General features: G+C 69.5%; 39 protein-coding genes and 6 pseudogenes (2 of these 45 only partly in view). 17 read left to right on the top strand and 28 right to left on the bottom strand.

The features are described from left to right. On the bottom strand, window positions 1-113 hold the beginning of the coding sequence (locus SALPAC6_RS0111050; RefSeq protein ID WP_018253475.1) for a VOC family protein. Its footprint begins 265 nt before the window's first position; only the first 113 of its 378 coding nucleotides appear in the window; it begins with the start codon at window positions 111-113; its stop codon lies off the left edge, out of view. A gap of 322 nt (window positions 114-435) precedes the next feature. Between SALPAC6_RS0111050 and SALPAC6_RS0111055 the strand changes: the two genes are divergently transcribed. The 3 genes from SALPAC6_RS0111055 (at window position 436) to SALPAC6_RS0111065 (ending at window position 3,531) form a co-directional block, all read left to right on the top strand. Continuing rightward, the gene (locus tag SALPAC6_RS0111055; RefSeq protein WP_026189551.1) at window positions 436-900 is read left to right on the top strand and encodes a GbsR/MarR family transcriptional regulator; all 465 of its coding nucleotides are present in this window, start codon (window positions 436-438) and stop codon (window positions 898-900) included. Next, window positions 893-3,001 carry a hypothetical protein gene (locus SALPAC6_RS0111060; RefSeq protein WP_026189552.1) on the top strand — a complete coding sequence of 703 codons (2,109 nt, stop codon included), beginning with the start codon at window positions 893-895 and terminating at the stop codon, window positions 2,999-3,001. The genes SALPAC6_RS0111055 and SALPAC6_RS0111060 overlap by 8 nt, the downstream gene beginning before the upstream one ends. Before the next feature lie 95 nt (window positions 3,002-3,096). Beyond that, a complete protein-coding gene (locus SALPAC6_RS0111065; protein ID WP_018253478.1) occupies window positions 3,097-3,531 on the top strand; it encodes a GNAT family N-acetyltransferase in 435 nt (144 codons plus the stop codon). Window positions 3,532-3,609: 78 nt separating this feature from the next. On the opposite strand, the gene SALPAC6_RS0111070 is transcribed toward SALPAC6_RS0111065, so the two are convergent. The 7 genes and pseudogenes from SALPAC6_RS0111070 to SALPAC6_RS0111100 form a co-directional block, all read right to left on the bottom strand. Next, a complete protein-coding gene (locus tag SALPAC6_RS0111070; RefSeq protein ID WP_018253479.1) occupies window positions 3,610-5,712 on the bottom strand; it encodes a DEAD/DEAH box helicase in 2,103 nt (700 codons plus the stop codon). 1 nt (window position 5,713) lies between these two features. Continuing rightward, window positions 5,714-7,018: a BREX system ATP-binding protein BrxD gene (brxD, locus tag SALPAC6_RS0111075; protein WP_018253480.1), complete on the bottom strand. Its 1,305-nt coding sequence runs from the start codon at window positions 7,016-7,018 to the stop codon at window positions 5,714-5,716. After that, window positions 7,018-9,723, bottom strand: a complete 2,706-nt coding sequence (gene pglZ / locus SALPAC6_RS0111080; protein WP_018253481.1) for a BREX-2 system phosphatase PglZ — start codon at window positions 9,721-9,723, stop codon at window positions 7,018-7,020. Before pglZ ends, brxD begins: the two co-directional genes overlap by 1 nt. 91 nt (window positions 9,724-9,814) lie before the next feature. Continuing rightward, complete coding sequence (locus SALPAC6_RS0111085) at window positions 9,815-13,717, bottom strand: hypothetical protein (protein ID WP_018253482.1); 3,903 nt, start codon at window positions 13,715-13,717, stop codon at window positions 9,815-9,817. A 101-nt stretch (window positions 13,718-13,818) separates the two neighbouring features. Continuing rightward, a pseudogene (locus SALPAC6_RS25755) lies at window positions 13,819-15,162 on the bottom strand (hypothetical protein); the annotation flags it as partial. Window positions 15,163-15,363: 201 nt separating this feature from the next. Next, complete coding sequence (locus tag SALPAC6_RS26900; RefSeq protein WP_026189553.1) at window positions 15,364-15,558, bottom strand: DUF397 domain-containing protein; 195 nt, start codon at window positions 15,556-15,558, stop codon at window positions 15,364-15,366. Further along, on the bottom strand, window positions 15,555-16,394 hold the full coding sequence (locus tag SALPAC6_RS0111100; RefSeq protein WP_018253485.1) for a helix-turn-helix domain-containing protein: 840 nt from the start codon (window positions 16,392-16,394) through the stop codon (window positions 15,555-15,557). Before SALPAC6_RS0111100 ends, SALPAC6_RS26900 begins: the two co-directional genes overlap by 4 nt. 514 nt (window positions 16,395-16,908) lie before the next feature. Between SALPAC6_RS0111100 and SALPAC6_RS25760 the strand changes: the two genes are divergently transcribed. From SALPAC6_RS25760 to SALPAC6_RS0111140, 8 genes and pseudogenes are all read left to right on the top strand, one after another. Next, window positions 16,909-17,211, top strand: a complete 303-nt coding sequence (locus SALPAC6_RS25760; RefSeq protein ID WP_018253486.1) for a hypothetical protein — start codon at window positions 16,909-16,911, stop codon at window positions 17,209-17,211. Between the two features lie 72 nt (window positions 17,212-17,283). Then, complete coding sequence (gene tgmA, locus SALPAC6_RS0111110; RefSeq protein ID WP_018253487.1) at window positions 17,284-17,508, top strand: putative ATP-grasp-modified RiPP; 225 nt, start codon at window positions 17,284-17,286, stop codon at window positions 17,506-17,508. Between the two features lie 8 nt (window positions 17,509-17,516). Further along, window positions 17,517-18,455 (top strand): ATP-grasp ribosomal peptide maturase, encoded by a 939-nt coding sequence (gene tgmB, locus SALPAC6_RS0111115; RefSeq protein WP_018253488.1) that lies wholly within the window; start codon window positions 17,517-17,519, stop codon window positions 18,453-18,455. After that, a complete protein-coding gene (tgmC, locus tag SALPAC6_RS0111120) occupies window positions 18,448-19,593 on the top strand; it encodes an ATP-grasp peptide maturase system methyltransferase (protein WP_050563441.1) in 1,146 nt (381 codons plus the stop codon). Before tgmB ends, tgmC begins: the two co-directional genes overlap by 8 nt. Window positions 19,594-19,842: 249 nt before the next feature. Further along, window positions 19,843-20,250: a hypothetical protein gene (locus SALPAC6_RS0111125; protein ID WP_018253490.1), complete on the top strand. Its 408-nt coding sequence runs from the start codon at window positions 19,843-19,845 to the stop codon at window positions 20,248-20,250. Further along, window positions 20,251-20,632: pseudogene (locus SALPAC6_RS30975) on the top strand (hypothetical protein); the annotation flags it as partial. Then, window positions 20,589-21,011, top strand: a complete 423-nt coding sequence (locus tag SALPAC6_RS0111135; RefSeq protein WP_018253492.1) for a hypothetical protein — start codon at window positions 20,589-20,591, stop codon at window positions 21,009-21,011. The pseudogene SALPAC6_RS30975 and the gene SALPAC6_RS0111135, both read left to right, overlap by 44 nt. Window positions 21,012-21,135: 124 nt before the next feature. After that, complete coding sequence (locus tag SALPAC6_RS0111140) at window positions 21,136-22,014, top strand: hypothetical protein (protein WP_109746654.1); 879 nt, start codon at window positions 21,136-21,138, stop codon at window positions 22,012-22,014. 4 nt (window positions 22,015-22,018) lie between these two features. Here SALPAC6_RS0111140 and pglX read toward each other — a convergent pair whose 3' ends face one another. The 10 genes and pseudogenes from pglX to SALPAC6_RS30980 form a co-directional block, all read right to left on the bottom strand. Further along, window positions 22,019-25,510 (bottom strand): BREX-2 system adenine-specific DNA-methyltransferase PglX, encoded by a 3,492-nt coding sequence (gene pglX / locus SALPAC6_RS0111145; RefSeq protein WP_018253494.1) that lies wholly within the window; start codon window positions 25,508-25,510, stop codon window positions 22,019-22,021. A gap of 33 nt (window positions 25,511-25,543) precedes the next feature. Continuing rightward, window positions 25,544-27,253, bottom strand: coding sequence for a DUF262 domain-containing protein (locus SALPAC6_RS0111150; RefSeq protein ID WP_018253495.1), 1,710 nt, complete (start codon window positions 27,251-27,253; stop codon window positions 25,544-25,546). A gap of 12 nt (window positions 27,254-27,265) precedes the next feature. Continuing rightward, window positions 27,266-28,120: a hypothetical protein gene (locus SALPAC6_RS0111155; RefSeq protein ID WP_018253496.1), complete on the bottom strand. Its 855-nt coding sequence runs from the start codon at window positions 28,118-28,120 to the stop codon at window positions 27,266-27,268. Beyond that, on the bottom strand, window positions 28,110-29,384 hold the full coding sequence (locus SALPAC6_RS0111160) for a DUF3696 domain-containing protein (RefSeq protein ID WP_018253497.1): 1,275 nt from the start codon (window positions 29,382-29,384) through the stop codon (window positions 28,110-28,112). Before SALPAC6_RS0111160 ends, SALPAC6_RS0111155 begins: the two co-directional genes overlap by 11 nt. 114 nt (window positions 29,385-29,498) lie before the next feature. Beyond that, on the bottom strand, window positions 29,499-33,635 hold the full coding sequence (gene pglW, locus SALPAC6_RS0111165) for a BREX system serine/threonine kinase PglW (protein ID WP_018253498.1): 4,137 nt from the start codon (window positions 33,633-33,635) through the stop codon (window positions 29,499-29,501). A 174-nt stretch (window positions 33,636-33,809) separates the two neighbouring features. Next, a pseudogene (locus tag SALPAC6_RS27595) lies at window positions 33,810-33,911 on the bottom strand (alpha/beta hydrolase); the annotation flags it as partial. 19 nt (window positions 33,912-33,930) lie between these two features. After that, window positions 33,931-34,596: a response regulator gene (locus tag SALPAC6_RS0111170; RefSeq protein WP_018253499.1), complete on the bottom strand. Its 666-nt coding sequence runs from the start codon at window positions 34,594-34,596 to the stop codon at window positions 33,931-33,933. Next, a pseudogene (locus SALPAC6_RS25770) lies at window positions 34,593-35,831 on the bottom strand (sensor histidine kinase). The gene SALPAC6_RS0111170 and the pseudogene SALPAC6_RS25770 overlap by 4 nt, the downstream one beginning before the upstream one ends. A 94-nt stretch (window positions 35,832-35,925) precedes the next feature. Next, the gene (locus SALPAC6_RS0111180) at window positions 35,926-37,326 is read right to left on the bottom strand and encodes an MFS transporter (protein ID WP_018253502.1); all 1,401 of its coding nucleotides are present in this window, start codon (window positions 37,324-37,326) and stop codon (window positions 35,926-35,928) included. Window positions 37,327-37,519: 193 nt separating this feature from the next. After that, window positions 37,520-37,654, bottom strand: a pseudogene (locus SALPAC6_RS30980) (acyltransferase family protein); the annotation flags it as partial. A gap of 55 nt (window positions 37,655-37,709) precedes the next feature. On the opposite strand from SALPAC6_RS30980, the gene SALPAC6_RS0111185 reads away from it, so the two are divergent. After that, window positions 37,710-39,026, top strand: coding sequence for a UDP-glucose dehydrogenase family protein (locus SALPAC6_RS0111185; RefSeq protein ID WP_018253503.1), 1,317 nt, complete (start codon window positions 37,710-37,712; stop codon window positions 39,024-39,026). A gap of 29 nt (window positions 39,027-39,055) precedes the next feature. On the opposite strand, the pseudogene SALPAC6_RS25775 reads toward SALPAC6_RS0111185, so the two are convergent. Both SALPAC6_RS25775 and SALPAC6_RS0111195 read right to left on the bottom strand, forming a co-directional pair. Next, window positions 39,056-39,265: pseudogene (locus SALPAC6_RS25775) on the bottom strand (VOC family protein); the annotation flags it as partial. Between the two features lie 168 nt (window positions 39,266-39,433). Next, on the bottom strand, window positions 39,434-40,375 hold the full coding sequence (locus SALPAC6_RS0111195; RefSeq protein WP_018253505.1) for an arginase family protein: 942 nt from the start codon (window positions 40,373-40,375) through the stop codon (window positions 39,434-39,436). 86 nt (window positions 40,376-40,461) lie between these two features. Between SALPAC6_RS0111195 and SALPAC6_RS0111200 the strand changes: the two genes are divergently transcribed. Then, entirely contained in the window at window positions 40,462-41,079 is a 618-nt protein-coding gene (locus tag SALPAC6_RS0111200; protein WP_020493572.1) for a CGNR zinc finger domain-containing protein, read from the top strand. Between the two features lie 247 nt (window positions 41,080-41,326). Here the strand turns inward: SALPAC6_RS0111200 and SALPAC6_RS0111205 are convergent, their stop codons facing one another. The 4 genes from SALPAC6_RS0111205 to SALPAC6_RS0111220 form a co-directional block, all read right to left on the bottom strand. Then, window positions 41,327-41,761: a VOC family protein gene (locus SALPAC6_RS0111205; RefSeq protein ID WP_018253507.1), complete on the bottom strand. Its 435-nt coding sequence runs from the start codon at window positions 41,759-41,761 to the stop codon at window positions 41,327-41,329. Between the two features lie 292 nt (window positions 41,762-42,053). Beyond that, entirely contained in the window at window positions 42,054-43,496 is a 1,443-nt protein-coding gene (gene rox / locus SALPAC6_RS0111210; RefSeq protein ID WP_018253508.1) for a rifampin monooxygenase, read from the bottom strand. A gap of 286 nt (window positions 43,497-43,782) precedes the next feature. Beyond that, window positions 43,783-44,952, bottom strand: coding sequence for a sensor histidine kinase (locus SALPAC6_RS0111215; protein WP_018253509.1), 1,170 nt, complete (start codon window positions 44,950-44,952; stop codon window positions 43,783-43,785). Continuing rightward, complete coding sequence (locus SALPAC6_RS0111220; RefSeq protein WP_018253510.1) at window positions 44,949-45,617, bottom strand: response regulator transcription factor; 669 nt, start codon at window positions 45,615-45,617, stop codon at window positions 44,949-44,951. The genes SALPAC6_RS0111215 and SALPAC6_RS0111220 overlap by 4 nt, the downstream gene beginning before the upstream one ends. Before the next feature lie 226 nt (window positions 45,618-45,843). On the opposite strand from SALPAC6_RS0111220, the gene SALPAC6_RS0111225 reads away from it, so the two are divergent. Then, window positions 45,844-47,679, top strand: coding sequence for a hypothetical protein (locus tag SALPAC6_RS0111225; RefSeq protein WP_018253511.1), 1,836 nt, complete (start codon window positions 45,844-45,846; stop codon window positions 47,677-47,679). On the opposite strand, the gene SALPAC6_RS0111230 is transcribed toward SALPAC6_RS0111225, so the two are convergent. Then, entirely contained in the window at window positions 47,676-49,589 is a 1,914-nt protein-coding gene (locus SALPAC6_RS0111230; RefSeq protein ID WP_026189557.1) for a glycosyltransferase family protein, read from the bottom strand. The two genes, SALPAC6_RS0111225 and SALPAC6_RS0111230, sit on opposite strands and share 4 nt — an antisense overlap. A gap of 124 nt (window positions 49,590-49,713) precedes the next feature. Here SALPAC6_RS0111230 and SALPAC6_RS0111235 point away from each other — a divergent pair, with 124 nt between their 5' ends. Beyond that, complete coding sequence (locus SALPAC6_RS0111235; protein ID WP_026189558.1) at window positions 49,714-50,907, top strand: hypothetical protein; 1,194 nt, start codon at window positions 49,714-49,716, stop codon at window positions 50,905-50,907. 153 nt (window positions 50,908-51,060) lie between these two features. Here SALPAC6_RS0111235 and dxs read toward each other — a convergent pair whose 3' ends face one another. The 3 genes from dxs to SALPAC6_RS0111250 all read right to left on the bottom strand — a co-directional run bounded on the left by dxs (window position 51,061) and on the right by SALPAC6_RS0111250 (window position 56,468). After that, window positions 51,061-53,043: a 1-deoxy-D-xylulose-5-phosphate synthase gene (dxs, locus tag SALPAC6_RS0111240; protein WP_018253514.1), complete on the bottom strand. Its 1,983-nt coding sequence runs from the start codon at window positions 53,041-53,043 to the stop codon at window positions 51,061-51,063. Between the two features lie 93 nt (window positions 53,044-53,136). Then, complete coding sequence (locus SALPAC6_RS0111245; RefSeq protein WP_018253515.1) at window positions 53,137-54,390, bottom strand: class I SAM-dependent RNA methyltransferase; 1,254 nt, start codon at window positions 54,388-54,390, stop codon at window positions 53,137-53,139. Further along, on the bottom strand, window positions 54,387-56,468 hold the full coding sequence (locus tag SALPAC6_RS0111250; protein WP_018253516.1) for an APC family permease: 2,082 nt from the start codon (window positions 56,466-56,468) through the stop codon (window positions 54,387-54,389). The genes SALPAC6_RS0111245 and SALPAC6_RS0111250 overlap by 4 nt, the downstream gene beginning before the upstream one ends. A 162-nt stretch (window positions 56,469-56,630) precedes the next feature. Here SALPAC6_RS0111250 and SALPAC6_RS0111255 point away from each other — a divergent pair, with 162 nt between their 5' ends. Continuing rightward, window positions 56,631-57,296 carry a potassium channel family protein gene (locus tag SALPAC6_RS0111255; RefSeq protein ID WP_026189559.1) on the top strand — a complete coding sequence of 222 codons (666 nt, stop codon included), beginning with the start codon at window positions 56,631-56,633 and terminating at the stop codon, window positions 57,294-57,296. A 2-nt stretch (window positions 57,297-57,298) separates the two neighbouring features. Beyond that, window positions 57,299-57,671: the 5' portion of a potassium channel family protein gene (locus SALPAC6_RS0111260; RefSeq protein WP_018253518.1), read on the top strand. Its footprint extends 317 nt past the window's final position; only the first 373 of its 690 coding nucleotides appear in the window; the start codon lies at window positions 57,299-57,301; its stop codon lies beyond the right edge, outside the window.

The raw sequence follows: 57,671 nt of genomic DNA on the forward strand, positions 1-57,671 counted from the left end.
TCCGAGTCACCGGGGCGGGCCTCCCGAAGGCACCCGAAGACCTGGGCCCAGAAGCCCGCCAGAGCGTACGGGTCGCGGCAGTCGACGCAGATGTTGTTGCAACGTGCGGTCACGATCTCTCCTCAGATCAATGGGAGGCGCCCCGCACTGCAGGTCAGCGATGTGGGCGGCGGGGCGCGGAACAGGTACTGGTGAACATCGACGCACCCCCTTCCGCCCTTGGGCTGACCCCAAGATCCTCACATAGTCATCGGTGGGAAGCAACCCACCCACGGCAGATCGCCATCCCAGTGCCCTCCACTCCCCCACTCCCCATGGCACGGGAAGACCTCAGGTAGGGCCGCCTACTCGGGTCGGGGGGTCCCGTCGTGTGTTGACCCACCGGCTGTCGACACCTATTTTGTTCGTATGGTTCCGAACCAAACAAGCCCGACGGTGAAGCTCGATCCGCCCCAGCAGGAGTGGGTCGAGGCGATCGGGTTGTTCCTCGAACGCTCGGGTTTCCCGCCCAGCTCGGCGCGGATCTACGGGCTGCTGCTGATGTCGGCTGAGCCCGAGCTGTCCTTCGAGGACCTGGTGGCCACGCTTGGCTTCGGTAAGGCCGCCGTCAGCACGGGCCTACGCCGTTTGCAGGAGACGAATCGCATCAGTGAGCGCACCCGGCCGGGTGAACGGCGACGCTACTTCCGGGCACGGCTGGGGCCCGACATCGGCGTCGACCGCTTTCGTGCATTCAACTCTGCGCTGTGTGACCTGCTGGAGAAGGGGATCGCCCTGCGGGGCAGCAGAGCCGATACCGAGATCACCGCCGACCTCGAAGCATCGGTAAGGTTCCTTCGCTTTCTCGACGTGGAGCTGGGCGGGTTGCAGGCACGGTGGGAGGCGAACGGTGATGGCTGACCGGCCAGGAATGCTCGATTCGGTCAGGCTGGCGGCCAGGAACGCGCCGATCTTTCGGCTCTACCGGCGCCGGGACCGCCTCCGTGCGACCCTGTGCAGGGTCAACGTGGCCCTCGGCCAGGCGGATCCGCAAGACCCACTCACCCGTCGCCGTCTTCGCGAGCTCGACACCGCCGCGGTCCTGCTCGGCCAGGCCAGGTGGCACGCCGAACGCGCTCGGGCGACCGGCGACACCGCCGCGCTGAAACGCGCACGGCAGGCGTTCACCGAGGGACAACGCCTCGCGGACCGCATCGAGGCACTGGTCGCCGGTGGCAGCGGTGAGTACGCGACAGACCGCTTCCCCGTCCTGGAGCGGGCGGGCACCGAGATCGATCGCTGCCAGGGGGTTCCCCTGGTTCCCGCCATCACGCCGGTGGTCGTCCTGCGGGGCAGCGACGAGGAGATGGGCGCGCAGTACGCCCGACAGATCGCGGCTATTTTCGGTCGCTGGATTCTCCGGTACGGCGTGCGTCGGCTCACCGCCGACGAGCGTGTTGAGGTCGGCCGGTGGGAGGCCGTCCACGGCGAACACCTGCCCTGGTTGGGCCGATTCGTCGACGGGTGGGTGGCCGGCGCGCGTGAGTCAGGAGTCAGGCTCGACCGAGCATCGATCATGGACTTGTGGGTGGGGCACCGGCCACCGGCCACAAGTTGGCTCGACGCTTCCTCCGGGCTACCCGAACTACCCCCGATCGCCTGCACGTCCCTCGCGGCCTGGGGGGATTCCACGCCGGACGGTGCCTTGGTCGCCGCAGCCACTGGTGATCACGAACTCTCGTACCAGGTAACTGTGGCAGCCTTCCCCGACGACGGCCATCCATTCGTGCACACCATCTTCAGCGCGGCCGGCACACTACCGACCGTCGGTCCCAACTGGTTCTTCGGCCACCCCGGCATGAATCGATCCGGGCTGGCCTACGTCCACCACGGCGGCGGGCCGAAGTTCCTCGAACCGCGAAGCTCCTGGGGATACGGCCTGCGACGCACGCCATCGGTCTGGCACCTCCTCCGCTACGCCACGTCCGCCCACGACGCCCGCGAGATGGAACAGAGTTGGCCGATCGGTGACGTCGGACGTGGTGACCAGGCGACGGTGGGCGGCTTCTACGCCGACGCCGACTACGCGTACATCATCGAAGGGCGAGACGATCCCGCCGCGGTCCGTGAAGCGGGCCTGCTCGGTGAACGCGATTTCCTGTATGCCAACAACAGTGCGATGCACCCCGACGCGGTCCGCAGCGAATGGATGCGGCGGGCCCCCGACGGGAGCTGGCTCTGGGACCGGGAGGGCGGCTACCGGCCAGCCACACCGCGTGGGATGACCAAGTCGCCGACCATGCTGCTCAAATGGCTCAGTGGACGCATGAGCACCGACGAGCTACTCGTCGCCGGCATGCAGTTCGCCTACTGGAACAGCTACCACCGCAACGTGTTCCTCCGCCGCATGGCCGACGCCCACCACGGCCACCTCGACGTTGAGGCCATGCGGGCCATATACCGAACCGTGGGTACCGCGCCCGCCGGATCCTGGGCGGCGGCCGTCCGCCGCTACCGGCGCACCGGCGAGTGGGGTCGCATCTCCGCGGCGCATGCGTCCAACGCGTTTGTCGCCATCATGAAGCCGTCGACCGGGTACTACTCGCTGTGTACCGGACCCGCCCGCAGAGGCGCCGCACCGATGTCACCCGACTCGGCGATGATCGTTCGCGGAGAGACCAACGCCTTCTGGGACCTCGAACTCCCCGACACGCCAACCGCCCTCGTCGAGCGCGCCGAAGCGCTGGCGGACCAGCTACTCGGCCACGCGCGCGACGCCGCGGCGGGAGCCACGCTAGCCGGAGAGACGGCGTCTGACGTTGAGGAATGGCTCGCTGCCGCCCAGACGGACACCTCATCGCCCCGGGACGGCGACGGCATCGAGGCCCTTGGCCGTCGAGTACGCGCGGCGACCAGAGCCCAGGTCCGGGCCCGGCAGATCCTGCAACTGGGTGACCCGCCACCCGAGTTCACCCTTCCCGAGAGGCGGGAGCCACCCCGGCCGTCAGTTGATACTCCATAGCCCTGTGGGGGTGGCGCGGCCGGTGGATCGGACGGACTCCAGGACGAAGGAATTGGCTGCTGGAGCGGCAGAAAGCGGCGACTAGCATCGGGCCGATGATCACCCTGACCCGAGACGATGGCTACCTGCTCAGCACCGCGACCGAGCGGCTCGACCTTGACCTGGTCTACCACTGGCTCTCCACCGACGCGTACTGGGCCCAAGGGCGGGACCGGGCGACCGTGGAGCGCGCCTTCGCGGGCTCGATCGGCTTCGGCGTCTACCGGCCGGAGGACGGGCGCCAGGTAGCCGTGGCCCGGGCGGTGACCGACCGGGCCACCTTCGCCTGGCTCTGCGATGTCTACATCGATCCCGCCGTGCGCGGACGTGGGCTGGCCACCTGGCTCACCGGTGCGGTCCGCGACCATCTCGCGGAGTTCGGCGTACACCGCATCCTGCTGGCCACCAGAGACGCGCACGGCGTGTACGCCAAGCTCGGCTTCGATCCGCTCGCACAGCCGGACCGGTGGATGCAGCTCGACAACCGGTGACCGTGGCTGATGGCCGGTAGCAGCGGGTGCCACGCGCACACCCACTTGCCGGAGTCCTGGGACGGCTGCTGGGCGGGCTCAGGCTAGGAATGTGAAGCGGGTGAATTGGTGCAGGATGGCGGTAGCACCTTCGACATTGGCTGAGCGAGCCGCGAGCGTGGCTTCAGCGAGCCGTTTGGGAAGTGCAGCGGAGAATTTGAGCCCTTCCAGAGCTTTCTCGTCAATCTCCGGGAGGCAGAGTCGCTCACCCGCCGTCACTGCTGCCGCAGCCCACTCCGGTGGCGTCAAATCTTCTCGTAGGCGGATGCTGCGGTCGTCGAACCGTTCGGCTGGATCGACCACTTGGCTGAGCGTCGAAGTCAGGGTTGCGTTGGTACGAAATCCTGCCCACGTCCACCAGCGTAGGTCGCCGCCCTTGTTACGCACGATGACGTTCCCGCCGGGATGCACGAGGTGGAGCTTCTCTTCACGCACCCGGGCAAGCCGGTGCGACGCTCGTTTGGTCAGCTTCACCGGAGGAACTCCACCGAGTAGCACCTCGCGGACGGTACGGGCCAGCATGAAGCTCAAACCGGCCCATCCGGTTCCGAGCCAACGCGCTCGTCCGCCAGCGTCAGCCGGCGCCACAAAGCACCGTCGCCGGCGCCAGTCGATGTAGGTGACACGCCAGCTGCGGCCGCCCAACAGCAGTCGGCGGTCGCCTCGGACCTCCTCGGTGAGCAGGCTCGGATCGATTCGGCCGAGTTCCTCGCGCCCGACCAACACCGTGAACTCCGGAGGCCCGGTGAAGACCGCGGTCAGCTCCATGAAGTGCCGACGACCGAAGCGCTGTTCGGCCATGGGCCCGATGAACAGCATGTTCTCGTCGCAGTCGAGGTAGCCCTGCTCGACCAGGTGGCGGACGATCGGTCGGGCGCTCTCGCCAAACGGGCCGAGTCCGTTCCACGCCTGGGTCCAGAGCTGGTCGCCAACTCGTCGCTCCTGGAGACAGAGAGCAAGGATCTGTTGGGCGACGATGTGCCGCGGTTCGGGTGGCGGGGTCACTGGCTCCACCCAGCCGCGGGACCAGAGCAGCAGCAGCGCCGCCGCCTCGGCCAGCGCTTCCCCGTCGAGGGTCAGGAGGAGGCAGTTGTGGCTGGTTCCGGGGCGACGGCCGGTTCGGCCGAGGCGTTGCAGGAAGGAGGCGACCGAGGCAGGCGCGTCGATCTGAATGACCCGATCCAGGTCGCCGACGTCAATGCCGAGCTCAAGTGTGCTGGTCGAGACGATGACGCAGTCCCGCGCCTCGCTGAACGCCTGCTCGGCGCGGCGACGTTCTTCGGTCGACAGCGACGCGTGGGAGAGGAAGGTGGTGATCCCCTTCTCCCGCAGCAGTTGACCGAGCTCTTCGACAGTCTGCCGAGATTCGCAGAAGACCAGGCGTTTCTCCCCGTGATGCAGCCCTGCGATCACCTGCGCCGCGTTGGATAGGGAACCCACGTAGTCCAGTTCGATGTCACCCGGCGGTGGATGCTCGGCCACCGTCACCGGATCCGGGGCCACCACCTGCGCGGGACGACTGTCTGCCCCGGAGCCTTGGAGCCAGGTCAGGAGCTGAATGGGATTGCCGACGGTAGCGGACAACCCGATCCGCTGCAACGGCCGCTCGGCTATCCGGCTCAGTCGTTCCAACAGGGCCAGCAGATGCCACCCGCGGTCGTCCCCGGCGAAGGCGTGCACCTCATCGATGACGACCGCGCGCAGGCCGGCGAAAAAGAGCCGGTGATCGACCCGGGTGCTGACCAGCATGGACTCCAGCGACTCGGGGGTGGTCAGCAGAATGTCGGGCTGTTCGTAGAGCACGGCACGCCGACGTGCGGCGCTGACGTCGCCGTGCCAGACGGCAGCTCGACGGCCGAGCCAACCGGCGTACTGCTCAATCCGGGGTTGCAGGTTGTTGAGCAACGCCTTCAGCGGGGCGAGATGGAGCACTGACGTACCGGTCCAGCGCTGCTCCGCCATCCGGGTGAGCAGTGGAAACAGCGCTGCCTCGGTCTTGCCGCCGGCGGTCGGAGCGAGGAGCAGGGCATCCGAGCCTCCGCGCACCGGGGGGATGGCTGCGCGCTGCATCGGGCGGAGGTCGCGCCAGCCGAGGGTGTTGACCACATGGTGCAGGACGACCGGGTCGAGGTCCGACAGCATGTCAGATCGGCAGTTCGATGTCGTCCGCCGAGGCGGCGGCATTGCGCTCGACCTCGGTCAGGTCGTCGGCGCGGAGGGTCAGCTCGTAGTGGCGGCGCGGATCCCAGTCCGGGAACTGGTCGACGCGGTCGAACACCTCCGCGACCAGTTTCTTCAGGTAGATGCGGGGGGCTACGCCGACGCGTCCGCCGAGCGCACCGGTGACGGCTCGGGCCAGGATGCCGAGGTAGTCATCGTTGACTCGAGCCTCAACCGCTGGACTGGCGTAGATCGTGCGCACCCGGGTACCGAGCTCGACAAGCGCGTCGGCCGTGAAGCCGGGCAGCCGTAGTTGCGTGGCGCGTGGGTTGTCCCAGCGTTGTTCTGGCCCGAAGTCGGTGGCGAGCCGCTGGGCGAGCGGCGCGAGGCGCTGCACTCCCTGCGGTCCGTCGAAGAAGGCCGGGGTGCCGGTAATGACGACCATCAAACCGGGAAAGCGCTCGGCGTGTATCTCGTCGATTAATTGGCGTAGCGAGTTGAGCGCCTTGTCCCGGGCGTCGGAGCGTACCCGTTGCAGCGTCTCGACTTCGTCGAGCACGAGCAGGAGCCCTTGGTGCCCGCTGTCGCGCAGGACAGTCAGCAGTCCACGCAGGAAGCTCAGCGCCGCGTAGTGGTCAAGGTCGCCCTTCACGCCGGCGGCCCGACGTGCTGCGGCGGCGACATGTGGCTGAGCGCTGAGCCAAGCCACCAGGCCATCAGCGAGGTGGTGGTCGCCGGTGGCGGTGGCAGCACGGTAGCCGCGCAGCGCCGCCGCGAAGCCGGGCGTGCTGCGGGAGATCTCGCCAAGTCGGCGCTCCAGCAGGTCGCCGACCGCGCGGTCGAGCGCCGCTGCGTCATCCTCGGCGATTACCCCGCCGGCGAGGGCGTCCTCCTCCAGCGCGAAGATCCAACCATCGAGTACGGGCCGGAACGCGCTGGGCGAGAACTGTTCGGTGCTGAGGTGCTCGACCAGCCGTCGGTAGACGGTCTCCATCCGGTGCAGCGGCGTTTCCAGCTCGGAGATTTGCACCTCAGCGGCGGCGAAACCGCGGCGCTTGGCCCGCTCGGCCAGCCACCTGGTGAAAAAGGTCTTACCGGAGCCGTACTCGCCACGGACGGCCTTGAACACGCTGCCGCCACCGGCAACCCGGTCGAGGTCGTCGTCGAGGGCGGCGGTGAACCGGTCCAGCCCGACCGCGAGCGCGTCGAGCCCGCTGCTCGGCACGACGCCGCGGCGCAACGCGTCAACGATGTCTCGACGGCGGCGGGCGGAGATCTCGATGGGCATTACGGCTCCAGCTCGAACTGCTCGACCAGCAGCGCCCGGTTGAGGTGAACGGTACGGCCATCGGGGTCGATGGTGATGACGGGGTAGCCCTCGACCTGCAGGAGGCGGCGCAGCGCGGTGATGGTGCCGGTGATCCGGTGCGCCGGTACTCCGGCCCGAGCGGCGAGGGTGTCGAGGGCGGCCCGGTCACCACCGGCGAGCAGGATGCCGAGCAGCGCGGCGACCCGCTCGTCTGCCAGCGGCGTTCGGGGATTGCGCCGCTCGGCGTAGCGGGGGCTGGCGAGCAGCGCCGGCACCAGGTCAGGGAGAGTGGGGTCTGGTGCTGGAGCCGCGGCTGCTGGGGCGGGCGCTGGATCCAGGTCGAACAGGCTCTCGGCCTGTGGTTCGACGGGGCGCCGGTGTCGGTTGCTGGCGGGCGAAGCCGAGTCGGACGGCGCTGCCATCACCTCGGCCAGCGGTTCCCGCCACCAGTCGGGGCTGGCGACCGGGCCACCGGCCCAGCCGGGTACGGCTTGGTCGTCGTTCGTGGTCAGCACAAGCAGCGGAATGACGGCCTCCGCCGGTGCGGCACCGCCGTGGTAGCCCGCTTTGCGCGGTCCGTACCGCGCCTCCTCCCGCCATGGCAGGACCACCGATCCGCCGCCGAGCGCCACCCGGCCGCCGCTCACCGCGACCTCGTCGGCGCCGGCCGGCCCGCTGCCTGTCCGCCACCGGTTCTCGCTGCTGGCGCTGGGCAGCACGACCGATTCGGGCCCTCGGTCAACGACGTGCCCGTGATCGGAGACCAAGACAACCGTTCGGTCGGCAGCCGACGCCAGCAGGTCACCGACGGCGGTGATGGTGTCCTTGCCCCAGACCGTGGTGCCCGGGTCGCTGCGGTCGAGGGCATCGTCGATCGTGTTGATCACGGCGGCGACCACCGGGATCGCCGGATCGCCGAGCGCGGCCAGCACCTCCGGGTCCAGGGCAGCGCCAGCAGCGGCCCGCACCGCTTTCTTGTGCAGCAACCGCCCGGTGGGCCACCGCTTTGCGAACGCCGCCAGCTCCGCCCGCTGACCACCGGTGGTGATTCGCCCGCTGAGCAGACTGCACCGGCTGGCCTCAGTAACCGTGGGCAGCGCAGCCAGCACACCGGTCCGTGGCCCACCTACGGGGGTGAGTTCCACCCAGGCCCCGCTACGGGTGACCGACTCGGCCAGCTCCGTGGCTGCCGCCACACCCATGCCGTCGAGGACGAGCAGCAACACCTGACGACCATGGTCGAGGATCGGCTGGACCACCCGGTCGAGCACGTCTTCGACGAGCAGCAGCGCGCCCGGTTCCGCGTTGGCGGCCGTCTCGCGGGCGAGCAGGGTGGCGAACTGCTGGTCGTGACGGGACCGGCGAGCGTCCACGGCCTCGTGCAACAGCCGGTATGCCTCGGCGACCTGCAGATCGGGGTCACCGGCGAAGACGTCGAGCCGGGCACGGTCGACCCAGCCGTCCTGACGGACCTGCCGATGCACCGCGTCCAGCAGGGTGGCGGGCGCAGGGCCATCCACGGCGTGCAGCCAGCGCAGCAGCCGCACGGCCATGCGCGCGGTCTCCGTCCGCCGGGTGTCGGCAGCACGATGCGCTTCGACTGCGGCGAGCGCCGACTGGGCGCGGGTGACCGCAGCCGGCAACGCCGACCCGCTGGCCGGCACTGCGAGCCGTACGGCATCGGCGAACGCCCGCAGTCGGTACACGAAGCCGGTGGGCAGGACGGTGGACGAGCCCAGCAGATCGGTGGTGCCAATCTCGGCGGCGATAGCCTCGGCCCGCCGCAGCATCCGCATCGCCTCAGCCTGCCCGTGGAGTCCGGAGTCGACGGTTCGATAGATCCACGCCTCGACTGCTTGGTGCAGCGCCTGGGCCTGTGTTGGGGAGAGCCGCAGGCCGCCGAAGCGTGGCTCCAACCGGGTCCGGCCGACGGCAGCGGCCACCTCGACGGCAGTCTCGCTGCCGTTGGCCCACAGCAGCCCGGCGAGCAACCCCAGTGGGATCGCGTCCACCCCGTGCCCGGCCCGGGCGGCTGCCATGATCGGGGTGGCAGCCGGGCCGGCGGTGCTGGTCAGGTAGTCGGTGATCCCCTCGGCGACGGCGTCGGGCGCCGTGGTGAAGCGCAGCTGCCGGTGGGCGTGCGTGCTCCACTGCACGAGGCCGCTGTCATCGAGTTCGGCGGGTGGCAGGTCGAGTAACTCAGCGGCAAGGCTGCGCAGCGCGTGGTCCCGGGTGAGGAGCACCCCGGGTGGAGGTGGCCATCCGGTTGGCGGAGCGAAGTCGGTGAGCGCGTTCGCGACCCAGCGACCGAGCCGAACCAGGGTCGGGTCGAGGGCGCTCACCCCGCCGAACAGTTGCCGGACCAGATCCCACGGGTCGATCTTGCGGACGGTCTGCCGGCTGAGATGGGCGAGCAGACCGTCGCCCAATTCGCTGTCGGTCAGCTCGGTCAGCAGCACCAGTCGCTCGCCGTCAGCCCGGTCGTGCACGGCGGCACGGGCGGCGATCGGGGTGGGGCAGGGCACCACCCGCACCTGGGTTCCGGCGACGGTGAACAGCGGTTCGACGGGCCATTCCGGGCGAGCCGTCAGCGCGATAGCTTCAGCCGGGTCATCCTCGGCGAGCCACGCCTCAACCTTCCGACGAACGGCGTCCGGCTGCGCGGCGCTGACCGGCGCGCTCACGACAGCGACCGATGCTCTGTGGCTGCCCGCGGTCGGTCAGCCGCGCCCCCGGTGTCGCCCCATTCGGCTGCGGTGTGGTGGCCCAGACACATCAGCGGATCTCCCAGGTGACGATGACCCGACGGCCGGCACCGACCTCGCTCGCGATCTCGGCGGCGACCTTGTCCCAGCCGGCCGAGTCGGTCACCTCGCGGGTGTGCTGCGCCACCGCGACAGGGCCATCGGCCGTCCGGTCGATAGCGCCACCGGTCGGCGGCGGGCCGGCGGTCTGGGCAGGCACGCCGCCGGTCGTCGTGCCGTTGGTGACACCGCTGGTCGTTGTGCCGTCGGCGGTGCCGTCGATGGCCCGACCGGTGTGCTTGCCGGCTGGGTTGACGCCTTCGTCGTCCGGCCGCGGTCCGGGCTGTGCCGGCACCGGTCCGGTAGGCCGACCGGCGGGCGTCCCGCCATCAGCCGAACCGCCGTCGGGGCGGGCTGACGGCCCGGCGGCCAACAGTGCGGCGGAGGCGGTGACGGCCGCCCCAAGGGCGTCGACGAGGCCCTGCCCGTGCTGGTCACGCCGGGCGGCATCCTGCAGCTCTTCGATAATCGCTCGGGCCTGCTGGTCGTGGGCGGCCCGGGCCGAGATGGCCTGGAGTACCGGCCACTGGTGCTGCTGGACCAACGCACCGCTGACCTTCTCGGCCTGGCTGAGTACCGCCCCGACTGCCTGGTCATCGATATCGCCCAGGTCGGCCTGGGCCATCGTCTCGACCAGCACCACGTCGTCGCGCTCCCTGGCCAGGTCGGCGACGAGCCGGGCCGCCCGACGTGCGGTCGCCAGGCGGCCGGTTGACGCCGCGACGTCCAGGCCGAGCACGTCGGCGTGCACGGTAAGCGCCTTGACCAACTCCCCCGCCGCCTTCTGCCGGCTCGCCGCGGACGTACGTAGCGTGCCGGCGAGCTCGCCCAAGTTGGCCGGGGTATGCCAGACGGGCAACACGCCACCGAAGATCGCCGAGCCACGGCGGACTGCCTCGGCCCACGCCTGCTCATCGGGCATCGGCGGGTGCCGCAGTTCCAGATCGTCTCGCACCGCGGCGAGGTTGGCCACATCGATCTTGACCTCGTGCTGGTACCAGGCGAGTTGCTGGTCCAGCCCGAACACCATGATGATCAGATTCTGCAGGTCGCGATCGAAGCCAAACGCGGCGGGCTCGTCGATGAGCCGGCGCAACACGCCCACTGGGAAGCGGTCGGTGTAGCCCTCGTTGGCAGCAGCCTGGAGTAGCTGCTGGCTCCACCGGCAGGTGGAGGTGGTGAGCACGTACCGGCCGTCGTGGTACTCGCCAAGGCGCAGGGTGTTGCAGATCCGGCGCAGCGTGCGCTGGTCGGCCGGGTTGGCGACGGTGACGCCGCGGGTGGGGTCGGCGGCGGCCCGCCGGACGTACTCCAGGACCTTGGCCAGCTCGCCGCGGGTGACCGGCTTCTCATCGTCGGGCATCGCCGGTTGGCCCGGATAGGACCAGGCGAGGAGTTCCCCGGTGAGGTTGCGGAAGGCTTCCGCGAGGGTGCCCCCGCGCGGGTCACCGACGTACAGCCCCTCGGTGAGGGTGTGGAACACGCCGACGGCGTCGTCCTGTACGTCCGACCCGTGCGAGGCCACCGACCCGTAGCTTTGCATGAGCGCACTGAGCAGCGTGCCGCGCAGCTGGGTCTGGCGCTGCTGAAGGTAGACCTTGCCCTGCTGCCGGTCGGCGAGGGACCAGTCCGCGGCGAGGGAGTTGAGCCGGTCGCCCGTGCCGGTGCCGAGCAGATAGTTGATTTTGGCCAGCTGACCAACCTTGCCCATCAGCTCGTCGGTCAGGAAGTACGGCAGCCAGAACACCGTGCGGGAGCCGCGTTCCAGGCTCTCGATTCGGGCCCGGTCGGCGCTGCGCTGGTATTCCGGCAGGTCGAACGGGTAGTCGATGACGATCCGCCACGCCTCGCCGGTGCCGATCAGCGCGGCGGCCGGCATGGTGTCGGGGTCGCGGATGTTGCCGAACTTGACCTGGATGGTGTGCGTCCGGCCCCGCCACGGACGCGGGACCAGCAGCTCACCGAGTTGTCCGCCGGCCCCGGTGATACCCATTTCGGCGGTGACCAGGTCACGGATGAGTTGCTGCCGCACCCCGGTGGTGGTGGTCTCCTCCTCGGGCACCAGGTCGAGCAGCTTGTCGTAGTCGACGGTGTGCAGCTTGAGGCTGATCACCGGGTCGGGGGTCTTGGTGAGGTGCAGCTCGCCCGCGCTGTCGGCGACCCGGTTCAGGCGGTTGAGCACGATCTGCCGCTCGTAGCCGGGGATCGGGGAGGCGATCGAACCGAAGTTGAGCGCGTGCAGCTTGGCGGCGGTGAGGTTGTGCAGGGCCGGCACGTCGGGCACCAGCGCGCCGAGCAGCACCGTCTTGATCAGCTTGTCGTCGAGCTGGAACTGCTGGTGCCCGGCGGCCTGTTGCTCGGTGGTGCCGTTGAGGTCGAGCAGGATCGGCCGCAGCTTCTGCCGGTAGAGGGTGCGGGCGGACTGGAAGAGCTGCTTGAGCTTGGGCCGGTCCGGCAGTTCGCCGTGCAGGACGAGCGGGTCGAAGAGCGCGGCGACGCCGATCAGGTCGTTGACCTTGAGGGTGTCGCGGCGCTCCACGAGCAGCTCGGTCATCACCTTCAGCGCGGTGCGTTCCCGCTGCAACGCCTGGGAGAGCGCGACCAGGGTGGCGACCAGGGCGGGCGAGAACGGGTAGAGCTTGCGGAAGGCAGCGGCGTCGGAGCCGATGCCGGCGTCGCCGTACTGGGCACCGAGCAGCAGCGCGTCCCACACCTCCCGGTTTCCCTTCACGGCACCGAACGCCCTGTCGATCACCGCCTGTCCCTCGTCGGTAAGCGGCTTGAGTAGTCGCTTTTCGGTGATCTCCGGCAGGTTGGTGTCGGCGAGGGCGACCTCGCCGAACCGGCCCTGCACGCTGCGCATGACATGCGCGAGCGCCTCCCGCTCGGTGCCGCCGACCTGCGGGCCGAGGAAGTCCTCCAGGTTGCGCTGCCGGGCGACGAACGAGATCAGTGGCAGCGGGCGGGTGGCGTCTGCCGACTCGACCAGCTTGTTGAGCTTGGCACCCTCGGTGTTGACGAAGACGTGGTCGCTGATCTTCGTGGAGAGCCAGAGGATCAACTCGTCGAGAAAGAGCACCAGCGCGTCGTACCCGAGCGACTTGGCGTGCCGGGTGATCACCGCGAGTCCGGTGTCCAGGTCGAGGTATTCCCCGCTGCGGACCGCCCCGGTGTAGAAGGTGCTGGTCAGCGCGCTGACCAGCCGGTCCCGGCCGGAAGTGCCCGGCGGTGCCGCCGCCGCGGCGGCGTAGCTGTCCGGGGTCCAGCCGGCGGCCTGGGTGACCAGCACGGCGAGCCCAGCGCCCTCGGCCGCGGGCGCGCCGCCGTCAGCCGCGGGCGTCCCGCCGCCGTCGCGCAAGGTGGCGAAGAAGGCGTCGTCGCCCAGCTGTTCCCGCAGCCGCGCGGCGTCGTTGAGCAGCGCATCCGACCGGTGCACGGCGGGGACGGGCGCCGCCGGGTGCAGTGCGGTGATCTGGTTGAGGTAGCCCTCCAGGACGGCCTGCTCGACCGAGCGGGCGTCGAGCATGTGAAAGGTGAGCGGGAGCAGCTTTCGGTCGCGCAGCCACGGGTCAGCGGCCAGCACCGGCTCGGCCAGACCGCGCACCTGGCGGGCCTCCGGGTTGTGCTGGAGGATCTCCCGCAGCACCGCCATGAAGTGTGACTTGCCGGAGCCGAACGAGCCGTGCAGGAACACCGCCTGGGAGCGGCCGGTGGTGACGGCGTGGCCGATCCGGCGCAGTGCCTCAACGAAATTCTCCCGCAGCTGGTCGGTCACGACGTACCGGCGCAGGTCGGCACCCTCCGCGGCGCGGACGACGAAGTCACCGTCCCCGACCGAGGTCGGAATATCGATCACGTCCCGTAACAGGGTCATCCTCGCTCCTCGCACCGCCGCCTGACCGTGCCGCCGGCGTCACCGGCGACCCGACGATCCTAAGCCGTCCCGTCACCCTGAGCCGCGATCGACTCCTTCCGCTATTCCCCGTTGGGAAACCGCAGGGCAGAAACCGCCTCGTCAAGGGTGGCGGCTTGGGCGAGCGACCGGACGTGCTCCCCCTCAGCCAGCCAGAGCCGGCAACCCGCCCGGTCGAACGACACCAGCACCGGCTGCCCGGCGTAGTGCCGACCGACCCGCCGCAGCAGCGCGGTCGGGTCCGCCACCGGGGGCGACGGTGCCGCCTGCGGCGCGGGCACCGGCCGCTCCGGCTCCCGGGGAACGGCGGCGAGCAGGTGGCTGTCGAGGTACTCGACGCACCGGGCCACGGCCAGTTCGACGCTGGCGCAGAACGGAGATTCCGCCCCGAGCGGCGCGTCCCGGGCGGCGAGGCGGAGATCCCACCGCTCCCCCTGGACCTTGGTCGGGTCGCCCGAGTCAAGGCGGTGGTCACAGTAGGTCAGCACGGCGGCGAGGTCGAGTGCGTGGGCGAGCCGCAGCAGGTCGGTCAGCGGCGGTGCGTCGGGCGCGGCGGCCAGCACGAACAGCCGGGCTCCGGGCAACCCGGTGCCGACCCGCTCGACGTACTGGCGGGCCGGCTCGACGACGGGGTCGTAGCCCGTCACCGTGCCGTTGAGCAGGTCCTGGCCGACCGGCAGGTCCTCGTCAAGGCGGCTGAGGTCGGCCGGGCGTACCCCGAAGGCGGCGGCGTGGCAGGGCAGCCGCCAGTACGGGCCTAGCTGGTGCACGGGTGTGCCGTTGGGTTGGTAGCCGACCACCGGGGCCGACTCCCCCGGGACGGGACGCCACGCCTCGTGGCGCACCCGGCGCAGGTCGGTCACGGTCACCGTCAGCGCCGCCGGGATCCGACCGCCGTCGCGGCAGGTGAAGCAGGCCAGACCCGACGGGGCGAAGCCGGCCCCGGAGCAGCGCGAGCACTGCGGGTCGGGGCCGGGCGCACCGATTCGGCAGTGGCAACGGCGCAGCCGGGTGCCGGGCCGACAGTCCGGGCAGGGCCGGTGCTCGACCGGCTCGCCCCACCAGGCCGGGTCGGGCGGCTCCACGGCTCTGCGTACCAGCTGCCGCACGTACCGGACGATCTGGCCGGTGTCGCGTTCGTGCAGCTTCTCGACGCTGCCGGCGGGCCGCAACGGGGTGTGCCACCAGCGCCCGTCGCGCCAGACCGCCTGGGCTCCGGGTGCGTTGTCGGCCAGGTCCGCGAGGACGGCCCGGCCGAGCCGGTCAAGGTCCACCCTCGACGGTACGCCGGCAGCTCGCACTGGACGCACGGTGTGGGCGGGCGCCTCGCGCCCCCGCATGTCAAGCCCACGCAGCGCCTCCCGGAACGTCGTCGCGGCGACCGCCAAGGGCAGGTCCCGGGCCCTGCACGGGACGGCATCCCAGACCTTCGTTCAGAGGCGACCGTCCCGTGCAGGGCTTCCGCGTGCCGAGCACTGGGGCGTCCGGGAGCCGCGCTCTGTGGGTTAGGGATTGACCACGGCGGGTGGCGGCCCCCCAAAACGCACGCAGCGACCCCCACATAGCGGGAGTCGCCGTTCGTCCAGAGCTGCTGCTGGCCAGCTATCTCACAGGTTGAACCGTCCTGCCTTCACGGACGACGTGAAGGCAGCAAACGCGTTGTGGTCGAACCCGAGGACCGGCCCGCTCGGGTCCTTGGAGTCACGCATCTCCACCCGGCCGCCTCTGTCTCGAAGTTCGACGCAGTTTCCATTGCTATCCGAGCGGCTGGATTTGCGCCACTCCGGCCCCAACGTAATCATTTGAACTCCCCTGCCGCTTTCCTGATGAGATCGATTGATCGATCCTTGCTGAGCGCATCTTGCTGTATCCGAACGAAGGTGTCTCTGTAGTAGGAGATCTCGCTTTCAGGGTAGATGTTGCCAGCCATGGTTTCGAGGTAGATGACATCGCCCTCCCCCTCGAAGCTCAGGACCACGAACGGGCTGGTTCCAGCGTAGGCACCCTCGGAGAAGGGAACCACCTGGAAATCAACGTTCGGACGACCGGCCACGTCGGCGACATGCAGCAGTTGCTGACGCATGACATCGACGCCTCCCACGTTGCGGCGAATCACCGCCTCATCGATCACGACGGAGATGACCGGCGGGTCATCGCGATCAAGGATGCGCTGACGCTCCGCGCGCACCTGCACACGCGCCTCGATCCGGTCGGCGGTCAGGCGCACCGGACCCGATGCGAGCCTTGCCTGGGCATACGCCGACGTTTGCAGGAGCCCCGGGATAATCATTGGCTCAAACGTGCGGATCTCGGATGCAGTTGCCTCGAACTGGATCAGTGCCGCGTACTCCGGCGGGATGAGGTTGTCCCGACGATACCTATGCCACCAACCGCGCCGACCCGCCTCGCCAGCGATCTCCAGCAGTTCTGCCGAGATCTGCTCGTCAGCGTCGTACGCACCAAGAAGGGCCTTGATCACCTTCACCGTTGCGGCAACTTGCGCACGCTCGATCCGGCTGACGTAGGGAGCAGAGACACCGGCAGCCTCGGACGCCTGTTCCAAGGTCATCTCGGCGCTATCGCGCAGTCTGCGGAGCGCCATGCCAAGCCGGCGCCTGCGCACGGTGGGGACAGCCATAGCGAGCATCCTGCCACCCACGCCCCCGGGGTGGATGGTTGACCCCGCATCATGGACAAATTTCAAGGAAATTTGCCCCGCAACTTGTCAGGCAACTTGCCTGAGTGCAGACTACGGGTGTTGCTGCTGTGACGGGAGCGGAAGTCGAAAGCATGGCCATCGGCCCCAAAACCGTCGGAAGTGCCAGCAATGATCAACAGCGCCCGGAGGGGGTTGGTCAACATGTTTGGTGCAGTGCTTGCCGCGTTGCTGGTCGGATTCCTCGCGGGGCTGTGGTCGCTCAAGGTTAAGAGCCGATGGTGTCCGCGTTGCGGGGCCACGACAGGGGATCTTTCCGGGCCGCGAGCTGGAAACGCCCGATGACGCTCAAGCGAAAGGCTCCCCGCTGCTACGTGACGTCGGGCTCCGTAGCGGCGGGCGATACGGGACGGGCGTGCCAGGCGGCACCGCTCGTGAGGTCCCCACGCGGGACCGTGCGGCACGCCCGTCCCCCATTCGACACAAAGGCGCGACGATGACGACGACCTACCATGGCGGAACGCGGATCGACCAGGCACAGGGGAGCCTGGACCTACACGCAGTGTCCAGCGGCGATGGGCTGTGCATCGAGTGCAAAGTACTCGGCCCGTGCGACGAGTACGAGACGGCGACCACGGTGTTCGCCCTCTCGACGCGGCTGCCGCGTCGGCGGCCGGGGGCGACACGGCCGGAGTTGATGGGCGCGAAGCGAGTCGACTTCAACTGGTTCGGCGCGAGCGGGCCAAGGAAGGCCGACACAATAAGCGTCCACTCTGCGGAACACCAAACAAGGGATTGAATGGGGAGGACCACAACGGCGTGTTTCCGACCCACTTTCCATAGTCTCACTCCTACGAGGAAGGGAAAGGCAATGGCGGTAGCAGCGTTCGGGGCACGGCAGGCGGTTGACGTCGTGCCAGCGCCGGTAGACTTCTCCACCATTTCATTCGATGCGGACCGACAGATCAGCGTGGTCACCGAGGGCGGGGTGAGTGTTCCGGCGCTGAGGCACTCTACCGGCGCCACGTCCACGAACACGGCAAACCGAGACAATGAGGGCGGAGCGGACACCGACTCCGACCGGACCGAGGACTGAGGCAGCCCGTGGGCGGGCAAACGGTCGTGGTGTTCACCGGCCAGTTCGACGTGACGGCTGATGCGGTGATTGTCGAGTTGGAGCGTCGAGGGACTCCGGTGTTCCGGTGTGATCCTGGCGCGTTCCCGTCCACGGTGGCGCTGGGTGCCCAGTTCAGCGGAAGCTGGACTGGGCACCTTCGCACCGGCCGGCGAGCGGTGGACGTAGCCGATGTGGCCTGCGCGTGGTGGCGGCGCCCCACACCCATTGAGGTGCCGGCCGAGGTGCCGCACAGCGGTTGGGTACGCGCGGAGGCAGTGGCCGGATTGCGCGGCATCCTGGCGGTGTTGCCCTGGCTGAACAATCCGGACGACATCCGCGCGGCCGAGCACAAGCCGCTACAGCTGGCGACGGCCGCACAAGTCGGGATGAGAGTCCCGACCACGCTGGTGACCAATGACCCGGGCGAAGCACGGGCGTTCGCAGAGACGCACGGCCCGATCATCTACAAATCGATGACCACCGGCATTCTCGACGGCGACCAGGTGATCTACGCCCGTCCGGTCGACCCGGCGACCCTCGATAGCGGGGTGGCAGTCACGGCCCACATGTTTCAACAAAAGATCACCAAAGCATACGAGTTGCGCGTGTCGGTCGTAGACGGGAATTTTTTCACGGCGCGCATCGATGCACTGACGGATAAGGGTCGTGCCGACTGGCGCGCGGACTACCGCAATCTACGGTACAGCGTCGAAACGCTGCCGGACGACGTAGCGGACAAGGTTCGCCGCTTCCTGAAGCTGCGCCGTCTGCGTTTCGCGGCGCTGGACTTCATCGTAACCCCCGAGGGAGAGCACGTGTTTTTGGAGGCAAACCCGAACGGGCAATGGGCCTGGATAGAAGATCAAACCGGACTGCCGATTGCCGCTGCTATCGCAGATGCGCTGGAAGGCGTCACACATGACTGAAGAACTGTCCGACTACATCGCCCAGTTTCTGGCCGGGTTAGAAGCGGACGGCCACCTATCCGATCCACTATGGAAACAAGCATTTGGCGCGGTGCCGCGTCACGTGTTCCTACCGTCGTTCTTCCTGTCGCTGCCCGACGGGCGTTGGCAGGCGATCGACACGACCCACCCTGCCTATTGGCGCATGGTGTACTCCAACACCACCTTGACCACTCAACTCGACGGGGCGGTCGGCCCGGACCCGGACGATGGCACGCTCTCCGGCACCCCCACGTCCAGTTCAACACAGCCGGGACTCATGGCGTTGATGCTGGACGCGTTGCGCCTATCCGGCGGGGAGCTGGTATTGGAGATCGGCACCGGGACCGGCTACAACGCCGCGTTGCTGGCACACCGTGTCGGGGCACCGAATGTCACCAGCGTCGAAGTGGACCCAGGGGTTGCGAAGCTGGCCCGGCAACGACTCTCATCGCTCGGTGACTGGCCGAGCGTGGTCACGACCGACGGAGGTCGGGGCTGGCGGGACAACGGCCCCTACGATCGGCTCATCGCGACGGTGTCCGTGCCGACGGTGCCACCCGCATGGCTCGAACAAGTCCGCGACGGCGGGGTGATTGTGGCCAGCCTGTGGCGTGACCTGGGCGGCGGTCCGCTGGTGCGGCTGGAGGTCAACGGCGGCAGCGCACAAGGGTTCTTCCTGTCTGAGGCGGGCAGCTTCATGCCGGTCCGTACATGCCTACAGGTGCCGACGCCGCTATCTACCGCGCTCACACAAACCGGGAGCCGCCGGCAAACCCGGCATTCCAGCACCGTGCTCCACCATCCTGACGCGGGGCTGTGGCTGGCGTTGCGGGTCCAAAGTGCGAACTGGCTCGGGTTCACTCCGGATGGCGGCAACGAACAGATGTGGCTATTCGCCCCGGATGGCTCCTGGGCAGTGGTCGACGACACCGCAGGACAGGTGGAGCAGTTCGGACCACGTGAGCTGTGGGACGAAGTCGAGGCTGTGTACGACCGGTGGCGCGAGATGGGCACCCCAACGCGCGACCGCCTCGGGCTGACCGTCACCAACGCCGGGGGTCACCGGATCTGGCTGGACAGTCCGGATGCGGTTGTCTGGAACGAAATCGTCGCGTAGCCCCCGGGTAACATCGACGCACCGTCAGCAAAGGCCCGGCTCGCAGCGAGCCGGGCCTTTTGCTATCAGCTACCGCGGACGCCCTCGCACAAGAGCCCAAAGCCCGCTACACCGGCAGATCGACCACATCTGGAGCACTCAGTCGCCTCGGTAATCATGGCGGCCGGAGCGGTGGCCGTCGGTCTCAAGGGGCTGTGGAAATGACCAAGAAGCATCGGGAGAGGAAGCGTCGTGACGATTAGTCCTGACATGGTCGCCTACATTCGCACGATGGTGAAAGGCGAGCACACCGAGAACGACCGCATCGAAGCCCGCCTCGATGACCAGGGCTGGGAAGGCTTCGGCACGCTACTCGGCGCGGTCTTCTACTTCGCGGTGAACCGTCGCTTCCCGCACGGCGCCAGCCAGGACGAGGTGATCCGGTTCGTCAGCGAGATGCGAAGCACGACGACAGGTGGACCCGAAACCGATGCAGCAAGCGCGGAGAGGTTGATCAACGCCGCCCTCGATCCAGGCATTGACACGGACATCGACCCGAAGGTGGCCGGGCGGGTCCAGGGCCTGACCATCCTGCACACGCTCGGCGCTGGCGCCATTTCGGACGAAAAGTTGGACGACCTTTTGGCGGAGGGATCAGCCCTGGCCAGCCGGGTCTAGCTCGTCACCGACAGTCAGCGACGGGATGTCACTCGCGCGAACGTGGGCGGCTTCCTCAACCGGCAGGTGCGCAAGGCCGACGAGTTGCAGGAGCAGACGACAAACGCGACCCAGGCGGTCCAGCAGTCGATCAAGATTCTCCGGAACCCGAACGGCCCGCGCGGCACCCAGTCCACCAGCACAGGTACCCCGACCGCAGCCACCATCGTCACGGCCGAAGATTGATGCTGCGGAGGCTGCCGGAAACCTGGTCGTGGTCGGGCTGCTGGCCGGCGTTGCAGCACACAGGACCGCAGCGGTGATCCGTAATCGGGTAGCAAGCTTGAGGAGACGACGACGTGACGACACTGGGCGATCTGATCCGGGCACTGGCCGGCGCTGACTGGGACCGCGCCGACACCCTGGTGGAGGAGCTTGACCGGGCCAACTGGGAGGGCGGTCTCCAGGTTGTCGGGGCCGCCTTCGCCGTAGCGGTCAACCACCGCTTCGGTCCCGACACCACGCCAGCCGACGTGGCACGGTACGTCTCGTCTGCACGAGCCAACTACCGCGACGGCGACACCCTGCCCGCGCTGGAGATGGAGGGGCTGATCCGCGCTGCTCTCGGTGAACCCGAGCTGGCCGACCACATCGCCCCAGACGTCGCGCTCGGCGTTGAGGTGTTCATCCTGGGCCAGCTTCTGCAGGAGGCACACCTGACGCCGGAGCAGCTTGACGTGTTCGTCGCCGAGTCCGAACGGACTGCCGCCGAGTACCGGTAGCAGCGCAGACATCAGCCTTAGCCAGCCGGAACGGCCCTTCACTGGTGATGTGCGCAGCACTTATCCGCACGTCACCCGATCGGGTGACACTCGACGGTTGGTATCTGCGTGAACACCGGTATCGATCGATTTCCTGTCCCGGGTACTCCCGGGTGCGCCAGCGGCCTTGCTGGACGTGGGCGGTGCGACCGGGGTATACGCCGGTCCGCTGGCGCAGACCCTTTCGGTCGTGCAGACGCGTGGCGGCCTTGACGTTCGATCTGGGCGACACCACGATGGCGCGGTGGATTCGCACGAGTTGAAGGCGCGGGCGCAGGCTCTCCGTTCCGCCGGCAAGACACCCAAGCAGATCGCCCGGGACCTCGGTGTCACCCGCGCGGTGGCCACCCGGCTGGTCCGCGGCGTCGAGGTCGTTCGGCCGGGACGGGCCCACCCGTCGGAGCTACCGCTGGTCGGGTGTTGGATCAGTCGGCAGTGGAGCAACGGGCTCGGCATCGCCGACCGCCCGGCCGACTGGGTGGACGACGAGGAACTGCCACCGATGGCGATGGGTGCGGGGCTGGTCAGTGTGGCCGTCGCCCGTGTCGACGGCGATACGGTGACCACCTGCGGCTTCCTGGTCGACACCTACTGCCTCGGCGTCAAGAACGCCCTGCCACCGACCACCTCGGGCCCTAACGAGCTGCCGTATTTCGTGGGCGACTTCTTCGCCGCGTACGACCAGGGGCCGGTCGAGGCCCCGATCGACCTGGCCCGGCACCTGGTCTTCGGAGCGGTCGACTACGCTCGCGCGCTCGGCTTCGACCCGCACCGTGACTTCTACAGCGCCGCGCCGCTGCTCGGCACCTGGGAGCCGCCGAGCCAGATCACGTTCGGCCTGAACGGAAAGCCCTACTTCCAGCAGGGGCCGCACGACAAACCCGACCGAATCCTGCGCACCCTCGACCGGTCGGTCGGCCCCGGCAACTACCACGTCACCGTGGTGACGGAGCTGCACGCCTGACAGGTCAGCGCAGCTCCGGCACCCCCCGCAGCAGAGTCAGGGCCGAGCGGTCGGAGCTGAGCTGCGCCAGCTCGGTGTTGATGAAGTCGGTGAAGAACTCGGCCGGCGGCCCGGGGAACGCGGGATGCTCGCCGGAGTGCCACTGGTGCAGCCACGGCTCGATCTCGACCAGCCCGGCGAGCAGCGGCAGCAGCCGGTGCGCCGGCCACGCCTCCTGCGTCTTGCGGTCCAGATAGACGGTGGCGAGCGCCCGCGCCTGCGCCAGGTGGTCCCACCCGGCCCAGCCGAGCAGCTCGCTACCGTCGCTGTCCCGGCCCGCCTGCGGGTACGAGATGAACCGCTCCTTCGGCACGTCGAGCTTGCCGCGCGCCCGCCAGTACGACGGCCGGGTGAAATCCGTCGACGTGTACTTCGGCGGCACGTCGATCTCGACCTGCTCCCCCGCGTCCTCCCGGCGCTGCAACGCCCAGGTCCGCTCCCACTGCGCCCGCTTGCGCAGCCCGGCCGGCTTGTAGCGCTGCGCCGGCAGGTACGGCACATGCTCGTCGGCGACCAACAGGCCGATCGTCTTCGCCAGGTCGAAGTTGTCGTGCCCGACCCACAGCTCCAGCACCGCCCGGAAGTCCCGGTCGCCGCCGACCCGGTCAGCGAGCTGCGCCACCGACAGCGGGGCCGGCTGCCCACCCCACAGCTCGGGCGCCTCCAACCGGTCGAGCAGCCAAGCCCGCAGCGCGGCCGACTGCATCTTCTCCCACCCCTCGGTGGACCACCGCCGCTTACACTCCGGCCGCTCGATCAACCCGATGTGCCGGTTGGACCCGATGACGGCGATCCGCCGCTCCACCAGCGTTCGGTACTCCGCCGGCCAGTGCGGCTGCGGCCGGTCGATCGGCTTCGACCCGTGCCGGTTGAACCACTCGGTCTGCGCCCCACTGGTGTGCAGCACGATCTCGAAGGCCCGCTCCCCCAGCGCGACCTCCGGCGGGTTGGCACAGGTCAGGTCCTCGTCGATCAGCCCGTAGAGCCGGTAGACCTCCCAGTCCAGCTCCTCCTGGAGCGCAATCATCCGCGCCCGCACCGAGCGGTACTCCGCCTCGGCCTCCGCGAGCCGCTGCCGGGTCGGCACCCCCGAGGCGGCGACCGCCGCCGGGGTCAGGCTCGCCAGCCGCTGCGCCAGCCCATCCAACTCCCGCGCCCGCCCCAACGGGTACGCCTCCGGCAGCGGAAACTCCTGCAACTTGGTTCCGGTGAATTCGAAGAAGTTCTCCCAGGCTACAGTCGTCTGCCGAGCACCGCGCTGATCGACAGTGCTGCCCTTGTTATGGCTGACCTGCTTCAGCCAGAAGCAGGCGGTCGAGCTGTTCAGCACCCCGAGCAGCCGCAGGTGATCGTCCTCCGTCGCCCCCTCCGGCAACTTGATCACCGGCGCAGACTGCTTGAATACCTTCCCGCCCCGGTCCAGCACAAAGTGGTTATGCGTCGCCACAAAAGCGAACGCAATCGACAACGGCGTCCGATAAGCGGAAGCCGTGTGTTGGTGGTATTCCCACCACACCAAGCCAGCGTCAGCCATGTTGCCCTGGAACGTGCGACGTTTGGCTAGTAACTCACGCCAGGGCCACAGCTCATCAGCCAGCCCTCGGCTGTCCAGCGAGGAGTCGTAGGGGTACCAAATCGCGTCCTCGGGTGCCGTGGACCAATCCCGCGCGACCTCACCGATGACCAGTGGTCGAAGAGCGCGCTGGTCAGCGAACGACCTGAGCTTGCGGCGCATCGGACGCATGAATGCCTCGTCGGCTCCGGCCCGAATCGCCCGGCCGACTGGTAGGTCGATGACCTGGGCCATCGCGGTTCCGGCAGCTTCGGTCACGCTCACAAGATCACTCGCGCCACCACCGGAAAGACTCCAGGGGTGCATGACGAGTTGTTTTCGGGACAGGTCTACAACACTGACCCAATCCGAGTCGGAGCCTGGCCAGTCGATCTGCCTGGCGATCGCCTGCCAAACCAGGCCGTCGGAGGCGGAATCCGGCGTCGACGGCTCGCCCCGAACGCCGAGTACGGCGCGGATGTTGGCCGGACGGCGGCGCTTGTTGGTGCGGCCGACCAGGATCACCGTCGGGGTGCCGTGGCCTGGGATGTAGGCGCCGGAGGTGTCGATCACCTCGGTGAGTTCGACCTCATGGGCGAAGTAATCCTCGATCAGCTTCTTGCCGAACTCGCGCTTCATGAAGCCATTGCCGGTGATCTGGCCGACGTAGCCCGCGCCCTCGCCGTGTTCGTCCGAGCGTTTGGCCAGGTCGAAGAAGCGCTTGGCGAAGGGCACCGTCAGCGCGTACTGCCGGTGACAGACGGTCGGATAGATGCTGCGGTAGAGCTTGTTGCGGGCGGGGTCAGCGACGGTGATGTAGGGCGGGTTCCCGACCACCACCGTGTACTTGTTCTCGGCCAGGTAGTCCTGGAGCAGGTCGGCGTCCTCGCTCTCGTACGCGAAGACCTCCCTGCCCTCGATGGCGGCGAGCAGGTCCCCCTGCGCCCGGGAACGTTCCGGCTCCCATGGCAGCAGCGAGTCGCCGGTGGCGACCCGGACCGGAAAGGCCGGCGTGCGTTCCAGCCGGTCCAGGTCGCACACCTTCATCGCCGCGATCAGCAGCCGGAAGCGGGCGATCGCCACCGCGAACGGGTTGATGTCGACGCCGGTGACCTGGCCGAGTGCTCGCTCGGCGAGCACCCGGATGTCGGTGGCTGGCTCCCGGTCCTGCCACTTGCGCAGCAGCCGGTGGAACGCGCCGAGCAGGAAGTGGCCGGAGCCGCAGGTCGGGTCGATGACGCTGGTGGCGGGCAGGCCAAACTCCTTGACCGCCGGCTCGAAGGTGCGGTCGAGGATGAACTCCTCCACGAACTCCGGCGTCTGCAGCAGCGCGTACGTCTTCTTCGCGTGCGTCGACAGGTCCTGGTAGAGGTCACCGAGGAAGCGGGTGTCCAGGTCGTCGCGGCGCAGCGACTCCCGGCCGGCACCCCGGCGGAAGAAGTCGCTCAGCTCCTCGGCGGCCGGGCCGGAGATGTCGAACCGCCACACCGGGTTGTGCCGGTCGAAGATCTTGCCGGTGGCGCGCAACTCGGCGAGGTAGGTAAACGCCTCCCGCAGCCAGTGCCGGTCGTTGTGCCGGGGATTGGCGATCAGGTACGCCTGCCGGTGCTGAATTCCCCGGTCGGCTGGGGCAGCGGGGTCGCCGCCGCCGATCCACAACTTGCCGACCAACGTGTTGTCCTCGCAGAACCGGACGAACACACAGCCGAGCACCCAGGCCACCGCGGCCTGGTCGAGCACGTCCTCCAGCCAGGTCTCGAAGCTCGCGCCGACCCGCTCGGCGGCCTTGGCCTGCTCATGCTCCTGACGCAGCTCCGCACGCAGACCCGGCGCCTCCGCGACCTGCCGACGCAGGTCCTCCACCAGGCTCTTGGCCTGCGCTTGCAATGCCTTCAGCTCGACCACCGCTAGATCCTAAGGTCTGCCGCCGCGCTCGCCCTACTCCGAATCGTCGTCGGCCGCGCCGATCGCGGTGCCGCCGACCGGTACGCCCAGGTGCGCGGCGAAGCGGCGCAGCCGCTGTTCCAGCAACTCGGTGCGATCCTCGATGAAGATCTGGCCGCCGTTACCGCCCTCGCAGAGCCGCCGCCACGCCTTGGGCGGGATGCCGTGGCTCTCCAGGATCTGCTCGGTCACCGTCGGGACCACGGGCCGTGCCGGCTCCGGGAAGCCGTCGAACAGGCCCGGCCCGGTCGGCGGGCTGAGCGCCTTCAGTGCCGACAACACGCTCGTGTTCGGGGTGGTGGGAAAGATCAGGCGGTTTGCGGGGCGTTTGTCCCGCGGCACGACGTGCCGGAAGACCTGGTTGTCGGCCGTGGCGAGCACCTTCATCACCTCGAAGGGCTGGCCCAGCATGTCGAACCGACGGGGAAACTCCAACGCCTCCCAGATCACGTACGCCTTCGTCCGGGCACTGTTCAGGTTGAATGTCTCCGGCATCGGGTGCACGTCGTCCACGTCCGGGGCCAAGTGGCCCCTGCCGGCGGCGTAGGACCGCATCTCCTGCAGTGCCCGGCTCAGCACGGTTGAGGTCGCCCCGGCGAACGCGCTTGACCACGAGGTTACCCAGAACCACCGGCGCAGCCCGTCGTACTGCTCGCGGCTCGGCTCGGGGCAGCAGTGGAAGAACGTCGTCAGCAGCACCAGCTGGTGCGCGTAGGGCAGGAACCGGGCGTGCGGCACCCCGACCCCGCCGTGCAGGAACTCCGCTGCCCGTCGTAGTGCCTGTTCGGTCTGCGGCAGGGCATCGTGCAGCCGATTCTGGATGTAGTTGGCGACCTGGCTCCAGCGCGGCGACATGACGTCGGACTCACCGGCGACCGCCAACATCGAGCGAAACACGGCGAGGCGGGGCAGCTCACCGAAACCGGTATCGGCGATCGAGGTGACGATGTCGTCGATCCGGTTCGCCAGGGATGGCTGCTCCTCCCGATAGGTCAGCGCGGAGACCATCTGGTCCGGGTCCATCCGGGTGCCCGTCCGATTCAGCCGGGCGTAGACGTTGACCGCCTGGTCGAGACTCGCGCCCTGCAGCCGGACCATGGTGAGCTTGTATGCCTTGATCCGGTATGCGACCGCCTCGGCCTCCCGGATCAGCGCGTCCGCCTGGCTGGTGTCCTTGACGCTCAACTCCACCCGCTGGAAGTGCCGCAGGAAGTCCCGGGTGCGCATCACCGCGGCCAGCGGCAGCAGGTGCGGAGACCACTGACCGGAACGATGGTGTCGGTAGCGGTCCGAGCCGCGTGAGTCGGCCGGGCGCAGGTCGCGGTAGATCTGCCAGATCCAGTCCCGGTCGCCCTCGGCCGGGCCGTCGCGCAGCGGCCGGTTCAGCACCCCAAAAAGAGTGGAAACCCGCTGGTGACCGTCCAAAAGGTAGGACACCTGCCGGCCGGCCGGTGGCGGCGGCACCGCCAAGCCGCCGATCTGGTCCAGTGAGGGCACCTGGGTGTCGGTCTGCCAGAGCAGCAGGCTGCCGATCGGGTAGCCGCGCTCGATGCTGTCGAACAGCTCCAACATCTGCTCCGGTCGCCAGACGAAGGGCCGTTGGAACGCCGGCACCCGGATCTCGCCTCGACCGATGCCGCCCAACAGGTCGTCGACGAGGGCGATGGTCGGGTCGGGCCGGATCTCGGCCTGGTCGGCGCGCATAGCGTCAGTCTCCTACAGGATGCGGTGGATCATCGCGAGTAACTCCCGCAACTCGGCGACGACCTCGGGCCCCAACTCGGCAAAGTCCTCCTCGGTCAGGGTCAGCTCGGCGGGGAAGACCTTCGTGGGCGGAGGGCATCGCCGGCCCTTGAACCAATCCTTGAGGTTCCGGTAGCCGCGATCCTCCGGCTCGATGGCGCGAAGTTCGTCCACGTGCTCCAGCCGGTGCGCGAAGTGGTGCTCCCAGACCCGGAACGGCGCGTAGTTTTCCATCATCCGCCAGGTCAGCAGATGCACCTCGGCGACACCGTTGTCGCGGCACTTCATCGCCACCCTGTCCTGCTTCGGTTCGGATAGGCCGGCGCCCTTGCGGTCGCTGTCGATCAACACCGCGACCCGCACCAGCACCGTGAAGCCAGCCCGCTCGTCGGCCGCCAGGTCCGGGATCTGCGTGCTGCCGCCGCCGTGGCTTAAGCACAACCACTGCCGCTGCGGCGACAGCGCCTCCACCACTCGGTGATCGCCGAGCGCCGCCGCCACCGCGCGGACGAAGCCGCCGTCGGCGATCCGGTTCTCCACGATCAGTGTCGCCGGGCGGCGGAGGTCCGACACGAGTTCCTTGAGCCGGTCGGCTGAGATCCGCGCGACCGCCGGCGCGGCCGGGGCCGGATTCGCCGCCTCCACCAACGCCTGCTGCACAAACTCGGAAAACAGCGGGGCTTGCTCGGTGGCGAACCGATCGGCGCTGATCGCGGCCGGCAGGCTCGGCCGCCACTCGTGCTGCCCCTCCACCGCCAGCCCCAGCAGGTGGAAGACCGACAGCCGGTCGCCGGACGTGAAGACGTCCGGTTCGATGTCAAGACGCATAGCCGCCCTGCCTGAGCTGCGCGGCGGCGAGCGCCCGCACCTCGTGGTAGTCCTGGGAGAAGTAGCCCTCGGGCCAGTCTTCGAGGTTGCCGAGCCGGTCGATGCCGACCCGCCGTACCTCGGAGACGCCGCCGTGCTGTTCCACGACGTACACCGCCACCATCTCCGGCGGGCAGCCCTCGGCGATATGTCGCCGTAGTCGCAGCAGGAGGGTTTCGCTGTGGGTTTCGATGAGAAAGCGGGTGCGGGTGGCTCGCGCGGTAGTCAGGTAGAGATCGGCCAGCGCGGCGTGGGCACCCGGATGCAGGTGCATCTCCGGTTCTTCAATGATCTGCAGGGCAGGCTGCGTCTCCTCGCCCTGCGACTCGTCCATTGCGCACTGCACCAGGATCGGCAGCACCTGCGACAGACCGGTGCCCGCATCCGCCAGGTTGACCCGCACTAGGCTGCCGCTGCGGGTCAGCACCGTTGACCACAACGGGCCTGCCTCGATTTCCTCGATCCGCCAGCCCGGCACGATGACCGCCAGCAGCTCGTTGACCCGGGCGAGCAGTTCGCCGCCGTTACGCGCCTGGTCGTGGGCGAGGATGGCAAGGGTGCCCTGCCCCTGCTCGCCGATCCCTCGGGGCACCCCCAGCGGCAGCCGGTGTTGCCGCCCGGGGCGGTCCCGGTACGCGCTGAGAAAGCGGACCGGCCCAAGACTCAGGCCGTTACGCCGATCGCTCAGGGGACGCAGCTCCGGAATGCCGACCGGGCGTGGACGCAACCCGGCGAACGGCACGGCTCGCACGACCGGGGTGTGTCCCGACGCCTGAATCCGGTAGGAGAAGCTTTCATAGTCATCGGTCAGGGTCGGCTGCCAGGAGAGCGCGAACTCGTGCTCCACCGGCCCGCTCGGCTCCGCCAATTCGACCCGCAGACCAGAGACGAATGCTGTCCGCTTCTCGGTCATCAGCTGGACCGTCGCCGCCATCGAGAACGGACGTGGTCCGTCCACCTCGAACCCGAGGAAAAATTTGCCGTGCGGGCTCTGCTCGAAGACCAGGTCGGCGAAACCGTCCACCGGCTGTGGTTCGAGCCGGTCCAGGTCGAGCGGCGCGGTGCTCATGGTGTCGAGGCCGGTGGAGATGACCAGCGGCGCCCGGGTCAGGACGCTCTTGCCGGAGTTGTTCTTACCGAGGACCACCGTGACCGGGGCCAGCTCGATCTCCTGCCGGTCCCGGAAGCAGCGATAGTTCTCCAACACGATCTTGCGCAGCGGCATTCCTAGACTTTTACCACAGTCAGTGACAGCTCACCTGCCCTCCGAATGGCCACATCGGAAAGTCCAGTCGGCGCTGGCCCAGGAGTCGGTGCCTCTTGTCCGCCGCGGGGCAGGCTACCGGCTCCTAGCCGCCGGCGAGCCGCCCGCTTTGATCCAGTCGTCGGCCAGCCAGAGCAACTGGCTGGCCGACGACGTCAACGGCACCTGCGCGCCGTCCAGCAACGCCGGTTCCGGTCGACGGGCCGGCACCAGCAGCAGCCGGGCAGCCGGTCGCGGCCGGGTCGGGTCGGCCAGCTCCTGGAGCAGCCCGAGCTGACCGTAGCGGGCCAGCGGCGCCGCCTCGGTGAGCAGCACCGGCCCGTCGGCGGCAGCGATACTCTCCGCGATCGCCGGCACGACCTGGTGTCGGACGAGATCCAGCAGGCTCCGGAAATCGGCATCCAGCGCTACGCCCTTGTCCGCCGCGACGATCGCCTCCCACGGGAAGCCCAGTGACCGCAGCCGGTCCAGCAGGATCGCGGTGACGTCCACCTCGGTCAGTGGCAGGCGGGCCAGCAGCGCCCGACGAGCCGCTCCCAACCGGCGCAGCGGGGCCAGCACCGCGAGGAAGGCCCGCCGATCAATCGCTACGGCCAACTTCTCCGTCACCTCGTCGGCGGCGGAGAGCCCGAGGAGCGGAGCCTGGGTGGTGACCAGCTGGGTGCCGGTCACCGAGGCGGCGGCGGTCACCGGCCCGTACACCCGGTCGGCGGCGTACCAGGTCAGCGGCACCTCGGCCGCGGCCAGCAGCGCGGTGAGGTCCGGTCGGCCGGGCAACCGCTCCGCCTTGGGGAATCGGCTGTGTACCCGGTCGCGGAGTGGCCCTTCGCCGAGGCACTGGCCGATCAGACTGCCCATCGACAGCCGCAGCGCCCGCTGGGCCGACATCCCCACCGGGTAGAGCTGCCCCTGCGGGGTGACGTCGACCCGATCGTTGCTCCCAACCGCCGCGAGCTGCAACAGCCGCACATCTGCCACCGCCGGCATGCCGACCGGCGCGGGTAGCCGGCGCAGCTCGTCGATCGCGCGTTGCCGAGTGAGGAGCGGGTCGGCGGCGGCCAGCTCCACGCTGCGGCCACCCAACCCCACCACGTACTCGAGAAGGTCGGCGGCGGTGACATCGGATGCCGGATCGTCCGGTTCCCGGCCGACCAGGACGACGCCGGAGACGCGGAACCGGTAGAGAGCCACCCGGGCGTCCCCACCCGTGCTCAGCTCCGCCTCTGCAGCGGCCCGGACCAGGCCGATCGCCTGCGGCAGCCGCTTCGGCTCCGCCGTGTAGGAGCCGCGCGCCGCGATCAGTGCCTGCGCCAGCTCCTCAGCGGACATCACCGCACCACGAGCATCGAGCAGCGCGACGATCTCGTTGCGCACCGCATCCAGCGCCGGCTCGTCCAGCCAGGTACGGGCCTGACTGGTCAGCAGCTTGGAGATCTGCGGCTGGCTCCTGCCCGTGGCACGGGCCGCCTCGCTCTGCGTCGGCCAGCGAAGAAAGGCACCATCGACGGTGGGTGCCTGCCCGAGGAGCACAGCCAGGGTGTGGTGGTTACGGAACGCCTTCGGCGGCAGCAGTGTCACGCAGAGCGCCTCGACGCCCTGCGCCAGTGGCGGGGCATCGGTGTCGGCTGCTTCGCTGACGGCGGGGAGCACCGCGCGCAGGGCACGGGCCTGGCCGATGATCTCCTTGCGGGTGGCGTCCGGCACGCCCTTGGCCCGAGTGAGTTCGGACAGCTCCGTGGCCAGCAGATCACCAACGCTGTGCATGCCGAGCCGTTCCAGCGCCGAACGGGCCCGCGCCGTCAGCTCGGTCGCCCCCAACGGCGACTCACGGGTCAGCCCCACCACCGCCGGGGCCGAGCCAACCGGCGTCACCCCCGACTGCGGTACCTGCTGGAAGATGGCCCGCCAGGCGTCGGTCATCTCGTCTACCGTGTCGAACCGGGCCGTCGCGTCGCGGGCCAGCGCACGCCGGAAGAACCCCACCAATCGGTCGGCGACCTCCGAATCGAACACCGACGGTTCGAGGGTCACCTCCTCACTGACCGCGGCCGGGTTGGCGTTGTCGCCCCACCGGGGCAGCGTGCCGGTCGCCATCTCGTAGAGCACCACCGCCGCCGCGAACCGCTCCGCCGCCGCGTCAAAACGCAGCCGACGTGGCGGTCCGAGGAACGGATCGAGGTAGCCGACTGTGCCCGCCCCTACCTGGTCCGCCGGCGTAGCTGACAGCGAGAAGTCGAAAACGCACAGGTGCGGCTGCTTGTCCTTCGGCCGGGGCCGGGCCGCCAGGTTCGCCGGCTTCAGGTCGCGGTGCCAGACGCCCTGCCCGTCCAGGAAGTTGACGATGTCGAGCAGATCCCGCCCGTAGCGCTCCAACAGGTCCAACGCAAGCCGGCCGCCGCGCAACTCCTCGGCGAGGGTTCGCCGCCCGGCGCTCTCCATCAGCAGAGCCGTCCGGCCGCCGACCCGCACCGGGCCTTCGACCAGCGCCGCAACCTGTGGATGCTTAAGGTTGGCGAGGGTACGCGCCTCCGCGATCAGCCGGTCCTCGTGCCGCTCGTCACGCGCCACCTTCAACACCTGTTCGCGGGAGTCCTCGCCGACGCGGCGTACGAGCAGGGCGACCGCCGTGGCACCGGAACCCAACCGGTCGCGCACCTCCAAGCCGCCGTCGAGCAGGTCACCGCGGTGGGCCGATAGTGGATCCGCCACCGGCTCCGGCTCGGGTGCGGTCAGCATGTCCCACACCGCTTCCAGCCGCTCACGGATCGCCACCACCCCGGCGAGCCGCTGTCCCGGGTCGCCTCGGGTCGCGTCGTAGACCAGCTTGACCAGCTCATCCGGCATGCCGTCGACAGCGACCGCCAGATGCAGACCGCTGTCTCGCACCTCGGCGACCAGTTCCTCCGGCGTCGTCGCCGGCGCCGAACCGGCAAAGATCCGGTACGCCAGCGCGCCGATAGAGAACACATCAAGCTGGTGTCCCGGCAGTCGGGCAGCGTTCCCTGCCTCCGGTGCCTGATATCGGCGGACCTCGTCGTCGAAGAACAACTCAAGGCTGGCCGGGTCGCTCGACGGGCCGAGCCGAGCGGTCTGGGTGACCCCGGCCAGCCGTCCCCCGGTCTGCCAGTCGGTCACCACCAGCGACGGACGCGGACCGTCCGCATCGGTAACGTAGACCGCCCGGGGCGAGAGCGCGCGGTGCGCCAGCCGACGGGAGTGCGCATAGTCGATGATCTCGGCGAGGTCCTGGACCAGTTGCAGGCGCTGGGCCAGGGTCAGCGAATCGCCCCGGCGCACCAGCCACTGGTCGAGGCGTACCCAGTCCTGCTGGTGGTCGAAGACGACCGCCGGACCCCAGGCGTGATCAACCAGATCATGCGCCCGGGCCACCCCCGGGTGGTGGATGCCCTGCAACAGGCGGAACTCCCGCTCGGCCGCTTTACGGATCGCCGGCACCTCATGCTCGGCCGCGCGACTGGTCAGATAGAACCGCACCCGGCGCACCAGCGAGGTGTCCAGCGCATGCCCGGCGAGGAAGTCCTGCCAGCCAAGCCCTTCGGCAAGCGGCCTCGGGTGCAGCAGCAGCTGACCGACCTTGCGGTCGGCGACCGACGGCCGGATCTTGGCCCCCCGCACCAGCTCGACGATCTGCCGCCCACGCGCCTCGTCGACTCGGTGCGCCGGGTTGCGGGGCTGGGTCAGCAGCAGGTCCTTGAGCCCGGGCAACCCCGAGTCGTATCCCTCCAGGCCGTAGACGTGTGTCCGGCCGATCAGGTCCAGGCCCTTCGCGTCCAGGGCTCTGGCATGAAGGAAGACCGCTGCGCCGACGTACGGGGCTTGGGCCTCCCGGCCGTGCTTGCGGGCGTAGTAGCGGATCAGGCTGGCCAGCCGCTTCGCCTTCCGGTTGACCAGAATGTAGGGGTTGTCCTCCGGAATGAGCCGGCTGTTGGGCGCTCTCCGCACCCACTGGGACCCATCCCCACGAATTTCCCCCTGCCAGTGCTTCAACTCAAGCACGTAAAGGCCGCTGGGGGTGACTACCAGGGCGTCAACCTCGTTAATCGAGCCGTCGGCGCCGACGAACTCGACGTTGGCCCAGACGTGGTACGGGTCGGTATCTGGCAGGTAGCCGGCCAACTCGCGCAACCCGTCCTGCTCGTGGACGTAGGAGCTGGCGTTGATCTGCTCCCAGCGCGGCGAATCCTCACGCATGCACCGGCTCCCTCAGCCTCTGACGAACTCTGGCACCTTACCTGCTCAGGGGTAACTCCCCACCGAAGAACATTCCGGCTTTCGCCAGGGAACGCAACCACGCCGGCCTCTTCGTTCGGGGGCGGCCATCCATCGGCTATCCGCCCTCAGGTAGTGGTGGCCCGGGGTGGGAAGTCACCTTTCGGGGACGGGCAGCCGGGCCGCGGCGTAGGCGAAAACCAGGGAACCGTAGCTGTGCCCGATCACCGTTATCGCCGTGTCCGGCCGGGCCGCGGCGAGCTGCCCGACCCTGGTACTACTCCCCCGGGTTGATCATGCCGCTCTCGTAGGCGTAGACCACCGCCTGCGCCCGGTCCCGCAGGTTCAGCTTCATCAGCACGCGGCTGACGTGAGTCTTGACGGTCTGCTCGGCGAGCACCAGCTCCGCCGCAATCTCCTGGTTCGACAGTCCGCGCGCGATCAGCCGCAGCACCTCCGCCTCGCGCCGGGTGAGGGTGGTGAACGAGCCCGGTTCGGCTCGCCGCGGCCGAGCGCGGCTCGCGTAGTCCGCGATGAGCCGCCGGGTCACCGAGGGAGCGAGCAGCGCCTCGCCCGCGGCGATCACCCGTACCGCGTGCATGAGGTCGGCGGCGGGCGCATCCTTCAGCAGGAACCCGCTCGCGCCGGCCCGCAGCGCCTCGAACACGTAGTCGTCCAGGTCGAAGGTGGTCAGGACGAGCACCCGCGGCGGACGCCCACCGGGTGGCACCTCCAGGATCTGACGGGTTGCGGTCAGCCCGTCCATTGTTGGCATCCGGATGTCCATCAGGATGACGTCTGGGTCGTACCGACGCGCTGCGGCGACCGCCTGCTCACCATCGGCGGCGTCCGCCACCACCACCATGTCCTCCTGGGCGGTGAGCAACGCCCCGAACCCCTCCCGGACCATTGCCTGGTCGTCAACGAGCAACACCTTGATCATGACTGGCGCTCCAGGGGCAACGTCGCCCGCACCTCGAATCCACCGTCGTCGGTCTGGTCGGCGCGCAGGCTGCCGTGCAGCATGGCCACCCGTTCGCGCATCCCGAGCAGACCGTGGCTGCCGCTGGCGCCGGTCACCGCGGCAGCCGGAGGGGGCACCGGGCGGCCGTTGGGGTCCACCTTGACCGCGTTGCGCACCCGGATGGTCAACTCGTGGCGGTCTCGGTGCAGGGTGAGGTCAGTGGGCGCGCCCGGAGCATGCCGGGCCACGTTGGAGAGCGCCTCCTGCACGATCCGGTAGGCGGAGAGCCCCACCGATTCCGGCACTCCGGTGACCACGCCCCGCACCGACACCGTGACCGGGGTTCCGGCTGCCCGCGCGCCCGCCACGAGCGCGTCCAGCTCCGCGAGGCTGGGCTGAGGCGCGGCTGACGACTGCTCCTGTGGGGCACGCAGTACGCTCAGCAGCCGCCGCATCTCGGTGAGCGCCTCCCGGGATGACTCCGCGATCTCGGTGAACTCCGCACGCGCCGCTGGCGAAAGCTCGTTCAGGCGGTAGGCGGCGGTCTCCGACCGCACCGCGATGAGGGACATGTGGTGCGCGACGACGTCATGCAGCTCGCGGGCGATGCGTGCGCGCTCGGTCAGCACCGCACCCCGCTCCTGCTCGGCAACCAGGCCGGTGCGCACCTGCGCCCATCTGCCCAGCAGGTGGCCCATCCCCAGGACGCCGCTGACCAGCAACATGCTGCCGTAGCCGACGCCCGGTTCGAGAAACAGCAGAGACATCGCGATGCTGAACGCCCAGACCCAGAACAGCACCCCCAGCGGATGGCGGTAGCCGACCACGACGAGCACGACGAGGTAGACCAGGATCAGCACCGGGTTGCCGGGCTAGGGGGCACCGGATTCGTGCAGTCCGTTGACGCCACTGACCAGGGTGGCTACCGCTGCCACCCGCCACGCCAGCAGCACCCGGCGGGGCATCAGGGCCACCGGCGCCGCGGTCAGGGCGGCGAGGAGGATCGTCTCGAGTCTGCCAACCTGGTACGGCGCGAGGCCTGCCATCGCGAGGAGCCACAGCAGGAACGCGACCAGCGGGGCCAACACCCGCAGCTGCGGGCGCAGCCGCGCCAACCGATGAGTCTGACCCGACGCGGCAGCGTCCCCCGGTTTCGGGTCATGGCCGGTGGCGACCGCCCGCACCAAATCACGTAGCGCTGTGGTTACCGGCATTCGGTCAGGGTACGGCCACCGAGGCAGCAGGGCGGTAGCCGTCAACGAGCGGTAACGCGGATGGCACGCTTCTCCGGCCGCCGGCTCGTGCCGGTCACGGTCGGCGGCGAGCGAACAGGAGGAGAAGCCCGGAGGCCACGATGCTTCCTGCCGCAGTCCACCGCAAGGTGTCTTCGATGGCCTCCGTGAGCCCCACACTTCTCGACTGAATGTCGATCAGCGTCGCCGCGGCCGCTACCCCGAGGCCGGCGACCCCGACGACGATCGCGAGGGTGACACCGGACGCTTCACCCACCAACTCCCGGGCCACAACCGACTGCGTGCCGATGTTGGACATCGTATACCCCACGCCGTAGCTCAATCCGAACAACGCGAGGCCGGGCAGGTAGGAACCGAGCCCACCGCCGAGAGAGACCATGAACAGGCCAATCCCACCGATTGCCGCACTGACGCCCATAACTGCAGGGATATTCAGGTGTTCGCCGAGGCGGCCTGCGATCGGACCGGCGACACCGACGCCCACCGAGGCGGCGAGAAGAATCAGACCCGCGGCGAAAGGTGAGCGACCATCCCCTTGCTGTAAATAGACTGTGCTACCGAATACTCCGATGACCATAGCGGTGTTGGCGACCGTCCCCATCAGGGTCACGATGACGTAGGGACGGTTGCGAAACAGGTCGAGTTTGACCAGAGGATACTTCGCCAACCGCTCACGCTGCACGAACGCCGCCAAAGTCAGCAGCCCGACCACGGCGATCCCGGCCGTGGCGAGGGGCTGCTGCCACGTGCTCGTCAGGTCCACCGCGAGCGTTACCAGGGCGATCCCAGCCGCCACCAGGGCCAGGCCCGGCAGGTCGATCGACCGCGGCACCGTAGGGCCGCGCGATTCACGCACGCCAGCAGCGACGATCGCGATGGTGATGATGCTCAACGGTACGTTCACGAGCGGCACGACCCGCCAGACGACCAGCTCCGTTATCCCACCGCCGAAGGGAGGGCCAAGCGCCATCGACACGGCGCCGATACCGTAGGCGTAGCCGATCGCCCGTTTCACCCGCTCCGCGGGAAACGCATTCGTGACGATGGCGACGGCGAGCGGGAAGATGACGGCGGAGCCGACTCCCTGGACGGTCCGGAAAGCGATGGCGGTCCCCGCGTTGGGTGCTAGGGCAACGCCCAGGGAACAGAGGCCGAAGATCACGAGGCCGGCCATGAGAATGCGTTTGCGGCCAAGGATGTCGCCGAGGCGTCCGCCAGGAATCAGGAACGCCGCCTGGGCGAGCAGGTAGGCGCTGAGCACCCAGTGCAGGTTGGTTGGGGACGTATGCAGCTCCGAGGCCATCCTCGGCAGCGCGAGGCTGAGCGCGAAGAAGTCGAGGTGAATAAGGAAGATGCAGAAGGATGCTGCGACCAACGTCAGCTTGGCCTGTGCTGCGGCTCCGTGAGGTGAGGCACTCCCGACCACGTGACGAAAGTGTTGCAGGCGAAGTAGCACGGGTTGTCCTCACGTTGTGAAGTGGCCGGATGCCCGAGACGCACCGTAGGCACCTCTCGCATTATCACAAACCAGCCCCGGCTAGTCCGGATGATTCACGGTAGTCGCCGAGCTGCGCTGTTGATCGGCGTATAGATGAGCGGAACCGCCATTACCGGCGCCTACTTTCCACCATCCGGACGAGTTGGCCGGTGAGGCGACGGAGGCGGGCAAGGACCCACCACCACGAGTCGGGCGCGGTGTGCAGTCCGGGCAGTGGGGCGGAGCCCAGGGCGAAAAGTGTCACCGCCACCAGCACGGTCTGGTGCCACGAAACTCTCCGATTCGCGGGTTACAGTCCGCTGTCGTCAACGACGACTCGCACCGGAAAGGAGGGTCGGCTGGTGAAGGTCACTGTCATCGGGTCGGGGCATCTGGGCGCAACCCACGCGGCCGGGATGGCCGACATCGGGCATGAGGTCACCGGGGTCGACATCGACCCGGAGAAGATCGAGACGTTGAACGCCGGGCGAGGCTGGTTTCATGAACCGGAGCTCGATGTGCTTCTGGCTCGCAACCTCGACACCGGAAGACTTCGCTTCACCACCGACTTCGCGGCGGCGGCCGCCTTCGGCGATGTGCACTTCCTCGCGGTCGGCACCCCCTCCGGCCTGGACGGCACCTACGACCTGACCCAGATCAGCGCGGCGATCGAGCGCCTGGCCCCACACCTCCAGCGCCCCTGTCTGATCGTCGGCAAGTCCACCGTCACGCCGGGCACCGCCGAGGTGGTCGAGGCCCAGGCCCGGAAGCTCTCCCCCGCCGGTGACGGCGTTCAGGTGGCGTGGAACCCCGAGTTCCTCCGCGAAGGCACCGCGGTGGCCGACACCCTGACTCCGGACCGCATCGTCCTCGGCGTCGCCTCGACCGAGGCCGAGGAGACTCTACGGCTGCTGTATGCGCCGATCACCAGCGGCCACGGCTGCCCGCTCGTGGTCACCGATCGGATCACCGCCGAGATGGTCAAGGCGACGGCGAACGCCTACCTGGCCACCCGGATCTCGTTCGTCAACGCCGTCGCCGAGATGTGCACGGTGGTAGGGGCGAACGTCGCCGAGCTGGCTGACGCGATCGGCCACGACGCCCGCATCGGACACCAGTACCTGCAGCCCGGCCTCGGTTTCGGCGGCGGTTGCCTACCCAAGGATCTGCACGCCTTCACGGCGCAGGCCGAGCGGGGCGGCGTGACCGCCGCCGCCGCACTTCTGCGCAGCGTGGACAGGGTGAACCTGCACATGCGTACCCGTGCTGTCACGCTGGCCACCGCCGCGCTCAACGGCGAGGTACGGGGACGGCGGATCGCCGTGTGGGGTACGGCCTTCAAACCCGGCATCGACGACGTGCGCGACTCCCCCGCGCTTGACGTCGCCGTCCGGCTACACGCGGCCGGGGCGCAGGTCACCACGTACGACCCGCAGGGGCTGGCGATGGCCCGGCAGACCGCACCGCAGCTGAGCTACGCCGCGACGGCGGCCGAGGCGGCCGTTGACGCCGAGCTGATCGTGGTGGGGACCGGCTGGCCCGAGTTCGGCGCGCTCGACCCCCATGTGATCGCCGAGCGGGTGGCGCGACGAGTGTTGCTGGACACCCGTGGCGTGATCTCCGGTGGACGCTGGCGAACCGCGGGATGGACCGTGCACGGGCTTGGCTACCAGTCCTGAACCCAGGGCGATCCCAGGCGGGTCACGGACGCTGACCGGAGTCGCACGCGTACCGCGCCGAGCACGACCAGCCGGGTGCACTCGGCCTCGAGGGCGGCCACCCGCTCGGCACCGACGAGCCCGGTTCCGACGCGCACGTCCAGGTGCAGCCGATAGTGCGGCAGGTGACGGTCCGGCATATCCGGATCGGCCGGGACGTCGCTGCAGCGAAATGCCGCAGGACCTCGATATGAAGGTGGCCCTACCAGAGATCAACTTCATCGAGGTCCTGCGTCACTATGAGTTCCCCAAACACCGCGGTGCCGTCGGTTCGACACCTGGAAAATCGGCGGCGTCGTCGCGGCAGCCCTGGCTATCCTCCACACCGACCACCAACAAACCACCTGATCATCCAATGTCACGACCCGCTACGCGGAACGGCCCAAGTCCAATTGAACCAAGCTGCGCACGAGGCATTCGACGATGGAATCGGCGTACTTCGTGCCGGGGTCGAGTTCCGGGTCGTAGATCGTGACATCAAGGCCGAGCACCCGGCCACCGTGGACGAGGTTCGAAAGCAGCTCCGACAGCTGCATGAAGTCCAGGCCGGGGCTACCGGGGGAATCGACGGCCGGCATGACTTTCTCATCCAGCACATCGAGGTCGAGGTGCAGCCAAACCCGGTCCAACTCACGGACGTTCAGCCGCTCGACAACCCGCTTCACCACCTGGTTGACGCCAAGGCCGAGGACCTGCCGTGCGGTCAGCCCCAAGACGGCCGAGTCCATGACTGGGGTCCAGTCGTCGAGCGAGACGGTGACATCCGACTCGCGGTCACCAAGCTGGATGACGTCCCCGTCAGTGACCAATGGCGTACCGACCTGGGGCCAGTGGGTGAGAATCGGCTCGCCGCGGCCGGTGGCCACGGCGAGGGCCATGCCAGCCACGGAACCGAGGCTGGCCGTCGTGTCGTAGTTGTTGGGGTGGCGGAAGTCGCTGTGACCGTCGATGTGGATGAGCCCGCAGCGGCCGCCACGCCGGGCACCGAGCAGGCAGCCAAGCAGGACGCTGCAGTCACCGCCGACGACGACTGGGAACCTGGAAGCATCGATGGCCGCGGCGACCGCCCCGGCAACCTCCAGCGAGTGCGCCCGCAGGGTACGGCCGTTGCGGATGCGGGTGCCGCGCTGCGCCCCGAAGTCGTAGCGGGGGTGGCCGAGCTCGACGACGTGGACGGTCCGCAGACGCTCGGCTAGCCCCGCCTCCAGCAGCACCGCGGGTGCGCGCCAGGCGCCGGGCTCGTGGCCGGGCGCCTGTGTGCGCAGTCCGAGGCTCGATGGGGCGTTGATGAGCTCGATCATCGCAGTCATGAGGTTAGTGTCAGCCCCTGCCCAGTTCACGTCAACTGGTAAAACACATTTTACCGGTTGGCGTGACCGAGTAAGGTGACCCAGACATGCAGGCACAGCTCCGAGCACACACATTCCAGCCCCGCGATCTCGTGGGGGGAGATCTCGTGCTCGACCTCGTGAACACCGTGACCAGCCGCAACGCGGAGCCGGTCGACTGGCTCGACGGCTACGCACGCCTGCTGGACTGGGCAGAGCTCACCGGCGCCTTCCCAGCGGCAGACCTGGCCCAGCTACTCAGCGAAACCGCGGCCCACCCACGCGCCGCCGAATGCGCGCTGGCTCACGTCAAAACGCTGCGGGAAGCCCTCTGTGAACTACTCACCGCAACTGTCCTCGGACAGACACCGCCTCCGGGAGCCCTCGCGTCGCTGCAAACCCAGTGGCGAAGGGCGGTCGGGAGTGCCTGCCTACAGCCGGTCGACGAGCACATCACGCCGGCTGTGACCGTGGAGGCGTCCGGTTTCGACTACCTCACACACGCTCTTGCCCTGCACGCGGTACGCCTGCTGGAAGACGTACCGCTAAGCCGCCTGCGCGTCTGCGCGGGCCGGCAATGCGGCTGGTTCTACCTCGACACGTCGAAAGCCGGGCGACGGCGCTGGTGCGACATGGCGACCTGCGGAAACGCCGAGAAGACCCGCCGCCACAACGCCCGTCGGTAGCATTCCTGGTTCATCGACGAACCAAACAGACCATCGGCGCCACGGGGCAGACCTCCGGCAACGCCGGAATACCCGGCATCAAGCGATTAGGCACGACCTGCTGTGCCGACGGCCGCAGCCACACCTGGCTCGATCACGAACACGCGATCGACTTGTCGCAAACCCGAGGCGCGGCAGGCACCACCGCGCGGGCCAGTGCCTAGCGGAGTACGGCCGCGCTGACGACACTGTCCCGCTAGCGGCGGCCTCAGTCGAGGCAGAACTCGTTGCCCTCGACGTCCTGCATCACCAGGCACGACTCGTTGTAGCCGTCGGCGGCCAGGAGTCGCACCCGCACCGCGCCGAGCGCGACCAGCCGGGCGCATTCGGCCTCGAGGGCGGCCACCCGCTCGGCACCGACGAGCCCGGTTCCGACGCGCACGTCCAGGTGCAGCCGGTTCTTCCCCGCCTTTTCCTCGGGAACGCGCTGAAAGAACAGACGCGGCCCCACACCGGAGGGATCAACGCAGGCGGACACCGAGCCCTGCTGCTCCGGCGGCAACGTGCGATCGAAGTCGCCCCAGGTGGCGAAGCCCGTCGGGGGCGGCGGGAAGACGTATCCCAGCGCCCTGCACCAGAACCGTGCCACCCGCCCCGGCTCCGCGCAGTCGAAGGTGATTTGGACCTGCTTGACCGATGGCATCAGACCACCCTAGGCGTGGGAGCCGACGTCGCGACACCTGTTTCACGGCGGCGGCAGACCACACCGGGCAGTCCTCTTGGCCCTTTGTATCGAGTTTCTCAGATTGGACCTCCGGCTGAGCCGGGTGGCGCCGCCGCGGCGATGGCTTCGCCGGCAACCCCGCGCCGACTCCGCCCGGTGGCGCTCACCCGCCGGGGAGCGGGTGAGCAGCACAACCTCATGCCCCTGGGCAGTCAATACCCGATCCAGAACGGTTGGCATGGGAGGTTGCCGCCCGTTCCCGGTCAGTCGATCAACCGAGTTGCGCCGACGGGTCGCCGAACCACCGATGTAGCTGGGTGCGCAGCTCCTCCTGATCGTCGCCGACCCACGCCACGTGGCCGTCCGGCCGCAGCAGCAGGGCGGGCACGTCCAGTTCCGTACTGACGTCCACCACGTGGTCGACCCGGTCGGCCCAGCCGGCCACCGACAGCCGACCGGTCTGGTCGAGCACCATTCCCCGGCCACGGTGCATCAGGCCATAGAGGCGCCCCTGCTTCAGCTCCACATCGCGCAACCGCCGGCCAAGCAGGTGGTGCCCCTCGCCGAAGTCGTACCGAACGGAGATCGCGGTGACCTTCTCGATCAGGTAGCGGTTCACCTCCTCGAGGTCCATCAGCTCCGCCACCACCCCGCGTACGGCCTGGGGACCCGGCTCGAGGGTGATCAGCTCGGTCTGCGCGCGGGTGTTCTCCAGTACGGCGGCAGCCACCGGGTGCCGCTCCGCGTGGTAGCTGTCCAGCAGCCCGCTCGGTGCCCAGCCGCCGATCTCCGCGGCGAGCTTCCAGCCGAGGTTGAACGCATCCTGGATGCCGAGGTTGAGGCCCTGGCCACCGAGTGGCGGGTGGATGTGCGCGGCGTCGCCGGCCAGCAGCACCCGGCCGACCCGGTAGCGGTCGGCGAGCCGGGTGGCGTCCCCGAACCGGGACAGCCAGCGCGGTGAGTGCACGCCGAAGTCGGTGCCGGCGGTCACCCGCAGCTGCTGCTGGAACTCCTCGAAGGTCGGCGGAGTCGTTCGGTCCTCGGTCACCCCGGCGGCGGGCACGACGACGCGGTACAGCCCGTCCCCGTCACCGACCGGTCCGGCTCCGAACCGGAGCTGTGTCTTGCGGACCTCGGTCATCACCGCGGTGACCTCCTCCGGTGCCGCGGTCAGCTCCATGACGCCCAGTAGCGTCTCGAACCGGGTGGGCTCGCCGGGGAAGTCCACGCCGAGCAGCGTGCGGACCGTGCTGCGGCCGCCGTCGCAGCCGACGAGGTAGCGGGATTGGAGCTGGGTGCCGTCGGCGAGTTCCGCGGTGACCGCTTCCTCGTCCTGGCTCAGGCCGACGAGTTCGGTGCCGCGCAGGATGTCCGCGCCGGCCGCGGCGGCGTGCTCGGCGAGGAGTCGTTCCGTGCTGGTCTGCGGGATACCGAGGATGTACCCGTGCGCGGTGTCCATGTTGTCAGGCCACGGCTTGCTGATGCCGGCGAAGTAGCCGCCGACCCGGTACTGCTGGCCGTTCGCGAGGAACCGCTCCAACAGGCCGCGCTGGTCCATCACCTCGATGCTGCGCACGTGTAGCCCGAGCGAGCGAACAGTCACCGGCGGCTCGGTGTCCCGCTCCAGCACCACCACCTGCACTCCGTGCAGCCGTAGCTCACCGGCCAACATCATGCCGGTCGGCCCGCCCCCCACAATGATCACGTCAAACATGAACTGCCCCCATTTCGTAGACACGTGTTTCGGCCGGTCCTCCGCCGATGTGATGGCGCGAACCCGCGCACACGTGTGTGTCGCGAATCCCTGTTTCCACAGGTACTGGCTTCGGCCGACGATTCTGCGGCAATAACGGGGCCTTGCCGCAAGACCCCCCATGTGCTATATGTTGAGAGTGGCAGGGGGAGATGCCCTGTTATAAATCAGCCCTGACATAAGTCACCGCTGTTGTAAGTCAGCACTGCTGTACATCAATACGGTGATAGATCAGTACTGCCGTACGTCACCGAGTAACGGCGGGACCCGGCCCATCTGCTGCCGGCAGCGTCACCGTCACCTCCAAGCCACCGCCCGGCTGTGCGATCGTCTGCACCACGCCACCGTGCGCGTCGCAGACGGCCCGGACGATGGAGAGCCCCAGACCAGAACCCCGGGCACCGGTCCGTTCCCGGCCACCCCGCCGGAACGGCTCGAACAGCCCCGGCACATCGGCCTGGTCCACCTCAAAGCCGGTGTTGCCCACCACCAGCCAGGACCGCCGGCCATCCGAACCGGTCCGGACCCAGAGCTGGCCGTGCAGATGGTTGTAGCGCACCGCATTCTCGACCAGGTTCCCGGCGAGCCGGTCGAGCAGCCCGGGGTCGCCGACCACCGGTGCCGGCTCGAGTGAGGTCTCCACCCGCAGACCGATCCGCTCCACCTCCCGGCGTACCGCCGTCAACGCGTTGGCGGTGCCGGCAGCCAGGTCACACTCCGTCCGTCGGGCGAGGCGATGGCCGGCCTGCGCCTCGCTGCGGGCCAGCACCAACAGCGCGTCCACCAGGCCGTTGGCCCGCTCCGAGGCATCCCTAACCACAGTGGACATCCGGCGATACTCGGCAATGTCCGCCTCGTCGTCGCTGAGCGTCACGTCGATCTCGGTACGCATCACGGCGAGCGGGGTCCGCAGCTCATGTGAGGCGTTGGCGACGAAGCGCTTCTGCGCGTCGAAGGCGACCGCGATCCGGTCCAGCATCGCATCGAAGGTCTGCGCCAGCTCGGCCACCTCGTCGTCCGCACCCGAGTAGCCGATGCGCTGATCGAGAGTGGTCTCGCCGAGCCGTCGGGCCGTGGCGGTGACCTGGTAGAGCGGGCGCAGTGCCCGGCCCGCGACCAGGTAGCCACCGGCCACCCCGACCACGCTGATCGCCAGCAGCGCCGCCAACCCTTTGGCCAGCAGTTCTCGGCTCGCCGTCTCGCCCAGCTGCCGCTGCCACTCGGCGGCGTCCAGGAAACGACCGTCGGCCAGCACCACCGTCGTCCCGGAAAGCAGCTCGTCGGTGGGGCGCAGCGCGTCGCGGACCAGCAGCCAGGCCAGCAGCACCAGGATCAGCCCGGCGCCCACCAGCAGCAATCCGTTGAGCAGGGTCAACCGCAGGCGCAGGGTGGGCCGCATGCCACGGCCGGCGGTCACGCCGCCGCCCCGGCCACACGGTAGCCGGCACCGACCACGGTCTCGATCAGCGGTGGGTCGCCGAGCTTACGCCGCAGCGTGCGCACGGTGACCCGGACGATGGTCGTGAACGGGTCGGTGTTCGCGTCCCAGACCCGTTCCAGCAGCTCCTCGCTGGAGACCACCGCACCGCCGGCCTTGACCAGTTCGCGCAGCACACCAAACTCCTTGTTGGTCAGGTCCAGCGGCACCTCGGCCCGGGTGGCTGTCCGCCGAGCCGGGTCGAGCACCAGGTCGGCCACCGCCAGCACCGGCGGAGCGGCCGGGGTGGCGCGGCGGCCCAACGCCTGCACCCGGGCGACCAGCTCGTCGAAGGCGAACGGTTTGGGCAGGTAGTCGTCCGCGCCCAGCTGCAGCCCCTCGACCCGGTCGGCGACCGTCCCGCTGGCGGTCAACATCAGCACCCGGGTCAGGGTGCCGGAGGCGGCCAGCTCAGCGCAGATCTGATCGCCGGGCACGCCGGGCAGGTCCCGGTCGAGCACCACCACGTCGTACCGGGTGACGAAGGCCATCTCGTGCCCGCTGTCACCGTCGTACGCGACATCCACCGCCATGCCGCGCTTGCGCAACCCCCGCGTGATCGCGTCGGCGAGGTTGCGTTCGTCCTCGACAACCAGTACCCGCATCGCAGCCCTCCTCGCGCCTGAACTCCCCGACAACCTAGTGCTTCACCGCCAGCGACGACGTGGGTGCACGAGCGAGGGTGCAGCAGCCCGGCGCCAAGCTCGGACCAGCGCACGACCGGGGTGGGGCACCGCACGACCGGGGCGGGACAGCCCGCGACCAAGAGTGACCGGGGCCGGCGGATCCACGCCAGAGCCGCCGGTACGATGGCGCGTCGTGCCCGCGCCGATGGTTGACTCCGTGCCACAGACCAGCACCCCTACCTCCACTGTGATGGAAGCACCGAACCGGCGTTCCCGATGGCGTCCCGCCCGCGCCGATGTCCTGGCCATCGGCGTCTACCTGGCCCTCGGCCTACTGGTCTGCCTCAACCACTGGGGGGACATACCCAACCGGGTCTCCGCCCACCTGCCGACCGACCACAGCTGGTTCGAGTGGCTCTTCGCGCACGGGGCGTACTCGGTGCGGCACCTGGAGAACCCGCTCTTCAGCACGCGCCAGAACGCCCCGGTCGGGGTGAACATGATGGCGAACACGTCACTACTCGGGGTGACCCTGCCGCTGGCGCCGCTGACCATGCTGGTCGGCCCCCAGGTGACGTACGTGCTGTACCTCGGCGCCGCGCTGGCCGCCACCGCCGGCACCTCCTACTGGGTGCTCTCCCGGCACCTGGTGCGCTCCCGGGCCGCCGCGTTCGTCGGTGGCGCGTTCCTGGGCTTCGCACCCGGCGTCGTGCACCACGCCAACGGCCAGCCCAACTTCGCCTCCAACTTCCTGCTCCCGCTGATCGTGCTCCGCGTGCTACGGCTCGGCGAGCCCGGCCGCTGGCGGCGCAACGGCATCCTGCTCGGCCTGCTGGTGGCGTACCAGATCTTCATCAACGAGGAGATGCTGCTGCTCACGGCGCTGGCCTGCCTCGTCGTCGTCGCCACGTACGCGGTGCTGCGGCCGGTGGCCGCCCGGCGGCAGGCCGGCACCTTCGCCGCCGCCCTCGGCACCGGCGGTGGCCTGGCGCTGCTGCTCACCGCGTACCCGATCTGGTTCCAGTTCAACGGTCCGCAGTCCTACCGCGGCCTACAGGGCGGTGTCTTCCACGGCTGGGGCGAGGACCTGAAGGCCTTTGTCACCTTTCCCCGCGACACCCTGGCCGGAGACGCCGCGGTGGAGCAGACGATCGGCGTGACCGAGCAGAACAGCTGGTTCGGCTGGCCGCTGGTGATCCTGGCCGTGGTGGCCCTCCTGCTGCTGGTCCGCCGCAGCCTGGTGGCGCGCATCCTGGCGGTACTGACGGTGGTGTTCACGGTGGCCTCCCTGGGCCCGGCGATCCGCTTCGACGGCGTCGAGACCGACATCAACGGCCCGTGGGCGTACGTGTCGGAGGACCTGCCGCTGGTCGAGATGATGATGCCGACCCGGTTGAGCCTGATCGTGGCCGCCGCGATCGGGATCCTGCTCGCCGTCGCGTGGGACGCCATCTCCGGGACCGGTCGGCCACCGGTGCCCGCGCAGCGCTCCGGCACTCCACCGCGGTTCCCACGGCGGTGGCGGCGCCCGGTCGGCTACGCGGCCATCACGCTGGCCCTGCTGCCGCTGATCCCCCGGCCGCTGCCGGTGGAGGCGGTGGCGCCCCCACCGCACTTCATCACCGCCGGTGGCTGGCGGCCGTACGTGCCCGAGGGGCGCACCCTGGTCCCGGTACCGATCCCGAGTAACGTGCATGGCCTCTCCACGCTGCGCTGGAGTGCGCTGACCCAGCACGAGTTCCCCGTTCCCGGTGGATACTTCATCGGCCCCAACGAGCAGGGGGAAGGGATCTTCGGGGCGGACAGCCGGCCGACAACCCGACTCATCTACTCCACGATGGGCAAGAACGCCACACCGAACATCACCGACGCCGAGCGGCGGCAGGCGATCGAGGACCTGCGGTACTGGCAGGCCTCGGTGGTGGTGCTCGGCGCCCACCCCCGGGAGGCGGTGCTGCGCGACCTGATGACCTCGCTGCTCGGCACACCACAGCGGGTGGACGACGTCTGGCTCTGGGACGTCCGTCCCCTGGTCGGCTAGGCGGCGGCCGGCGACGGGTCCGTCAGCGCGCGGACGTCCCACATCCAGACGTCCAGTTCACGCGTGCCGGGGCCGACCAGTTCCTCGACGGTCAGCCGCAGCGGCTCCGCGTGGTGCTGGTCCACCGGTAGGACCAGGATCGCGGCCCGCCAGTGCCGCAGGTCGTCCAGGGCCCGCCGGTGCTGCCGGTCGTCGAGTTGCGGCGTACGTCCGGTCCTGGCGACCTCGCTGAGCAGTTCCCCGAGACCACTGGGGCGGCCGCCGAACCGACCGGGGTCGCCGGTGTTGGCGTTGCGCGGCGCCAGAAAGTAGCCACCGGGAATCTTGAAGTCGAGGTTGACGGCGGCGGCCCAGCGCATGCCGTGGGTGTTGCCCATGCTCGGCACCGGAATGGGCACCAGCGTCTGGTCCTCCGCCACGTAGCCACGCCACCGGTCGGCGGTGATGAATTCCGGCACCGCCGGTCGGGAGGTCACCGCCAGCGGCATGGGCGCGATCGGCAACAACGCCAGCGCCAGCCCGGCGGCGGTGCGCAGCCGCAGGGTACGCCGGGGCATTGGCAGCCCCCGGGACCGGTCGACCGCGAGCGTCAGCAACAGCCCGACGGTGACGGTGGTGATGAGCCCGAACCGGGTCGGCACCACCGCGTCCAGCAGCGGCAGCCGGACCAGCCACTCCCACGGTCCGACCCCGATCTCCTGCCCCCACCACGAGATCCGCTCGCCGAGGGAGAGCACCGCGAAGAAGATCCCGGTCGCCGCGAGGGCCCGCACGACCACGTCGCGGCGCAGCCACAGGACAATGCCGACGGCGATCAGGGAGAGGCTCCAGCCGAAGAAGGCGTTCTCCTCCGAGTAGTTCGGGGCGAGGCCGGTGTTGGCCGCGTCGTCCCCACCCAGGGTGGGCGAGCCCGGGGCGACGAACGCGGCGATGTCGTTGCCGTAGTCCCGGACCGCGTCACTGAGCCCGTGGTACGCCATCGGGCCGGCGAACTGCACGTAGAGCGGGTACGCCAGCAGCGCGCCCGCCACCGCCGTACAGGTGGCGAGCGACTTCGCCATCGGCCGCCACGCCGCCCGCCACAGTTCGGGGCGCTGCGCCAGCACGGCGGCGAGGAAGACCCCGCACGCCATCGCGGTGAAGAGCAGGATCTCCTCGTTGATGAACGCCTGCACGGTCACCAGCAGGGCGAGCAGCAGGCCGTCGCGGTACGGACGCTGGGACCGGGTGATGACGAGCACCCGCCACACGATGAACGGCAGCAGGAACTGACTGATGATGTTGGGATGCCAGTTGGCGTGCGACAGCATCGCCGGGGAGAACCCGCAGAACCAGCCGCCGACCGCTGCCGCCAGTCGACTGCGCACGAGGTGTCGGCTGAGCACCACGTACCAGGCGGTCGCGGTGCCGGCGAGCCCGAGGGTGACCAGCAGCACGAAGGTCACCGCCGGGCCGAAGAGGAGCGTCACCGGCACCATCGGGATGCCCAACGCGAGGATGGCCGTGTTGGCCATCAGATTGACCCCGTCCGGGTAGTTGAACTGCTCGGTGAAGAACGGGAACTCCCCGTGGAGCACCACCCGCACCGAGTGCGCCAGAAAGAACTGCACCTGCGCCGGGTCACTGCTGTAGAGCGCCGCCACCCGGCCGGTCGGGTCGACCCAGATCTGGCTGGTCACCCAGAGCGCGGCGAGCAGGAAGCCGCCAACCACCACCGAGTGCTGCCGTCGGGGCGTCCAGGACGGCAGCCGGAGCCGCCGGCGACCTGGGACCGTCACCGGCGGGGCGGGTTTTGGCTTCCGGTCCCCCGCAGCGGCACCGTTCAGGGGGAACGCACTCGCGCTGTGGTGATCGCCCGACTCGGACGAGGCCACGGTGGCAGGGTCGGCGCGGGTGTCAGGAGGCGTCACAATCGGCGGAGTCTACCGGAGCGGAAATCACACGAAAGCCATCACACGATCCCTTGTGGGTGGTGCTGGTCGGCACCGTGCCGTCTCGTACCATTGCGGTTCGCAGGAGACGGAGGAGCCAAAGGTGCTTGCAGCCCGCCGGACCGGCAGGACGACCGCCGCTGCGTTGACCCTGGTGGTGACCCTGGCCGGCTGCGGAGCGGTCGCCGACCGGGTACCGGGTGGCCTGTCGGTGGGGCATGAGAGCCGGGACGGCTCGCTCACCGTCTGGCCGGCCCGCGGCTCCCTCGCCGACGAGGCCGCGACGACGACGGCGGTGACCGAGGCGGTCCGCGCCTGGCGGTCGCCGCTCGGCGACCGAGCGTACCTACCCACCTCCGGCATCCTCTGGGTCGGTGAGGTCGACGACGCGCCGCTCGCCCTGGTCGCCGCGGATGTTCCCGGTACGGGTGCCTCCTGGCTGCTCCAGGTCACCGGGGAGGACGGGCACCACACCGTCACCCACGCCGTCGAGCACACCGATCCCGGCTACCTGGTCTACTCCGATGTGCTCCCGGTCCACACCGACGCGGGTCGCCGCTACCTGGTCTCTGCCCGGGTCACCGACCTGACCGGTCCGGATGGCCAGGCGGTGACCATCGAGGGGGGTCTGAGCACACCGGTGGCGGTGCCGCCCTGCTCCGCGGTCCCGGTCACCGCCACCCTGCGCGCCACCGAGTCGCCGCCGCGGGGGCGCACCGCCGAACGCTTCCTCGACCTCGGCACCGGCCTGGACGCGCCACGCGGCCCGCTGGTACGGGATGGGTCCGGCTCCGGACGGCAGGCCCTGGCCGGGTTGGACACCTGCGCGCTCGCCGGCGACCAGGGGCCGTTCGGCAGCATCCAACGCCAGTTCGGGAGCCGGAAGTCGGCGCTCTCGGTGCCGGCCTCCTGGCCGATGGCAGGGCTGACCCTCCGGACGGTCGGCGAGGGCCCGCTCGGTGCCGGCCCGCCCGGTGCGGTGCAGCAACTCACCTGGGACACGGCCGACGACGAGATGACAGCGGTGCTGTACCGGCCGGCCACCGGCGGCGCAGCGATGATGTCAGCCGCCGACCGGGCCGCGCCACTTCAGGCGTACGTCCTGCCCGTGGCGGGGCAGCGGCTGGGCGTGTTGAGCTGGCAGCCGGCTCCGGAGGACTCGCTGTCGGTCCCGGCCGGCACATCCCCACTCGTTGACCGCCCGGGCCTGACGATCCTGCCCCTGACTGACGAAGAGGTCACGGTGAGCCTGGCGACCAGCGCGGAGACCCACTACCGTTCCCTGCCCGCTCCGTAGTAACGCCTGGGGGCGCGCCGGTTGCGGTGCCGCCGTTTGTGGTGCCGTTCGGACGGCGACATCCGACCTAGTAACGCCTGTGCGGCGCTGTCCGACGTGATGCCGCGGTGCGGGTGGGCGACAGCGGGCGGCCGCCGTCGCCCACCCGCACCGTCACTTCGGTGCGGGGGCCTCCCGCAGCGTGACGATCGGCTCCACCTGGTCGGTGACCAGCTCCTTCTCGTTGCCGGCGGCGTCAATGTCACGCCGGGAGATCCAGCCGGTGACGTCGCGGGCCACGTCCTGGGCGGTCAGGCCGAGGTCGGCGAGAATCTGGGCACGGGTGCCGTACGGGTGCCAGTCGACCGGCACGCCCAGGTCCTTCACCGGCACCTCGACGTCGGCGTCCCGCATCGCCTGGGCGATGGCGTCGCCCACGCCGCCGGCCCGAACCCCGTCCTCCACGACGACCACGAGTCGATGCCCGGCGGCCAACTCCACCAGCTCGGCCGGGACCGGCCGGACCCAGCGCGGGTCAACCACGGTCACGCCGTAGCCCTGCTCGCCGACTCGGGCGGCGACCTCCACGCCGAGGCCGGCGAAGGAGCCGACCGCGACCAACAGCACGTCGGCGCGGGCCGACTCGGCGAGCACGTCCACCGGACCGACCCGGCGCAGCGCCGGCAGGTCGGCGGCGACGGAACCGGTCGGGAAGCGGACGATGGTGGGACCGTCGTCCACGGCGACCGCCTCGCGCAACTCCTCGCGGAGGGTGGCGGCGTCCCGGGGGGCGGCGATCCGCAGGCCCGGCACCACCCCAAAGATGGACATATCCCACATGCCGTAGTGGCTGGGCCCGTCCGGGCCGGTGATCCCGGCTCGGTCCAGCACGAAGGTCACCGGCAGCTTGTGCATCGCCACGTCCAGCAGGACCTGGTCGAATGCCCGGTTGAGGAAGGTCGCGTAGACCGCGACCACCGGGTGCAGACCGCCCAGCGCCAGCCCCGCCGCCGAGGTGGCGGCGTGCTGCTCGGCGATGCCCACGTCGTAGGTGCGCTCCGGGTACTTCCGGGCCAGCTTGGCGATGCCGGTCGGCTCGGCCATCGCGGCGGTGATTCCCACCACATCCGGCCGCTCGTCGGCGATCGCCACCAGCTCCTCGGCGAAGACGTGGGTCCACTTCACCGACGGCGCGGCGGTCGCCTTACCGGTCTCGGTGTCGAAGGCACCGGGGCTGTGGAAGCAGTCCGCCTCGTCCTCCTCGGCCGGACGGTAGCCGTAGCCCTTGCGGGTGACCGCGTGCACGATCACCGGACCGCCGAAGTTCTTCGCCGCGCGCAGCGCCCCCTCGACCGCCGCGATGTCGTGCCCGTCAACCGGGCCGACGTACTTGACGCCGAGGTCCTCGAACATCGCCTGCGGCGCGACCGCGTCCTTGATGCCCCGCTTGACCGCGTGCAGCACCTCGTACATCGGTCGGCCGACCAGCGGGGTCGAGCCCAGCGCCTCCCGGACCGTGTCCAGCACCCGCTCGTAGCCGGGGTTCAGGCGCAGCGTCGAGAGGTGGTCGGCGAGTCCGCCAATGGTCGGCGAGTAGGAGCGGCCGTTGTCGTTGACCACGATCACCAGCGGGTTGCGGGCGGTCGCGATGTTGTTCAACGCCTCCCAGCACATACCGCCGGTCAGCGCGCCGTCGCCGACCACGGCCGCCACGGCCCGGGACTCACCCCGCAGCGCGTACGCCTTCGCCAGCCCGTCGGCGTAGGAAAGGACGGTGGAGGCGTGCGAGTTCTCGATCAGGTCGTGCTCGCTCTCGGCCTGGCTCGGATAGCCAGCGAGCCCACCGCGCTGGCGCAGCTTGTCGAAGCCACCCTGCCGTCCGGTGAGAATCTTGTGTACGTAGGCCTGGTGGCCGGTGTCGAACAGGATCCGGTCCCGGGGGGAGTCGAAGACCCGGTGCAGCGCGAGGGTCAGCTCCACCACCCCCAGGTTGGGGCCGATGTGCCCGCCGGTGCGGGAGACCTTGGCCACCAGAAAGTCCCGGATTTCGGCGGCGAGGATGTCCAGCTGCTCGGTGGACATCCGCTTGATGTCCTGCGGACCGCTGACGGCGGCCAGCAGCCCCGGTTGGTTTGCCGGGTCCCGTTCAACACTCATGACCGGAGAGTCTATCGGCCGGGCGACAGCTCGCAGTCCGGTCGGGAGCACCCGGAACGGTCCGCGGGGACGCCGGCAACGCTGAGCTGACAGTCAGGTTTCGCTCCGTTGCTGGTACGGCGGGGCGGGCGGCAGCAACAACCCCACCAGCTCCACGTGCTGGGTCATCGGAAAGAGGTCGAAGCCGCGCAGCGCGGCGAGCCGCCAGCCCAGCTCGGCGAAGCCGCGGACGTCCCGGGCAAAGGCGGCCGGGTCGCAGGCCACGTACGCCACCGCGCGCGCTCCGGCGGCGGCCACCGCCCGCACCACCCGGGCTCCGGCCCCCGAGCGGGGCGGATCGAGCACCACCAGGTCCACCGGCGCGGTGAGGCGCCCCCGGTCCAGCACCGGGGCGACCCGGCCCGAGATGATGCCGACCTGTGGCAGGTCCCGCAGGTTCTCCCGGGCCGCGGCGATGCCGGCCCCGGCGGCCTCAACGAGGGTGACCCGACCGGTGACACCGACCCGCTCCGCCAGCGCGGCGGCGAAGAGGCCGGCCCCGCCGTACAGGTCCCAGGCGGTCTCCCCCGGTCGCGGGTCGAGCTGCGCCAACACCGCGTTGACCAGGGTGTCCGCCGCCGCCGGGTGGACCTGCCAGAACGCCGACGGGGGCAGCGTCCACCGGCGGCCGACGGCCTCTTCGCGGACCCGTTCCGGCCCGCTCACCGGCCGCGCCACCCCGTCGGCGACGGCGGTCACGGTCACATCCCCGCCGGTCGAGGCGACCGACTCGACGGCCTCCGCGTCCGGCCACCGTGCGGGGCCGAGCACCGGCAGTTGCTGAATCGCCGGGTGGGCGATCCGGCACCGGTCGATCGGCACCACCTCGTACGAGCGGTGCTTGAGCAGGCCGGCCCGACCGGCGCCGTCAACGGTGTAGCGCACCCGGGAACGCCAGCCCAGCGACCCGCCCGGCAGCGCCTCGACCTGGATGCCCAGCGCGTCCAGCTCCCCGCCGGTCAGCCCGCCCAGTCGGGTGAGTTGCTCGCGGATCACTCCCGCCTTCCAGGTCAGCTGCGCCTCGGGGGATACGTGCTGCAGGTCACAGCCACCACAACGGCCGGGCTTCGCGTACGGGCAGGGGGGCTCCACCCGCTCCGGCGCGGCCTCCAGCACCGTCACCGCGTCGGCCCGGACGAAGCCGCGATGCACCTCGGTGACCTCGGCCACCACCTGCTCGCCGGGCAGCGCGTGCCGGACGAAGACCACCTGGCCGGCCACCCGGGCGACGCAGTGCCCGCCCGGGGCCACCGCCCCGACGGTCAACTCGACCCGCTCGGCCTCCGCCAACCCCTCGTCGCCGGTCACCGGCCACCTCCGTCGGACGGGTCCGGGCCGCTCCTCGGTGGCGGGGCGGGGACTGTTGGCGGGGCGTTTGTTGGCTCCGGGCCGCGGGAGGTCACCCGGGGACCGCGGGCCGGTCCTCGGCTCAGCGTCTCGTCCAGCCGGTCCAGATCCTTGCCCTCGGTCGAGGCGAGCTGCCACGGCACGCTGGTGACCATCACTCCCGGTTCGAAGAGCAGCCGACCCTTGAGCCGCAGTGCGCTCTGGTTGTGCAAGAGGTTCTCCCACCAGTGGCCGACCACGTATTCGGGGATGAAGACGGTGACCACGTCGCGGGGCGAGGACCGCCGGATGCCGGCCACGTAGTCGAGGACCGGTCGGGTGATCTCCCGGTACGGCGAGTCGATCACGGTCAGTGCGACCGGCACGTCCCGCCGTTCCCACTCGGCCTGCAACCGACGGGTGTCCTTGTCGTCCACGTTCACCGTCACCGCGGTCAGGCTGTCCGGCCGGGTGACCTGCGCGTAGGCGATCGCCCGCAGGGTCGGCTGGTGCACCTTGCTGACCAGCACGACCGCGTGGTTACGGGCCGGTTTCACCGGCCGCCCCTCGTCGGGGATGAGCTCGACGGAGACCCGGTCGTAGTGCCGACGGATCCCCAGCATCACCAGGTAGATCATGACCATCGCGGCGATGGCGATCCACGCGCCGAGCAGGAATTTCGTGACGACCACGATCACCAGCACGGCGGCGGTCATCGCCATGCCGAAGCTGTTGATCGCCCGGGAGCGGATCATCTGCCGGCGGACCTGCTGGTCGCGTTCGACCCGAAGGTACCGGTTCCAGTGTCGGATCATGCCGGCCTGGGAAAGGGTGAACGAGACGAAGACGCCGACGATGTAGAGCTGGATCAGCTTGGTCACCTCGGCCTGGAAGCCGATGATCAGCACGATCGCGAAGCCGGCCAGGAAGAGGATGCCGTTGGAGAACGCCAGCCGGTCCCCCCGGGTATGCAGCTGCCGGGGCAGGTAGCGGTCCTGGGCGAGGATCGACCCGAGCACCGGGAAGCCGGTGAACGCGGTGTTCGCGGCCAGGAAGAGGATCAGGGCGGTAACGCCGACGACCACGAACAGCAGCAGCGATCCGGAGCCGAAGATGGTCTCGCCGAGCTGCGCGGTGACGGTCTTCTGCACGTACCCGTCGGGGCCGGCGACGATCTGCCGGGCCGGGTCCTCCACGAACTGTAGGCCGGTCAGCCGGGCCAGCCAGACGATGCCGACCAGCATGGTCACCGCCACCGCACCGAGCATGAGCAGGGTGGTCGCCGCGTTGCGGCTCTTCGGTGCCCGGAAGGCGGGCACCCCGTTGGAGATCGTCTCGACGCCGGTGAGCGCGGCACAGCCAGAGGAGAAGCTCCGCAGCAGCAGGAAGACCATCGCCCACCCGGTCGTGTCGCTCCACTCGGTGGCGATGACCAGGTCCGCGCTGGGAGCACGCAGGTCGTGGCCGAGCAGCACCACCCGGACCAGCCCGGTGAGGATCATGCCGACGATAACGATCATGAAGCCGTAGGTGGGGATGGCGAAGGTGGTGCCGGACTCCTTGATCCCCCGCAGGTTGACGGCGGCGAGCAGCACCACCGCGGCGACGGCCACCGCCACCTTGTGGGTGGCCACGAAGGGGATCACCGCGCCCAGGTTCGCCACCCCGGACGCGACCGACACCGCGACGGTCAACACGTAGTCGACCAGGAGGGCGCTGGCCACACCGAGGCCGGCGCGGCGCCCCAGGTTGACCGTGACCACCTCGTAGTCGCCGCCGCCGGACGGGTAGGCGTGCACGTTCTGGCGGTAGCTCGCCACCACGGCGAGCATCACCACGACCACCGCCAGGGCGATCCACGGCGAGAAGACGAACGCCGAGGCCCCGGCGAACGAGAGCATCAGCAGGATCTCGTCGGGGGCGTACGCCACGCTGGAGAGCGCGTCGGAGGCGAAAACGGGCAGGGCGATGCGCTTGGGCAGCAGGGTGTGCTGGAGTCGGTCGGACCGGAACGGTCGACCGACGAGCAGTCGCTTCACCAGCGAGGCGGGTCGGGCCACAACCGCCAAGCGTACGACCCTCGGCCACGTCCGCGCCCGGGTGGCCGGGCACCGAGGGGCGTACTCACGGAGTACCGTCGGTCCGCGTCCGCCCCCGGGGACGTGACAGGCTCGTCCACCAGCCGCAACGGTTGGTGCGGGCGGATGTTGAGGAGGGGCACGGTGCATGTGGTGATCATGGGCTGTGGGCGGGTCGGAGCGACCCTCGCGCACGGTCTGGAGGCCCGCGGGCACTCGGTGGCGGTCGTCGACCAGAATTCCGACGCCTTCCGCCGACTCGGCCCGGACTTCGCCGGCATCACGGTGACCGGCGCCGGCTTCGACGGGGAGGTACTCCGGCAGGCCGGCATCCAGCGGGCGGACGCGTTCGCCGCCGTCTCCAGCGGCGACAACTCCAACATCATCTCCGCTCGGCTGGCTCGGGAAACCTTCGGTGTCACCCGCGTCGCGGCGCGCATCTACGACCCGCGACGGGCCCAGGTCTACGAGCGCCTCGGCATCCCGACGGTGGCCACCGTCCGGTGGACCGCCGACCGGATGCTGCGACACCTGGTGCCGGACGGCAACGAGGCGTTGTTCCGGGACCCGACGAGCACCGTCTCGATCGTGGAGGTGCCGGTGCACAAGGACTGGGTCGGCCGGCCGGTGCTGGCGCTGGAGAAGGCGACCGGCGCCCGGATGGCATACCTCACCCGGTTCGGCATCGGCATGTTGCCGACGCCGAGCACCGTCGTGCAGGAGGGTGACCAGATCTTCATGCTGGTCACCGACGACATCGTCAACGCGGTCACGTCGGTAGCGGCGCTGCCGCTGGAAGGGGGGCACTGACCATGCGGGTCGCCATCGCCGGCGCCGGAAACGTGGGCCGCTCCATCGCCCAGGAGCTGATCGGGAACGGTCACCAGGTGACGCTGATCGAGCGGCAGCCCACGATGCTCCGACCCGACCGGGTGCCAGACGCGGAGTGGGTGCTCGCCGACGCCTGTGAGCTGACCAGCCTGGAGGAGGCCGAGCTGGCCAACCGCGACGTGGTGGTCGCCGCCACCGGGGACGACAAGGTCAACCTGGTGGTCTCGCTGCTGGCCAAGACCGAGTTCGCGGTGCCCCGGGTGGTCGCCCGGATCAATCGGGCCGAGAACGAGTGGCTCTTCACCGAGCAGTGGGGGGTGGACGTGGCGGTCAGCAAGCCGCGGGTGATGGCCG

Origin of the sequence: Salinispora mooreana (assembly GCF_000379065.1) — a bacterium.
Taxonomy (GTDB): Bacteria; Actinomycetota; Actinomycetes; order Mycobacteriales; family Micromonosporaceae; genus Micromonospora; species Micromonospora mooreana.

Bases quoted from the DNA above. Each gene is read 5' to 3' on its own strand.
- SALPAC6_RS0111150 (WP_018253495.1), bottom strand. From the start codon at position 27,253: ATGCGCGCCGACCAGGCCGAGATCCGGCCCGACCCGACCATCGCCCTC.
- tgmA (WP_018253487.1), top strand. From the start codon at position 17,284: ATGGCGGTAGCAGCGTTCGGGGCACGGCAGGCGGTTGACGTCGTGCCA.
- SALPAC6_RS0111200 (WP_020493572.1), top strand. From the start codon at position 40,462: ATGCAGGCACAGCTCCGAGCACACACATTCCAGCCCCGCGATCTCGTG.
- rox (WP_018253508.1), bottom strand. From the start codon at position 43,496: ATGTTTGACGTGATCATTGTGGGGGGCGGGCCGACCGGCATGATGTTG.
- SALPAC6_RS0111060 (WP_026189552.1), top strand. From the start codon at position 893: ATGGCTGACCGGCCAGGAATGCTCGATTCGGTCAGGCTGGCGGCCAGG.
- SALPAC6_RS0111070 (WP_018253479.1), bottom strand. From the start codon at position 5,712: ATGCTGTCGGACCTCGACCCGGTCGTCCTGCACCATGTGGTCAACACC.
- SALPAC6_RS26900 (WP_026189553.1), bottom strand. From the start codon at position 15,558: ATGATTACGTTGGGGCCGGAGTGGCGCAAATCCAGCCGCTCGGATAGC.
- SALPAC6_RS0111155 (WP_018253496.1), bottom strand. From the start codon at position 28,120: ATGCGTCTTGACATCGAACCGGACGTCTTCACGTCCGGCGACCGGCTG.
- SALPAC6_RS0111195 (WP_018253505.1), bottom strand. From the start codon at position 40,375: ATGACTGCGATGATCGAGCTCATCAACGCCCCATCGAGCCTCGGACTG.
- pglW (WP_018253498.1), bottom strand. From the start codon at position 33,635: ATGCGTGAGGATTCGCCGCGCTGGGAGCAGATCAACGCCAGCTCCTAC.
- SALPAC6_RS25760 (WP_018253486.1), top strand. From the start codon at position 16,909: ATGACGACGACCTACCATGGCGGAACGCGGATCGACCAGGCACAGGGG.
- tgmC (WP_050563441.1), top strand. From the start codon at position 18,448: ATGACTGAAGAACTGTCCGACTACATCGCCCAGTTTCTGGCCGGGTTA.
- SALPAC6_RS0111220 (WP_018253510.1), bottom strand. From the start codon at position 45,617: ATGCGGGTACTGGTTGTCGAGGACGAACGCAACCTCGCCGACGCGATC.
- SALPAC6_RS0111170 (WP_018253499.1), bottom strand. From the start codon at position 34,596: ATGATCAAGGTGTTGCTCGTTGACGACCAGGCAATGGTCCGGGAGGGG.
- SALPAC6_RS0111205 (WP_018253507.1), bottom strand. From the start codon at position 41,761: ATGCCATCGGTCAAGCAGGTCCAAATCACCTTCGACTGCGCGGAGCCG.
- SALPAC6_RS0111125 (WP_018253490.1), top strand. From the start codon at position 19,843: ATGGTCGCCTACATTCGCACGATGGTGAAAGGCGAGCACACCGAGAAC.
- SALPAC6_RS0111100 (WP_018253485.1), bottom strand. From the start codon at position 16,394: ATGGCTGTCCCCACCGTGCGCAGGCGCCGGCTTGGCATGGCGCTCCGC.
- SALPAC6_RS0111085 (WP_018253482.1), bottom strand. From the start codon at position 13,717: ATGACCCTGTTACGGGACGTGATCGATATTCCGACCTCGGTCGGGGAC.
- SALPAC6_RS0111065 (WP_018253478.1), top strand. From the start codon at position 3,097: ATGATCACCCTGACCCGAGACGATGGCTACCTGCTCAGCACCGCGACC.
- brxD (WP_018253480.1), bottom strand. From the start codon at position 7,018: ATGCCCATCGAGATCTCCGCCCGCCGCCGTCGAGACATCGTTGACGCG.
- dxs (WP_018253514.1), bottom strand. From the start codon at position 53,043: ATGAGTGTTGAACGGGACCCGGCAAACCAACCGGGGCTGCTGGCCGCC.
- SALPAC6_RS0111225 (WP_018253511.1), top strand. From the start codon at position 45,844: ATGGTTGACTCCGTGCCACAGACCAGCACCCCTACCTCCACTGTGATG.
- SALPAC6_RS0111160 (WP_018253497.1), bottom strand. From the start codon at position 29,384: ATGCCGCTGCGCAAGATCGTGTTGGAGAACTATCGCTGCTTCCGGGAC.